The organism is Halomicrobium mukohataei DSM 12286 (genome assembly GCF_000023965.1).
In the GTDB taxonomy this organism is placed as follows: domain Archaea; phylum Halobacteriota; class Halobacteria; order Halobacteriales; family Haloarculaceae; genus Halomicrobium; species Halomicrobium mukohataei.
On the sequence record NC_013202.1, the window covers coordinates 3,054,538 to 3,110,148 of the forward strand.

At 65.3% G+C, this 55,611-nt stretch carries 56 protein-coding genes and 1 pseudogene (1 of these 57 only partly in view); 28 read left to right on the forward strand and 29 right to left on the reverse strand.

Annotated elements, in window-relative coordinates:
- The first annotated feature begins 37 nt into the window (after window positions 1-37).
- Complete coding sequence (locus tag HMUK_RS15325) at window positions 38-661, forward strand: phosphoribosyltransferase (RefSeq protein ID WP_015764111.1); 624 nt, start codon at window positions 38-40, stop codon at window positions 659-661.
- Window positions 662-672: 11 nt separating this feature from the next.
- Here HMUK_RS15325 and HMUK_RS15330 read toward each other — a convergent pair whose 3' ends face one another.
- The 4 genes from HMUK_RS15330 to HMUK_RS15345 all read right to left on the reverse strand — a co-directional run bounded on the left by HMUK_RS15330 (window position 673) and on the right by HMUK_RS15345 (window position 5,114).
- Window positions 673-1,776, reverse strand: coding sequence for a M20 family metallopeptidase (locus tag HMUK_RS15330; protein WP_015764112.1), 1,104 nt, complete (start codon window positions 1,774-1,776; stop codon window positions 673-675).
- Window positions 1,776-3,017, reverse strand: coding sequence for a diaminopimelate decarboxylase (gene lysA / locus HMUK_RS15335; protein WP_015764113.1), 1,242 nt, complete (start codon window positions 3,015-3,017; stop codon window positions 1,776-1,778). Before lysA ends, HMUK_RS15330 begins: the two co-directional genes overlap by 1 nt.
- A 143-nt stretch (window positions 3,018-3,160) precedes the next feature.
- Window positions 3,161-4,021 carry a ferritin-like domain-containing protein gene (locus HMUK_RS15340; RefSeq protein WP_223270961.1) on the reverse strand — a complete coding sequence of 287 codons (861 nt, stop codon included), beginning with the start codon at window positions 4,019-4,021 and terminating at the stop codon, window positions 3,161-3,163.
- Window positions 4,022-4,283: 262 nt separating this feature from the next.
- Complete coding sequence (locus tag HMUK_RS15345; protein WP_015764115.1) at window positions 4,284-5,114, reverse strand: 2,3,4,5-tetrahydropyridine-2,6-dicarboxylate N-succinyltransferase; 831 nt, start codon at window positions 5,112-5,114, stop codon at window positions 4,284-4,286.
- Between the two features lie 287 nt (window positions 5,115-5,401).
- Between HMUK_RS15345 and HMUK_RS15350 the strand changes: the two genes are divergently transcribed.
- Window positions 5,402-6,691, forward strand: coding sequence for a hypothetical protein (locus HMUK_RS15350; protein ID WP_015764116.1), 1,290 nt, complete (start codon window positions 5,402-5,404; stop codon window positions 6,689-6,691).
- A 61-nt stretch (window positions 6,692-6,752) separates the two neighbouring features.
- Here HMUK_RS15350 and dapB read toward each other — a convergent pair whose 3' ends face one another.
- Together dapB and dapA are read right to left on the reverse strand one after the other, a co-directional pair.
- Window positions 6,753-7,511 carry a 4-hydroxy-tetrahydrodipicolinate reductase gene (gene dapB, locus HMUK_RS15355; RefSeq protein WP_015764117.1) on the reverse strand — a complete coding sequence of 253 codons (759 nt, stop codon included), beginning with the start codon at window positions 7,509-7,511 and terminating at the stop codon, window positions 6,753-6,755.
- Entirely contained in the window at window positions 7,508-8,434 is a 927-nt protein-coding gene (gene dapA / locus HMUK_RS15360) for a 4-hydroxy-tetrahydrodipicolinate synthase (RefSeq protein ID WP_015764118.1), read from the reverse strand. Before dapA ends, dapB begins: the two co-directional genes overlap by 4 nt.
- Window positions 8,435-8,861: 427 nt before the next feature.
- Between dapA and HMUK_RS15365 the strand changes: the two genes are divergently transcribed.
- From HMUK_RS15365 to HMUK_RS15400, 8 genes are all read left to right on the forward strand, one after another.
- Window positions 8,862-9,776 carry a polysaccharide deacetylase family protein gene (locus HMUK_RS15365; RefSeq protein ID WP_015764119.1) on the forward strand — a complete coding sequence of 305 codons (915 nt, stop codon included), beginning with the start codon at window positions 8,862-8,864 and terminating at the stop codon, window positions 9,774-9,776.
- A 53-nt stretch (window positions 9,777-9,829) separates the two neighbouring features.
- Entirely contained in the window at window positions 9,830-10,834 is a 1,005-nt protein-coding gene (locus tag HMUK_RS15370; RefSeq protein ID WP_015764120.1) for a GNAT family N-acetyltransferase, read from the forward strand.
- A gap of 127 nt (window positions 10,835-10,961) precedes the next feature.
- Complete coding sequence (gene nagZ / locus HMUK_RS15375) at window positions 10,962-12,548, forward strand: beta-N-acetylhexosaminidase (protein ID WP_015764121.1); 1,587 nt, start codon at window positions 10,962-10,964, stop codon at window positions 12,546-12,548.
- Between the two features lie 331 nt (window positions 12,549-12,879).
- Window positions 12,880-14,082: a BMP family ABC transporter substrate-binding protein gene (locus tag HMUK_RS15380; protein ID WP_015764122.1), complete on the forward strand. Its 1,203-nt coding sequence runs from the start codon at window positions 12,880-12,882 to the stop codon at window positions 14,080-14,082.
- A gap of 49 nt (window positions 14,083-14,131) precedes the next feature.
- Window positions 14,132-15,685 carry an ABC transporter ATP-binding protein gene (locus HMUK_RS15385; protein WP_015764123.1) on the forward strand — a complete coding sequence of 518 codons (1,554 nt, stop codon included), beginning with the start codon at window positions 14,132-14,134 and terminating at the stop codon, window positions 15,683-15,685.
- Complete coding sequence (locus HMUK_RS15390; RefSeq protein ID WP_079979661.1) at window positions 15,682-16,812, forward strand: ABC transporter permease; 1,131 nt, start codon at window positions 15,682-15,684, stop codon at window positions 16,810-16,812. The genes HMUK_RS15385 and HMUK_RS15390 overlap by 4 nt, the downstream gene beginning before the upstream one ends.
- Entirely contained in the window at window positions 16,809-17,864 is a 1,056-nt protein-coding gene (locus tag HMUK_RS15395; RefSeq protein ID WP_015764125.1) for an ABC transporter permease, read from the forward strand. The genes HMUK_RS15390 and HMUK_RS15395 overlap by 4 nt, the downstream gene beginning before the upstream one ends.
- Before the next feature lie 60 nt (window positions 17,865-17,924).
- A complete protein-coding gene (locus HMUK_RS15400; protein WP_015764126.1) occupies window positions 17,925-18,422 on the forward strand; it encodes a LabA-like NYN domain-containing protein in 498 nt (165 codons plus the stop codon).
- 267 nt (window positions 18,423-18,689) lie between these two features.
- Here the strand turns inward: HMUK_RS15400 and HMUK_RS18160 are convergent, their stop codons facing one another.
- Window positions 18,690-19,133 carry a DUF5518 domain-containing protein gene (locus HMUK_RS18160; protein ID WP_164731968.1) on the reverse strand — a complete coding sequence of 148 codons (444 nt, stop codon included), beginning with the start codon at window positions 19,131-19,133 and terminating at the stop codon, window positions 18,690-18,692.
- Window positions 19,134-19,551: 418 nt separating this feature from the next.
- Between HMUK_RS18160 and HMUK_RS17295 the strand changes: the two genes are divergently transcribed.
- Window positions 19,552-19,926: a hypothetical protein gene (locus HMUK_RS17295; protein WP_126967061.1), complete on the forward strand. Its 375-nt coding sequence runs from the start codon at window positions 19,552-19,554 to the stop codon at window positions 19,924-19,926.
- 501 nt (window positions 19,927-20,427) lie between these two features.
- On the opposite strand, the gene HMUK_RS15405 is transcribed toward HMUK_RS17295, so the two are convergent.
- Entirely contained in the window at window positions 20,428-20,610 is a 183-nt protein-coding gene (locus tag HMUK_RS15405; RefSeq protein ID WP_015764128.1) for a hypothetical protein, read from the reverse strand.
- 629 nt (window positions 20,611-21,239) lie between these two features.
- Here HMUK_RS15405 and HMUK_RS15410 point away from each other — a divergent pair.
- The 3 genes from HMUK_RS15410 to HMUK_RS15420 are packed head-to-tail and all read left to right on the forward strand — an operon-like array spanning window position 21,240 to window position 22,910.
- Window positions 21,240-21,725: a PUA domain-containing protein gene (locus tag HMUK_RS15410; RefSeq protein WP_015764129.1), complete on the forward strand. Its 486-nt coding sequence runs from the start codon at window positions 21,240-21,242 to the stop codon at window positions 21,723-21,725.
- A 55-nt stretch (window positions 21,726-21,780) separates the two neighbouring features.
- Window positions 21,781-22,179, forward strand: a complete 399-nt coding sequence (locus HMUK_RS15415; protein ID WP_015764130.1) for a nascent polypeptide-associated complex protein — start codon at window positions 21,781-21,783, stop codon at window positions 22,177-22,179.
- A complete protein-coding gene (locus tag HMUK_RS15420; RefSeq protein WP_015764131.1) occupies window positions 22,176-22,910 on the forward strand; it encodes a tRNA (adenine-N1)-methyltransferase in 735 nt (244 codons plus the stop codon). The genes HMUK_RS15415 and HMUK_RS15420 overlap by 4 nt, the downstream gene beginning before the upstream one ends.
- A gap of 48 nt (window positions 22,911-22,958) precedes the next feature.
- Here HMUK_RS15420 and HMUK_RS15425 read toward each other — a convergent pair whose 3' ends face one another.
- The 4 genes from HMUK_RS15425 to HMUK_RS15440 all read right to left on the reverse strand — a co-directional run bounded on the left by HMUK_RS15425 (window position 22,959) and on the right by HMUK_RS15440 (window position 26,172).
- Window positions 22,959-23,630, reverse strand: coding sequence for a CPBP family intramembrane glutamic endopeptidase (locus HMUK_RS15425; RefSeq protein WP_015764132.1), 672 nt, complete (start codon window positions 23,628-23,630; stop codon window positions 22,959-22,961).
- A 164-nt stretch (window positions 23,631-23,794) separates the two neighbouring features.
- Window positions 23,795-24,409, reverse strand: a complete 615-nt coding sequence (locus tag HMUK_RS15430) for a hypothetical protein (protein WP_015764133.1) — start codon at window positions 24,407-24,409, stop codon at window positions 23,795-23,797.
- Between the two features lie 45 nt (window positions 24,410-24,454).
- Complete coding sequence (locus tag HMUK_RS15435; protein WP_015764134.1) at window positions 24,455-24,778, reverse strand: transcription factor S; 324 nt, start codon at window positions 24,776-24,778, stop codon at window positions 24,455-24,457.
- Between the two features lie 377 nt (window positions 24,779-25,155).
- Window positions 25,156-26,172, reverse strand: coding sequence for a DUF7139 domain-containing protein (locus HMUK_RS15440; RefSeq protein ID WP_015764135.1), 1,017 nt, complete (start codon window positions 26,170-26,172; stop codon window positions 25,156-25,158).
- A 194-nt stretch (window positions 26,173-26,366) separates the two neighbouring features.
- Here HMUK_RS15440 and HMUK_RS15445 point away from each other — a divergent pair, with 194 nt between their 5' ends.
- Window positions 26,367-26,651 (forward strand): DUF5789 family protein, encoded by a 285-nt coding sequence (locus tag HMUK_RS15445; protein WP_015764136.1) that lies wholly within the window; start codon window positions 26,367-26,369, stop codon window positions 26,649-26,651.
- A 120-nt stretch (window positions 26,652-26,771) separates the two neighbouring features.
- Here the strand turns inward: HMUK_RS15445 and HMUK_RS15450 are convergent, their stop codons facing one another.
- The 4 genes from HMUK_RS15450 to HMUK_RS15465 form a co-directional block, all read right to left on the reverse strand.
- The gene (locus HMUK_RS15450; protein WP_206501510.1) at window positions 26,772-27,032 is read right to left on the reverse strand and encodes a twin-arginine translocase TatA/TatE family subunit; all 261 of its coding nucleotides are present in this window, start codon (window positions 27,030-27,032) and stop codon (window positions 26,772-26,774) included.
- Window positions 27,033-27,064: 32 nt separating this feature from the next.
- Window positions 27,065-27,268 (reverse strand): hypothetical protein, encoded by a 204-nt coding sequence (locus HMUK_RS15455; RefSeq protein ID WP_015764138.1) that lies wholly within the window; start codon window positions 27,266-27,268, stop codon window positions 27,065-27,067.
- Window positions 27,269-27,309: 41 nt separating this feature from the next.
- Entirely contained in the window at window positions 27,310-28,593 is a 1,284-nt protein-coding gene (nreA, locus tag HMUK_RS15460) for a DNA repair protein NreA (protein WP_015764139.1), read from the reverse strand.
- A gap of 66 nt (window positions 28,594-28,659) precedes the next feature.
- Window positions 28,660-29,031 (reverse strand): hypothetical protein, encoded by a 372-nt coding sequence (locus HMUK_RS15465; protein WP_015764140.1) that lies wholly within the window; start codon window positions 29,029-29,031, stop codon window positions 28,660-28,662.
- Between the two features lie 169 nt (window positions 29,032-29,200).
- Between HMUK_RS15465 and HMUK_RS15470 the strand changes: the two genes are divergently transcribed.
- Complete coding sequence (locus HMUK_RS15470; protein WP_015764141.1) at window positions 29,201-29,839, forward strand: hypothetical protein; 639 nt, start codon at window positions 29,201-29,203, stop codon at window positions 29,837-29,839.
- Here HMUK_RS15470 and HMUK_RS15475 read toward each other — a convergent pair.
- Both HMUK_RS15475 and HMUK_RS17300 read right to left on the reverse strand, forming a co-directional pair.
- Window positions 29,836-30,099: pseudogene (locus HMUK_RS15475) on the reverse strand (CPBP family intramembrane glutamic endopeptidase); the annotation flags it as partial. The gene HMUK_RS15470 and the pseudogene HMUK_RS15475 sit on opposite strands and share 4 nt — an antisense overlap.
- A gap of 344 nt (window positions 30,100-30,443) precedes the next feature.
- Window positions 30,444-31,271 carry a hypothetical protein gene (locus tag HMUK_RS17300; RefSeq protein ID WP_126967060.1) on the reverse strand — a complete coding sequence of 276 codons (828 nt, stop codon included), beginning with the start codon at window positions 31,269-31,271 and terminating at the stop codon, window positions 30,444-30,446.
- A gap of 107 nt (window positions 31,272-31,378) precedes the next feature.
- Here HMUK_RS17300 and HMUK_RS17305 point away from each other — a divergent pair, with 107 nt between their 5' ends.
- The gene (locus HMUK_RS17305; protein WP_126967059.1) at window positions 31,379-31,561 is read left to right on the forward strand and encodes a hypothetical protein; all 183 of its coding nucleotides are present in this window, start codon (window positions 31,379-31,381) and stop codon (window positions 31,559-31,561) included.
- 127 nt (window positions 31,562-31,688) lie between these two features.
- On the opposite strand, the gene HMUK_RS15480 is transcribed toward HMUK_RS17305, so the two are convergent.
- Window positions 31,689-32,501, reverse strand: a complete 813-nt coding sequence (locus tag HMUK_RS15480; RefSeq protein ID WP_015764143.1) for a CPBP family intramembrane glutamic endopeptidase — start codon at window positions 32,499-32,501, stop codon at window positions 31,689-31,691.
- A gap of 4 nt (window positions 32,502-32,505) precedes the next feature.
- Window positions 32,506-34,587: an ATP-dependent protease LonB gene (gene lonB / locus HMUK_RS15485; protein ID WP_015764144.1), complete on the reverse strand. Its 2,082-nt coding sequence runs from the start codon at window positions 34,585-34,587 to the stop codon at window positions 32,506-32,508.
- A 158-nt stretch (window positions 34,588-34,745) separates the two neighbouring features.
- On the opposite strand from lonB, the gene HMUK_RS15490 reads away from it, so the two are divergent.
- From HMUK_RS15490 to HMUK_RS15500, 3 genes are all read left to right on the forward strand, one after another.
- Entirely contained in the window at window positions 34,746-35,294 is a 549-nt protein-coding gene (locus HMUK_RS15490) for a nicotinamide-nucleotide adenylyltransferase (protein ID WP_015764145.1), read from the forward strand.
- On the forward strand, window positions 35,294-36,058 hold the full coding sequence (locus tag HMUK_RS15495; RefSeq protein WP_015764146.1) for an SAM hydrolase/SAM-dependent halogenase family protein: 765 nt from the start codon (window positions 35,294-35,296) through the stop codon (window positions 36,056-36,058). The genes HMUK_RS15490 and HMUK_RS15495 overlap by 1 nt, the downstream gene beginning before the upstream one ends.
- A 288-nt stretch (window positions 36,059-36,346) precedes the next feature.
- Complete coding sequence (locus HMUK_RS15500; RefSeq protein ID WP_015764147.1) at window positions 36,347-38,770, forward strand: DUF5059 domain-containing protein; 2,424 nt, start codon at window positions 36,347-36,349, stop codon at window positions 38,768-38,770.
- 126 nt (window positions 38,771-38,896) lie between these two features.
- Here HMUK_RS15500 and thsA read toward each other — a convergent pair whose 3' ends face one another.
- A complete protein-coding gene (gene thsA, locus HMUK_RS15505; protein ID WP_049940855.1) occupies window positions 38,897-40,459 on the reverse strand; it encodes a thermosome subunit alpha in 1,563 nt (520 codons plus the stop codon).
- Between the two features lie 162 nt (window positions 40,460-40,621).
- Here thsA and HMUK_RS15510 point away from each other — a divergent pair, with 162 nt between their 5' ends.
- Window positions 40,622-41,431, forward strand: a complete 810-nt coding sequence (locus tag HMUK_RS15510) for an amidohydrolase family protein (protein ID WP_015764149.1) — start codon at window positions 40,622-40,624, stop codon at window positions 41,429-41,431.
- Window positions 41,432-41,457: 26 nt separating this feature from the next.
- Here the strand turns inward: HMUK_RS15510 and HMUK_RS15515 are convergent, their stop codons facing one another.
- Together HMUK_RS15515 and HMUK_RS15520 are read right to left on the reverse strand one after the other, a co-directional pair.
- The gene (locus tag HMUK_RS15515; protein WP_015764150.1) at window positions 41,458-42,378 is read right to left on the reverse strand and encodes a glycosyltransferase family 2 protein; all 921 of its coding nucleotides are present in this window, start codon (window positions 42,376-42,378) and stop codon (window positions 41,458-41,460) included.
- Window positions 42,379-42,461: 83 nt separating this feature from the next.
- Window positions 42,462-43,166, reverse strand: a complete 705-nt coding sequence (locus HMUK_RS15520; RefSeq protein ID WP_015764151.1) for a class I SAM-dependent methyltransferase — start codon at window positions 43,164-43,166, stop codon at window positions 42,462-42,464.
- A gap of 217 nt (window positions 43,167-43,383) precedes the next feature.
- Here HMUK_RS15520 and HMUK_RS15525 point away from each other — a divergent pair, with 217 nt between their 5' ends.
- From HMUK_RS15525 to HMUK_RS15535, 3 genes are all read left to right on the forward strand, one after another.
- Window positions 43,384-43,653: a helix-turn-helix domain-containing protein gene (locus tag HMUK_RS15525; RefSeq protein ID WP_015764152.1), complete on the forward strand. Its 270-nt coding sequence runs from the start codon at window positions 43,384-43,386 to the stop codon at window positions 43,651-43,653.
- Between the two features lie 109 nt (window positions 43,654-43,762).
- Complete coding sequence (locus tag HMUK_RS15530) at window positions 43,763-44,539, forward strand: MBL fold metallo-hydrolase (protein WP_015764153.1); 777 nt, start codon at window positions 43,763-43,765, stop codon at window positions 44,537-44,539.
- Window positions 44,540-44,575: 36 nt separating this feature from the next.
- Entirely contained in the window at window positions 44,576-45,268 is a 693-nt protein-coding gene (locus tag HMUK_RS15535) for a YkgJ family cysteine cluster protein (protein ID WP_015764154.1), read from the forward strand.
- Here the strand turns inward: HMUK_RS15535 and HMUK_RS15540 are convergent.
- Complete coding sequence (locus HMUK_RS15540) at window positions 45,265-45,675, reverse strand: TRAM domain-containing protein (protein WP_015764155.1); 411 nt, start codon at window positions 45,673-45,675, stop codon at window positions 45,265-45,267. The genes HMUK_RS15535 and HMUK_RS15540 overlap by 4 nt on opposite strands.
- A 149-nt stretch (window positions 45,676-45,824) precedes the next feature.
- Between HMUK_RS15540 and HMUK_RS15545 the strand changes: the two genes are divergently transcribed.
- Complete coding sequence (locus HMUK_RS15545; protein ID WP_015764156.1) at window positions 45,825-46,232, forward strand: hypothetical protein; 408 nt, start codon at window positions 45,825-45,827, stop codon at window positions 46,230-46,232.
- 63 nt (window positions 46,233-46,295) lie between these two features.
- Here the strand turns inward: HMUK_RS15545 and HMUK_RS15550 are convergent, their stop codons facing one another.
- The 3 genes from HMUK_RS15550 to HMUK_RS15560 are packed head-to-tail and all read right to left on the reverse strand — an operon-like array spanning window position 46,296 to window position 49,196.
- Window positions 46,296-47,210 carry a M48 family metallopeptidase gene (locus HMUK_RS15550; protein ID WP_015764157.1) on the reverse strand — a complete coding sequence of 305 codons (915 nt, stop codon included), beginning with the start codon at window positions 47,208-47,210 and terminating at the stop codon, window positions 46,296-46,298.
- A gap of 49 nt (window positions 47,211-47,259) precedes the next feature.
- Complete coding sequence (locus tag HMUK_RS15555; protein ID WP_015764158.1) at window positions 47,260-48,495, reverse strand: ABC transporter permease; 1,236 nt, start codon at window positions 48,493-48,495, stop codon at window positions 47,260-47,262.
- On the reverse strand, window positions 48,495-49,196 hold the full coding sequence (locus HMUK_RS15560) for an ABC transporter ATP-binding protein (protein WP_015764159.1): 702 nt from the start codon (window positions 49,194-49,196) through the stop codon (window positions 48,495-48,497). Before HMUK_RS15560 ends, HMUK_RS15555 begins: the two co-directional genes overlap by 1 nt.
- Window positions 49,197-49,295: 99 nt before the next feature.
- Between HMUK_RS15560 and HMUK_RS15565 the strand changes: the two genes are divergently transcribed.
- Window positions 49,296-50,357, forward strand: a complete 1,062-nt coding sequence (locus tag HMUK_RS15565; protein WP_015764160.1) for a LolA family protein — start codon at window positions 49,296-49,298, stop codon at window positions 50,355-50,357.
- Between the two features lie 936 nt (window positions 50,358-51,293).
- On the opposite strand, the gene HMUK_RS17310 is transcribed toward HMUK_RS15565, so the two are convergent.
- Window positions 51,294-52,331, reverse strand: a complete 1,038-nt coding sequence (locus HMUK_RS17310; protein ID WP_126967057.1) for a hypothetical protein — start codon at window positions 52,329-52,331, stop codon at window positions 51,294-51,296.
- 272 nt (window positions 52,332-52,603) lie between these two features.
- Between HMUK_RS17310 and HMUK_RS15580 the strand changes: the two genes are divergently transcribed.
- On the forward strand, window positions 52,604-53,443 hold the full coding sequence (locus tag HMUK_RS15580) for a pantoate kinase (protein WP_015764164.1): 840 nt from the start codon (window positions 52,604-52,606) through the stop codon (window positions 53,441-53,443).
- A gap of 118 nt (window positions 53,444-53,561) precedes the next feature.
- Here the strand turns inward: HMUK_RS15580 and HMUK_RS15585 are convergent, their stop codons facing one another.
- Complete coding sequence (locus tag HMUK_RS15585) at window positions 53,562-54,968, reverse strand: sugar porter family MFS transporter (RefSeq protein WP_015764165.1); 1,407 nt, start codon at window positions 54,966-54,968, stop codon at window positions 53,562-53,564.
- Window positions 54,969-55,158: 190 nt separating this feature from the next.
- Here HMUK_RS15585 and HMUK_RS15590 point away from each other — a divergent pair, with 190 nt between their 5' ends.
- On the forward strand, window positions 55,159-55,611 hold the 5' portion of the coding sequence (locus HMUK_RS15590) for a 4-phosphopantoate--beta-alanine ligase (RefSeq protein ID WP_015764166.1). Its footprint extends 291 nt past the window's final position; only the first 453 of its 744 coding nucleotides appear in the window; it begins with the start codon at window positions 55,159-55,161; its stop codon lies beyond the right edge, outside the window.

Below are 55,611 nucleotides of genomic sequence, written 5' to 3' on the forward strand. Positions count from 1 at the left end.
CCCCACCCTGAAGCGGCCGGCTGCCGTAGTCGTCCACATGTTCCGCGACCGCACCGACGCCGGCCGACAGCTGGCCGAGGCGATGGCCGACCGCGGCGTCAGCCCGGAGCTCGTCCTCGCGATTCCGCGCGGCGGCCTGCCACCGGGCCGGGCCGTCGCCGACCACTTCGACGCGCCGCTCGGCGTGGTCGTCGCCAAGAAGCTCGGCGCGCCGAACAACCCCGAGCTGGCCCTCGCCGCCGTCGCCGAGGACGGGAGCGTCTGGCGCAACGACGAGCTGCTCGCGCGACTCGACGTGACCGACGAGTACGTCGACGCCGAACGCGTCCGCGTCGGCGACGAGGCACGCGAGACGGCCGAGCGGTACCGCGACGGGGCATTTCCGTCGCTACGGGACCGGCGCGTCGCCATCGTGGACGACGGGATCGCGACGGGCGCGACGATGCGGGCCTGCCTCGCTCGGGTGCGTGCCGCGGAGCCAGCGTCGATCGCGGTCGGCGTCCCGGTGGGGCCCGCGGACACGATCGACGACCTCGGGGCGAGTGCCGACACCGTCGTCTGCGTCGAGACACCGGCGGCCTTCCGGGCGTTCGGGGCCTACTACCGGAATTTCGGACAGGTCAGCGACGAGGAAGCGATGGGGTATCTGGCGTCCGAGTAGCCCCGCGACGCTCAACGGCTCGTCGAGAGCAGCCGTTCGACAGTCGCCTCGACGGCCGCCGCGGCCTCGTGGATCTCGCTGCGGCGGACGTACTCGCGCTCGCTGTGGGCGACCGCGCCCTCCTCGTCGGCCAGCACGCCCGGACCGAAGACGACCGTCGGTGCGTCGGGCGCGAAGTGGGCGGCCTCCGTCGCGGCACCGAACGGGCGGATCGCACCGCCGCTCTCCGCGGCGAGCGTCTGGACGAGCGTCGCTTCCCGGTCGGTCTCGAACGCCTCGGGGAACGGCGTGTCGGGCCGGACGAGCGACACGTCGAGGGACATGCCGTCCGGGAGCCACTGCCCGAGGTGTGCTTCGAGCCGTTCGGGGAACTCGTCGCTGGTCTCCGGGGGGACGCTGCGGCGGTCGAAGGTGATCGTACACTCGGCGGGCACCTGGTTGGGGGCCTCGCCGCCCTCGATCATCGAGGGGGTGAGCGTGGGGCGGCCCAGCGTCTCGTGTTCGCCCGGACCGTGGTGCTCGCTGTAGCTCTCCATGGCCTGCATGATCGGCGCGGCGGCCCGGATGGCGTTCGCGCCGTCGGCGGGATCGGAGGCGTGGGCGCTCTCGCCGTGGATGGTGACCCGCCCCTCGAACTGGCCGCGGGCCGCGGTACACACGTCCAGGTCGGTCGGCTCGCCGACGACGTACCCGTCGGCCGACAGCGTCTCTTCGAGGTGGCCCGCACCGGTCTGGTGGGTCTCTTCGTCTGGCGTGATCGCCAGCGTCAGCCGCCCAGCACCCACATCCGCCCGGAGGAAGGCGGCGAGCAGCGCGGCCAGTGGCCCCTTCGCGTCGCAGCTCCCACGGCCCCGGACCACGTCGTCCTCGCCCTCGCGAAACGGAACGTGAGGCGGGACGGTGTCGATATGCGTGTTCAGGACGAGGTGAGGGCCCTCCTCGGCCGCCTCGCGGCTGGCCAGCACGTTTCCGGCCTCGTCGACGGTGGCCTCGTGGCCGCCGTCGGCGAGCGCGTCGACCAGCAGATCGCGCATCTCGTCGACAGCGTCGTGGGAGGGCGTCTCGACGGCCTCCCGGTGGAAAGCGTCGATATCGAACGTCGCGGCGTCGGCCATTACTCTCCGGCCTCGTCTTCGACGCGAACCACGTCGGCCATCGTCTCGCGGCGGCGGACCACCCGCTCGTCGCCGTCCTCGATGGCGACTTCGGCCGGTCGGGGCTGGGAGTGGAACTGGTTGGCCAGTTCGTAGCCGTAGGCCCCGGCGTTGCCGATCGCCAGCAGATCGGTCCGCTCGGGGCGGGCGATCGGACGATCCGTCGCGAACACGTCGGCGCTCGTACAGCACGGGCCGCCGATCGAGACGGGGTGTGGATCTCGGTCGGGGGCAGAGACGTTTCGAATCGGGTGATAGGAGTCGAACATCGCCGGGCGGATCAGCGTCGCCAGCGAGGCGTCGACGCCGACGACGGTCGTCGCTGGCGTCTCCTTGACCGTGTTGACTGTCGTGAGGATCAGCTCGGCGTCGGCCACGACGTAGCGGCCCGGCTCCAGTTTGATCCGGGCCGAGAGGTCACCGACCGCCTCGCGGACCCGCTCGCCGACGGCCTGCATGTCCAGCGGCTCGGTCTCCTCGCGGTAGGGCACGCCGAAGCCGCCACCGAAGTCGACGAACTCCAGATCGGAGTCCCCGACTTCGCGGGCCAGCTCCGCGACCTTCGCGATGGCCCGGCAGTGGTCGTCGAGGTCCTCGCGCAGGACGCCGCTGCCCGCGTGGGCGTGCAGCCCCACGAGGTCGAACCGGTCGCGGAGATCGTCTGCGAGCGCGGGCACTTCGTCGTAGGGGATGCCGAACTTCGCGTCCTTACCGGTCGCGACCTTCTCGTGGTGGCCCGTCCCGATGCCGGGGTTGATGCGAATCGCGACGCGACCGTCGTAGCCGCGGTCTTCGAGGCGGTCGAACGTGTCCTCGGCTCCGCCGGTGATCGTCAGGCCGGGGTGCTCGTCGGCGAGATCGACCGCGTAGTCGAGGTCGCCCCCAGGAGGGTTGACCGCGGTGTACTGCAGCGTGTTGGGGTCCGCGCCGGCGTCGATCGCTCGCTGGAGTTCGCCGGCAGCGGCACACTCGATGTCCGCGCCCGCTTCGAGGAGTCCCGAGAGGACGGCACGGCCAGTGTGTGCCTTCGCGGCGTACATCACGTGCGCGTCGGGGAAGGCCGCGGCGAAGCGCCGGTAGTTCGCCGCGACGCGGTCCACGTCCAGCACGTACAGCGGCGTCCCGTGTTCCTCGGCCAGCCGGGCGAGACGGTCGTGGTCCCAGTCCGCCAGTCGACGGACCGGAGGCGAGTCGCTACTCATTGGGGAGTACACGGCGCGGGCGAGTAAGAAGGGTTCCGTTTCGGGCCGCCGGTAGTCGGTCCGTGTGGCCGCTCGTCTCCGGTCCGGGAATCCAGACACAGGGACCGACCGCGGCTCGACGATGCGAGGGAGACGAGGCGGGGTTACCCGCTCTCACCCTCAGCCGGCGACTCAGTCCCGTTGTCGGACGCCTCCGTTTCAGTGCCCTCGTCCGGTGTGTCGGTTTCCGTGCCCGGCTCTTCTTCCGGTGTGTCGGTTTCCGTGCCCGGCTCTTCTTCCGGCGTCTCCTCCATCTCGCCCGCCATGAACGGCTGGATCGCCGACAGCACGTCCGGGATGGGGAGCGCCGGATCGTAGGCGTCCGGGAACGGCGACTCGCCGACGAGTGCGTTGAGCACCGCGGCGTGGCGCGCCTCGACGCTGTGGATCGACAGCGCGGCCGAGAGGATGTCTGGGCTCTCGATGCGCGGTGCGACACCGGCGTAGGCGGCGACGCCGGTGTTTTCGAGCACCTGTGCGGTCGCGATGAAGGCGTCGGCCGAGTCGATCCCGAACTCGAAGGCGGGCGGGTCGGCCGGCGTCCCGCCGAGCGTCTCGATCACGCGGGCCAGCTGCTCGGTGTGTGACTGCTCCTGAGCGCTGATATCCGCGAAGAACGTGGCCAACAGATCCGGCGGCACTTCGAGCGCGCTCGCGCTCGCCAGCGCCTCGCCGTCGAACTGTTCGAGCCCCGTGTTGTAGAACTCGTCTTCGAGGTATTCGAGCGTCAGCGCGTAGTTGAGCACGTCCACGTCCGTGTCGGGCTGGTCGAACTGGGACGGAACCTCCATGGGCTGGTTGCCAGCCGCGTCGTCCTCCTGGGCCGTCGCGGCCGTCCCGACCAGTCCCGCACCGATCACCGCACCCGTGCCCGCGAGTACGTCGCGCCGCGAGCGCATCGTCTGGCGGATGTCTTCCATCGTCGGCAATGCTGTGCTGTCGTCAGTTCGGTGTCTGTCTGTCATGTGTGTATCCTGCCAGTGCCGTGGCGTCTCTCGCTTGCGGAGACGGACGGTTTGTTATGCGCAGAGATTTCCAGCCGGCGCTCGATACGGCCGCGTTACCCGGTCGCGAGGCGTTCGAGCGGGAACGACCGCGTTGACACTCCGGGTGACGACAGAGAGCGACGAACGGCGGCGTCTGTGGCCGGCGTCGGCGACGGCCGCCGCGAGTAAGGCGAGACAGTGTTCGGGTGCGGTCAGCTTACCGCCGTGCGGGCGGCCGGTCTCACTCCCGTAGCGCGTCCTCTCGTTCCGTCGCCTCCAGCGTCTCCGCTTCCACGTCGGTCGCGACGACGGCGGGCTTGTACGCGCCGCCGTCGAACAGGTCGTGGTCGCTCACGCTGGACTCGACGAAGCGAGTGAACGCGCGCCGTTCGGGCGGCAACTCGCCGTAGATGACTTCCTCTTCGACGAGGTCGTAGATCGGAATGCGGGGCGTCAGCAGCGTGTTCTCCCCGACGATGCTGTTCTCCCCGACGACGAAGCCGCTGGTGACCCGACAGCCCGCGCCCAGCGAGACGCCGTCCTCGACGACGACCGGCGTGCTCTCGACCGGTTCGAGGACGCCGCCGATCAGCGTGTTCGCGCCGAGCTTGACGTCGTCGCCGATCTGGGCGGCCGATCCCACCGTGTCACAGGAGTCGACGAGCGTGCCGTCGCCGACGTGTGCGCCGATGTTGACGAACGCGGGCGACATGAGGATGGCGTCGCTGCCGACGTACGCACCGCGCCGGATGACCGTTCCGTCGGGCGTGTTGCGGCTCCCCCGTTCGTGCAGGTCGTCGGTCTCGCGCAGCGGAAGCACGTCGTGGTAGGTAACGTCGCCGTACTCGCGAGCGACGGTCTCGCGCAGGCCGAAGTTCAGGAGGATCCCCTGCTTGACCCAGGCGTTGGCCTCCCACTCCCCGCCGCGTTTCTCGGCGGCCCTGATCTCGCCGGCTTCGAGCGCGGCGAGAAAGTCGTCGAGGACGGCCAGGTGGTCGTCGGTCGCGTCGGCGGCCGTCAGTCCGTCCTGTTTGCGTTCCCAGAGGTCGCGTACGTCTGCTTCGAGACTCATTGGGGCGAGATTGCCCCTCCTCGGATATACGTCTCTGGGTTTCCGACCGAACGGACGCCGGAGCGAACCGCCACGGCTCGACGGTCCGGTAAGTGACGGTTTCCGACGGAGAGCCGTGGGAACGGGCACATACGGTCGAACTAACAATGCGTGCGTCGACCCACCGTCGGCCCACGACCGATGAGAGCCGACAGCGATCCAGCGAGCGAGACGAGTGCCAGGAAGTGTCACGAGGACAGAACGACCGTCGCGACGACGCGCGAGCGGGGCCGATAGGTGACAGAGAGATGAATCGCGTGACAGTCGACGAGGTCACGGCGACCGACACGACGCTGCGAGCGACGGTGACGACCAGTGGCCGCGTCGGGCGCTTCGTCACCGACGACCCCTTCCTCGCCGACTACGGCGTCGACATCGCCGCCGTGCCGGAGTCGCTGCTCGTGGTTCCGGTGCTCGCACACGTCTGTCCCGTCGCCTGGGCGACGGGGGCGACGGTCGCAGTCGATCGCGTCGACGCTGCGTTCCTCGACTCGCTCCGACACGTCGGCCAGCGCCTCTGTGAGATGTATCCGGCGTTCATGCAGGGGGGCTCCGTCGTCTGTCAGCGGGCTGTCGAGGGCGACCGTGATCCCGGCGACCGCGACGGGAGTGCGCTGCTGTTTACCGGCGGCGTTGACTCGACGGCGACGTACGTCCGCCACGAGTCCGAACAGCCCGACCTGATCAGCGTCAGAGGATGGGTGATGCGAGAACGGGACCGCTGGCAGCGCAACCGCGAGTTCTTCGCCGACTTCGCGGCCGAGCGGGGCCTCGACGCGCACTTCGTCGAGTCGAACATGCTGTCGTTTCTCGCGACGCCGCTGTTGCAGGCCCACTTCCAGCGGTACCTCGACGGCGCGTGGTACAGCTCCGTCGGCCACGGACTGGGGTTGCTCGGCCTGTGTGCGCCACTGACGGCGGTCGCGGACATCGGCCGGCTGTACATCGCAGCGACCCACACCGAGGAGTGGACTCGTCCGTGGGGCTCGCACCCGACGATCGACGACCGCGTCCGGTGGAGCGGGACCCAGGCTGTCCACGACGGCTACGAGTCGACGCGCCAGGAGAAGATCGAGACCATCGCCGACTACGTGCGCGGCCGGTCCCGAGAGATCACGCTCCGGACGTGCGTCCACGCCGAGGGTCCGCAGAACTGCAACGACTGCGAGAAGTGCTACCGGACGATCGTCGGTCTCCTGCTGGCCGGCCTCGATCCGAACGACCACGGATACGACTACGACGCCGCGACGGTCCCGGCGATCAGAGACACCTTCGAGTCCGGCGGGAAACACCTCTCGGCACAGAAGCGCTACCACTGGGAGACGTTACAGGACGCCGCCCGCGAGGTCGAGGCGATCGAGGCACCCGGTGGCCGGGAACTGCTCGGGTGGCTCCGAGAAGCCGACTTCGGGCCAGCAGTCGAGCAGTCGGCTCGACCGCTCGGACAGCGCCTCCTGCAGGCGACGGCTCGTCAGATCCCGACGAGCGTCTACGCGACGCTGTACCCGGTCTATCGACGGCTGTCCGCCGATCGGTGAGCCCGAGTCGAGACGACGGCGTCGGCGACCCGCTCGGCCTCGCGGCGCGGGACCGACGGCGTCAGGCGTCGTCGACGACCGCACCGAAGTCGTACCAGCCGGGGTCGCGGCCGACGAGCCACTGGGCCGCGTCGAGCGCGCCCGCGGCGAAGACGCCGCGGTCCTCGGCGCGATGGGACAGCGAGAGCACCTCGTCGTTGCCCGCCAGCACCAGTTCGTGCTCGCCGCGGATGTCGCCGGCACGGCGGGCGAAGACGCCGATCTCGTCGTCGGCCCGGGGCGCGTGGCCCTCGCGCCCGTACACCGGCTCCACGTCGCGCTGCTCCTGGACGGTCTCGAGGATCGTGTTGGCCGTGCCGGAGGGGGCGTCGACCTTGCCGTTGTGGTGGCTCTCCATGAGTTCGAGGTCGTAGTCCTCCAGCGCGCCGACGGCCGCCCGAACCGTCCGCAAGAGCGCCTGGATGCCCCGCGAGAAGTTCGTCGCCTTCAGGACCGGGATCTCCTCGGCGGCCTCGCGTAGTCGCTCGGACTGGGCCTCGTCGAAGCCGGTCGTCGCGACCGCGAGCGCGACGCCGTTGTCGAGACAGCCCGCGAGCACGTCCATCGTCGCTTCGGGCGTCGAGAAGTCGACGACGGCGTCCACGTCGTACTCTTCGAGGACTGTGCCGGCCTCGCTGGCGGGACGCAGTGGCAGGTCGTCCGTCTCGTCGGCCGTGCTGGCGAAGCCGGCGACGACCTCCACGTCGTCACGTGCTCGTCCGGCCTCGACGACCGCGGCCCCGGACCGGCCGGTCGCGCCACAGACGGCGATCCGCGTCATCGCTCGGCCTCCGCGTACTCGGCTTCGAGGTCCTCGTCGGCGAGGTCGGCGAGGACGGCTTCGAGCCGGTCGACGTGTTCGCTGGCGAGCCGAGAGAGGGGCTGGCGCATGTGGGCCGGCCCGTACCCGCGGATTCGCATCGCCTCCTTGACCGGAATCGGATTCGTCTCGACGAACAGCGCGCGAAAGAGCGGGCCGAGTTCGTGGTGGATCGCGCGGGCACGCTCGTAGTCACCGGCGATGGCCGCTCCGACCATGGCACAGGTGCGTTCGGGTTCGACGTTGGCGGCGACGCTGATACACCCGTCCGCACCGATCGAGAGCATCGGCAGGGTCATCCCGTCGTCGCCCGACAGCACCGAGAACTCCTCGTCGCGGGTCCGCTCGACGATCTCGGAGATCTGATTCATGTCGCCGCTCGCGGCCTTGAACCCCGCGACGTTCTCGTGGCTGGCCAGTTCGACGGCGGTGTCGGGCTCGATGTTCTGGCCGGTCCGGGAAGGGACGTTGTAGACGATCTGGGGGCAGTCGACGGCGTCGGCGATGGTCCGGTAGTGCTCGACGAGACCGCGCTGCTCGGGCTTGTTGTAGTACGGCGAGATGAGCAAGAGCGCGTCGGCACCGGCGTCGGCCGCCCGCTGGGACAGCGACAGCGCCTCGCGGGTGTTGTTGCTCCCCGTCCCGGCGATGACCGGTACGTCGTCGACGGCGTCGACGACCGCCTCGACGACCTCGATGTGCTCGTCGTGGGTCATCGTCGCCGACTCGCCGGTCGAGCCGGCCGGGACGAGGCCGTCGACGCCTGCCGCTTCGAGGCGCTGTGCGTCGCGTCGGAGTGTTTCGAAGTCGATGCTGCGGTCGTCGTCGTCGTGGAACGGCGTGGGAATCGCGGGGAACACGCCGGTGAGGTCGATGTGTGTCATTGCTGTCGTGTGTGAGTAGTGGTCGAGGCGTCGATACCCGGCAAAAGAGCGACCGGCCCGAGACGGGAGCGCCACGCCCGCAGCGAGCCGTCAGAAGGGGCGCTTGCGCTTTTTCGGCGGCGTGGACGCACTGCTTGCCACCCTGTCGAGACGGAGTCGTGCGTCCCGTCGCATACTGCACACGGGTCGGGCGACGGACTTATGCGTTGTGCTTGCCGGTTCTCGGGCGGCGAGTGCGACGACGGCGTCCGCCGCCGGAGATCGGTGCCACCTGGTAAATACCCTATAACAATGCCAGTATCGAGAGTCCGTGGAACCGCAACACAGATGGTAGCGATGTTACAAACAGGAGTCTACCGGACGCTGGCGAGGGGGCTACCGGTATCGACCGTGGCGGAACCGACCAGAGACGGCCCGAGAGGTAGCGATGTCTGACTGGGTACCCGGGGACGCCGAGTTCGCACTCTGTCTCACCCACGACGTGGATCGACCGTACAAGACCTACCAGTCGCTGTACTACACTGTCGCCGAGCGCGATCCCACACACCTGCTGGACCTGCTGCCGTGGCGCAACCCCTACTGGACCTTCGAGGACATCGTCTCTCTGGAGGAGTCGCTGGGCGTCAGGTCGGCGTTTTACTTCCTGTCCGAACAGTCGCTGTTCCGGGATCGATCGATCAGCGAGTGGACCGACGTAGAGAGCTGGCGGCTCTACGCCGGCCGGTACGACCTCGGCGACCCCGACATCGCCCAGCTGATGTCGTCGCTGGACGACCACGGCTGGGAGGTGGGGTTACACGGTTCCTACGAGTCCTACCGGGAGCCGTCGATGCTGGAGCGAGAGAAGCAGTGGCTCGAAGAGACCCTCGGACGGGCCGTCCGCGGCGGCCGCCAGCACTACCTCAACCTGGAGCGGCCGTCGACGTGGCGCTACCAGCGTTCGATGGGGCTCCAGTACGACGCGTCGCCCGGCTCGTCCGCCGAGTTCGGGTTCCAGGACGGCTACCACCCGTTTCGGCCGTTCGACGACCACTTCGTCGTGTTTCCCACGGTGCTCATGGAGTGTGCGCTACCGAACCCCGGCGAGGCGTACGAACGCGCCTGGGCGGCCTGCCACAGACTCCTCGAAGAGGCGCGCGACCACGAGGGCGTGATGACGGTGCTGTGGCATCCCCGCTACTTCAGCTCCGACTACGACGGGTATACCGAACTGTACCGGGAGCTGATCGAGTGCGCGCTCGATCTGGGTGCGTGGATCGGACCGCCGGGGCAACTCTACGAGCACTGGCAGGCCGACAGAGCGCAGGTCCCGACGCCGGAGAGCGAACGAGCGACCCAGTGACTGGCGTAGGCGGTCGATAACAAAGCCCGAACGGACGGGTTCTCCGGTGAGAGATGGAGATCGAACGACTCGATATCGACGAGTGGGGCGAGGCAGTTCCGGACTCGGGGATCGAACTCTTCCACCAGCCCGAGGCCCTCGAAGTGCTCGCGGAACACGTCGACGGCGACCTCGAACTGTACGGCGGGTTCAAGGGCCAGCAGGCGATCGGACTGCTCCCGGTGGTCACCGACTCGAAGCTCGTCGGGACGACAGTGACCTCGCCGCCGCCGTCGATGAACGTCCCGCGGCTCGGTCCCGTGGTGATGCCGACCAGTCCCAAGCAACGCAAGATCGAATCGGTCAACTCGAAGTTCACCGAGGCGGTGCTCGAGACGATCGACACCGGCGGCTCGCTGTCGCTGTTCCGGATGGTCTGTAACAGCCAGTACCTCGATCCCCGGCCCTACGTCTGGGCGGACTACGACCTCACGACGCAGTTCACCTACCGCCTCGACCTCGCGGACGCGACGGCCGACGAGACGATGGCCGGCTTCTCCAGTAGTCTCCGCAGAGAGATCCGCTCGGCCAGAGAGCTGGACGTGAGCGTGAGCGTCGAAGGGCTGGACGGGGCCAGAGCGATCTACAAAGCCACCCGCGAACGCTACGCCGAGCAGGAACGGCCGTTTCCCATCGAGTGGTCGTACGTCCGCGATCTCGTGTCCGCGCTTGGCGACCGCGCTCGACCGTACGTCGTCCGCGGACCCGACGGCGCGTTCCTCGGGGGCATAACCGCGCTGTACTCGCCCGACGCCGCGTACTTCTGGCAGGGTGGCACCCGAAGCAGCTACGAGGGCGTCAGTCTCAACAGCCTCGTCCACTGGCAGATCATCGCCGACATCCTCGCGGACGACGCGCTCGCGTCGGTGACCGGCTACGACCTGATGGGCGCGAACACCGAGCGACTCTGCCGGTACAAGTCCAAGTTCGGCGCTGATCTGGTTCCCTACTACGTCGTCGAGTCCGACGGGATCGGGATGGACCTCGCCAAGGCGACCTACAGCACGCTGAAACGGTGACGCCGTTCGGTGAGTATAGAGAAACGATCTTCGAAAGCCCCGTTTTCGGCACGCACGCGTTCTCTCATGCGAAAATCGAAGTGCCGGGCCGACAGAACTACGTGGGTGCAATTGAGACAGTATCACCATGTCTCTGCCAGACGTGGCCGAACTCGATCTCGCCACCAAAGTCGGACAGCTGTTCGTCGTCGGCTTCGAGGGACCGGAGCCGACGGAGGACCTCCGCGAACTCCTCACCGACTATCGCTGTGGCAACGTCATCTACTTCAGCCGGAACATCGACTCGCCCGAGCAGGTCGCCGAGCTCAGTCGCGAGCTACAGACCATCGCCACCGAAGCGGGACCCGAGATCCCGCTGTTCGTGACGGCCGACCAGGAGGGCGGCGTCGTCTCACGGACCGACTGGGGGACCGAACCCCCGAGTCAGATGAGCATCGGTGCGGGCCGGGACGCCGACCTCGCCCGTTCGGTGGGTGGCGCTGTCGGGGCGGAACTCGCGTCGATCGGCGTCAACTTCGATCTGACGCCGGTGCTGGACGTGAACAACAACCCGGACAACCCCGTCATCGGCGTCCGGTCGTTCGGCGAGGAGCCCGAACTCGTCGGCGATCTCGGCGCGGCGATGGCCGACGGCATGCAGTCCGAGGGCGTGCTGGCCTGTGGGAAGCACTTCCCGGGCCACGGCGACACCAGCGCCGACTCGCACCACTCGCTACCCGTCGTCGACCACGACCGCGAGCGTCTCGACGCCGTCGAACTCGCCCCCTTCCGCCGGGCGATCGACGCCGGGATCGACGCGATCATGACGACACACGTCTCGTTCCCGACGATCACCGGCGACGACGAACTCCCGGCGACCGTCTCCCGAGACGTACAGACCGGACTCCTCCGCGAGCAGTTAGGGTTCGATGGCCTGGTCGTCACCGACGGAATGGAGATGAACGCCATCGCCGACGAGATGGGGACGCCGGAAGGGTGTGTCCAGGCCGTCGAAGCGGGCTGTGATCTCCTCCTGGTCTGTCACACCCCCGCGGTCCAGAAAGACTCGGTCGAGGCGGTCATCGACGCCGTCGAGTCCGGCCGCATCGACGAGTCGCGGATCGACGACGCTGTCGAGCGCGTCCTCGAGTACAAGGAGCGACGCGGCGTCGGCCAGCAGACGCCCTCGCTCGACCGCTGGGAGGCGACCAGCGATCGCTCCCGCGAGGTCGGTCGTGAGGTCGCCGCGGCCGGCATCACGGTCGCTCGGGATCGAAACGAGACGATTCCCTTCGACACCGGACGACCGCTTCACCTCGTCGGCTTCCCCGGCGGACGCGCTTCGCCGGCAGAGGACGACCGCTACGAGCCGACGCTGGTCGCCGACGCACTCGAAGCCGGCGGCTTCGACGTGGAACTGCACGAGGTGGAGACCGCCGACGCCCTGCCGTCGTTCGAGGGCGACGAACAGGTCGTGCTGGCGACCTACAACGCCGCTGGCGACGACGAACAGGTGCGAGCGGTCGAGCGACTGGACGAGGCCGTCGACGCCTTCGCCGCGCTGGTGGTGCGCAACCCCTACGACCTCGCTCGCTTCCCCGACGTGTCGACGGCGGTGTCGACCTACGACTACACGCCCGCGACGCTGTCGGTGACCGGCGAGATCCTGGCCGGCCGGCGTCGGGCCAGCGGTCGGCTGCCGGTGACGATCGCGGGCTTCGAGGCCGAGAACTGATACGGACGGTTGTAGGAATGTACCGGTGAGCGTCGCCACGGGGGAGACGCTCACCGGTAAGCAACTACAACTTTCCGTATGAGACGGACTGTCGCCGGCCTTCTTTGATCGGTTTCTCCCCCCGGAACCAGCAGAGACAGAGCGACGGGACTCCGTGTCGAGCGACGGGCGGTCGTGGCTGCGCGGATTCGGCCGATAGAGTCGGTTTGTATTTTTATTCTGATATCAAAATTTTACACGCCTCAGTGCCACTCGTGCGGACTTCACCGTCTCGCCTGCCTGTTTTGGGGACGAACTTATATACCTAGAAAATAGTTATATCCATATACCAATGGTTTCAGAACCAGATCCAGACGGCGAATCGACGGCAGTCGACCAGCGGGGAGACTCCGACACACCGATCAACCGACGCGACGTGCTCCGGTCGGGAGCGGCGGTCGCTATCACCGGCGGCCTCGCCGGTTGTCTGACCGGCGACGGCGGCGACGGTGCCGGTGACGGGGGCGACGGCGGCGACGGCGACACGGAGACAGACACGACCGACGGCGGCGAGGGCGGGACGACGAACATCGCGATCGTCTCCAGTTCCGCCGGCTTCGGCGACCGCGCGTTCAACGACCTCGCACTGGAGGGGCTGGAGAACGCCGCCGAGGAGTACGACATCGAACTCCAGCAGGTCGAAGAGACCAACCAGTCCAACTACGGGACCGTCCAGTCCCGGCTCGCAGAGAGCCAGAACCCCGACTACGACCTGATCGTCCTGGTCGGCTACCAGCACACCCAGGCACTGGAGACCAACGCCGAGGAGTACTCCGACCAGCGCTGGATGCTGATCAACGACCACATCGAACGGCCAAACGTCGGCGGCTACATCTGGGCCAACCACGAGATGTCGTTCCAGGCGGGCGTCCTCGCCGGGACGATGACGACCCGAGAACTCACGCACGAAGGGAACTCCAACGACCCCGACGGGACCACCGTCGGCTTCGTGGGCGGCGTCGACGGGGCGCTGATCAACGCGTTCGAACGCGCCTACGTCGCTGGCGTCGAGTGGGTCAACGAGGACGTAGACGTGCGGGTCGGCTACATCGGCAACTACGAGGACACCCAGACGGCGGCCAACATCGCCTCCTCGCAGTACGACGCCGGGGCGGACATCGTCTACCAGGCCGCGGCGGCCGCCGGACAGGGCGTCTTCCAGGCCGCACAAGAAGCGAACCGCTTTGCAATCGGCGTCGACGCCGACCAGTCGGTGACGCTGCCGGACTACCAGGACGTGATCATCGGCTCGGCGATCAAGCGCATCAACGAAGGGACCTACCGCGTCGCGGAGGGCATCGTCCAGGACAACTGGGACGAAGTCAGCGGTCGAAACGTCCTCGGCCTCGACCAGGACGCCGTCGCGGTCGTGCTGGGCCAGGCGATCGGCTCGAAGTTGCCCGACGCCGTGAGCCAGAACCTCGAAGAGTCGAAGCAGGCCATCGTCGACGGCGACGTGACCGTCCCCTGTACGGCCGCCGGCTGTCAGGACTGAAGCCACAGCCACCATCGCACGTTATGAGACACGACACCACCACACAGCCATGAGCGGGAGCGGGGCACCAGCCGTCGAACTCGACGCCATTACCAAACGCTTCGGGGATGTCGTCGCCAACGACGGCGTCGACCTCACGCTCGAACGCGGGACGGTCCACGCGCTCGTCGGCGAGAACGGAGCGGGCAAGACGACGCTGATGAGCGTCCTCTACGGGCTCTACGAGCCCGACGAGGGGACGATCCGCGTCGACGGACAGCCCCGGACGTTCGACTCGCCGCGGGACGCGATCGACGCCGGAGTCGGCATGATCCACCAGCACTTCCAGCTCGTGGATACGATGACCGTCCTCCAGAACGTCGTCCTGGGCCACGAGCCGACGGACAACGGGCTCGTCGATCAGGACAGCGCCCGAGCGGCGATCGACGAGGTCTGTTCGACCTACGGCTTCGACATCGATAAGCACCTGGACACGCGAATCGAGGACCTCGGCGTCGGCGTCCAGCAACGCGTCGAGATCGTCAAGAGCCTCTACCGGGGGGCAGACACGCTGATCCTCGACGAGCCCACCGCAGTGTTGACTCCCCAGGAGGTCGACGAGCTGTTCGACGTGATGGCAGAGCTGACCGATCGTGGCCGGTCGCTGATCTTCATCACCCACAAGCTCGACGAGGCGATGGCCGTCGCCGACGATATCACCGTCCTCCGGGACGGCGAGTCGGTCGGGACTGTCGACGGAGCCTCGACGAGCGAGCAGGAACTCGCGCGCATGATGGTCGGCCGGGACGTGCTCTTCGAGGGCCAGGAACGCACGACCGAGCCCGGTTCGGTCACCCTCGACGTAGCGGATCTGCGCGTCCAAGACGACCGCGGGCTCGAACAGGTCAGCGGGATCGACCTCTCGGTGCGGTCCGGCGAGGTGCTGGGGATCGCGGGGGTCGACGGCAACGGCCAGGCCGAACTCGTCGAGGCGATCACCGGGCTGCGGTCGGTCGAGTCCGGGGCAGTCACCTTCGAAGGGCGAGACATCACCGAGACGAGCCGGCGCGACCGCATCGAGTCGGGCATCGCCTACATCCCGGAAGACCGCCAGACCGAGGGGCTCGTCCAGGAGTACGACCTCGTCCGGAACGCCCTGCTCGGGAACCAGACCATCGAGCCGTTCGTCGAGAACGGCTTCGTCGACTGGGATCTCGTCCGCGAACACGCGGCCGAGATCGTCGCCGAGTACGACGTGCAACCGCCCCACGTCGAGGCCGACGCCGGCTCGCTCTCGGGAGGCAACCAGCAGAAGTTCGTCGTCGGACGCGAACTCAGACACGACCCGGACCTGGTGGTCGCCTCACATCCGACTCGGGGGGTCGACATCGGTTCGATCGAGTTCATTCACGGTCGACTCCACGAGATGCGCGACGAGGGGATGGCGATTCTGCTGGTCTCCTCGAAGCTCGACGAGGTCCAGAAGCTCTCGGATCGCCTCGCGGTGATCCACGAGGGCGAGTTCGTCGACGTGGTCGATCCGGACGCCGTAACCGAGGGGGAACTCGGCCTGCTGATGGCCGGGCGAGAGCGGGCGGCCGCCGACGGAGGTGTCGAGCGGTGAGCACGGCCAGCGACCGGGCGCGTGCCGTTCTCGATCGAGCGGCCGATCGGATGCTGCGAGCCAGCGTCCTCGAACGGTTCGCGCTGGCGGTCGTCTCGACGCTGCTGGCGTTGCTGATCGGCTCGGTGATCGTCTGGGCGACCGGCTACGACGCCGTGGAGTTCGTCACGTCGCTGCTGTACGGCGCGGTCGGGAACCTCTCGAACGTCGCGTTCACGCTGCGTCAGTCGACGATGCTGATCCTGACCGGCGTCGCCGTCGCCGTCGCCTTCCGGGCCGGCGTGTTCAACATCGGCGTTCAGGGACAGTTCGTCGTCGGCGGGTTCGCGACCGCGCTGACGATCCTCTTTCTCGCGCCGCTGTTGCCCGGCGGCCCCGTCGGGGGCGTCGTGTTGATGGTCCTCGGGACGATCGCGGCGATCGTCGCGGGCGGTGCTTACGGGGCGCTTCCGGGCCTGATGAAGGCCTACGCCGACGCCAACGAAGTGATCACCACGATCATGCTGAACTTCATCGCGTCGGGCGTCGTCTACTTCCTCATCGACGCGTACCTCCGACCGTCGGGGACCTCCGCACCGAACACGGAGTCGTTCCCCGACTACGTCGACCTGCCCGGTTTCGCGTTCGGGAGCGGCTCGTTCTCGGTGATCGGGCTGGGGGTCGCGCTGGCGACGGCGTTCGGGGTCTACGTGGTCATGGCCCGCACGAGCTTCGGCTACGACCTCGTGACCAGCGGCTACCAGGAGTCCGCGGCAGCCTACTCCGGGGTCGACCCGAAGCGGACGGTCGTGACGACGATGGCCTTCTCGGGAATGGTCGCTGGCGTCGCCGGAGCGATGTTCGCGATCATGGTCCTGGGGTACTACAGCGATCCGAGTACGTTCCCGACCTTCGGGTTCGACGCCATCGCCGTGAGCCTGCTGGCGGCGAACAACCCGCTTGGCGTGATCCCGGCGGGCCTGCTCTTTGGCGGTCTCGACGCGGGCGGCCAGTACATCGGGTTCACGCTCGACGTGCCCTCGGAGCTCGTCGACGGCGTCATCGGTCTCATCGTGCTGTTCGTCGCCGCCCCGGAGCTGTTCCGAATGAGTGCCCGCCGCTTCGGACTCGGGGGTGACGATCGATGAGCGTCGCCGACTACGCGGCCGAGCATCGCCTCGCCGTCGGCGGCGGGCTCGCCGCGCTCGCTGCCGTGGCAGCGATCACGCTGCTGGATCTGCCCGGCGCGGACCTGCTGACCGTCGGTGCCGCGGAGCGATCACTGCAGGCCGCGATGCCGATCGCGCTGGCCGCGATCGGCGGCCTGTACGCCGAGAAGAGCGGCGTGTTCAACATCGGTCTGGAGGGGTTCATGATCTTCGGGGCCCTGACCGCGGCCGCCGCGGCGTGGCTCATCTCCGGTGAGGGAGCGATCACGCAGGGCGACCTCTGGCTCGCGATCCTCGTCGCAGTGGCCTTCTGCGCGCTGTTGACGGTTGCCTTTGCCGTCCTGACGATCCGGTACAAGGCCGACCAGATCGTCGCCGGACTGGCGGTGTGGTTCATCGGCCTGGGCTTTGGGCCCTTCGGGGCGACGGTCGTGTGGGGCGGGGTCTCCAGCCCGACACTGCCGAACGTGAACAACGTCGTCGTTCCCGGGCTCGCCGAGCTACCGGTGCTCGGACGGCTGCTGTTCGATACGTCGCCGCTCGTCCTGTTGACGCTCGTCCTGACGGTCCTCGCGTGGGTCGTCCTCTACCGGACCCGCTACGGCTACTGGATCCAGGCGGCCGGCGAGAACCCCGAGGCGCTGGACACTGCAGGCGTCGACGTGAACCGCGTTCGCTACGCGACCGTCATCTTCTCGGGAGCGATGGCGGGCCTGGCCGGTGCGACGCTGTCGATCGGCATCGGGAGCGGCTTCACCGGCACCGGCGTCACGATGGTCGACGGACGCGGCTGGATCGCCATCGTCGCCTACCTCTTTGGCAACTACAACCCGATCGGGGCCTTCCTCGCGTCGCTGCTCTTTGGCGCGATGGACATGCTCCAGATCCAGCTCCAGACGGTCGGGATCTCGCTACCGGGCTCGATCACCGGACTGTTCCCCTACGTCGCCGTGCTCGTCGTGCTCACGCTGGTGGGCTACACGCGCGTGCCCGCCGCGGTCGGCGAGGCCTACGAGACGGAATCGGAGTAGGACCAGTCCGGCCACCGCGAAGCCCCAAGAGCTATTCCCGGCGCTTCCCCACACAAAGACATGGTCGTCTCACATCCGGGACAGCGTGTCGGCGTTCTCGCCGACGCCCAGAACCTCTATCACACCGCCCGGAGTCTTCATACGCGAAACATCGACTACGAAGCACTGCTCGACGAGGCCGTCAATGACCGGGCGCTCACCCGCGCCATCGCATACGTCATCCGAGCGAACTCGCCCGACGAAGAGAGCTTCTTCGAGGCGCTCGAAGACATCGGCTTCGAGACCCGCATCAAGGATATCAAGACCTTCGGCGACGGCTCGAAGAAGGCCGACTGGGACGTGGGAATGAGCCTCGACGCCGTCTCGCTGGCCCCCCACGTCGACACGGTCGTGCTCATCACCGGCGACGGCGACTTCGCCCGTCTCTGTCGATATCTCCGCCACGAGGGCGTCAAAGTCGAGACGATGGGCTTCGAGGAGTCGACGGCGGAGGAACTCGTCGAGGCCGCAGACCACTTCCGAAACCTTAGCGACGACGCCGAGCAGTATCTGTTGTAGAAGCCTGATAGACCCGAGAGGGAGGAATTCGATAGCCCCAACGGTAACGTTCACGCCCGCGATCTCGAGTATCTCTGTTTCCCAAGAACCAGTTATCGAGACTAGGGCTCATTCCATGTCAAAACACACTTCGATACACAGTCATAAAATATGATTAATACGATATCGTCGATACAGGAGACGGCGACTTTGGTCAAATGAACAATAGGGTGGAACCGATGAATATGATTGACCTTTCGGTGCGAGCAAATCGACAATACGCTCGGGTTAAGTCGTTTGTGGTTCACCACGACGGAATGGAGGGAGACGGCCAACAAAGCCACCAACCCGTGCACCGATAACACTGATCAGAGAAAGAACAATGAGAGAGAAAACAAACCAGAGAGCTCCGAAAGCAATAGTTAGGACTGCAGTGACAGGCGATATCGCCCATCCAGAGGCGATGAGACTGGGGACGAGTAAAAAGGAGTCCAAAGCGCTAATCACGCCGATTCGTAAGCCAGCCTGTGTCGGAGAGGGTGATCGCATTTCATTACTGTAGTACAAACCTCCGAGAAATCCAGCGAACAGCGCTGGAGCCGCGTTGTATTCATATGGCAGCGTATTCCAAGAACTAAACAGTGTGACCGGAATTGTGACGAATCCGAGTGCTGTTGCGGCTCGTAGATCCTTGGACAACAACCAACTATAGAGAATATTTATCACTGACATTTTATCTGGTTTGGTTGTCGATCTTCATCATAATATACATTTCGGATCGCAATAGGACGTTTGATTATTCATCCGATTTATATTTAATATAAATAATATATTTTTATTTAATAAATTAACTACTTTCCCTACAGTTTACAATGTTGAACAGTCTGCTCTGTTGAATAGCAGTGTTGGCCGGAGCGGTCGAGATCTGAGTCGGCTTCTTGACCGTTGACGCTGTTGGTCCCAAGAACTCAATCAACTCACCGTGGCTCAGGGGCCGCTATTCAACACAGCAGAACAGTCCATTACACACTGTATTTCATCACACCCTGCAGATTCAGAAGAGATTTAATAGTTGGTAAGATTATTATAAAATATAGATAATTAATCCATACCGGTATATTTATTAAGATAGCATAACAGAGATTAAATGATGTCTGAAAAACACACCTTGAATGGACAAACTAGAAGAAGGACACTCCAAATGCTTGCCGGCAGCGGAGTCGGGCTTGGATTCGCTAGTAATGCAGCAGCGCAAGGGAGAAAGAGGGATGGTAAAATAGAAGAGGATGACTTGACACGCGCTGAAGGTACCTCTGGCTTTGTGACGAGTAATGAACAGACACCCGATTGGTTCACTATTAAAGACAATGGCGAATGGAATATTCAAGATCCAGAAGCCGTCCAAAACGGAGAATTTACCACTCAGGGCCATAAAAGTTGCTTAAATGACACTCTTGAATTAGGGTTTGAAAGGAAGATTAAAGGTGTTGAGTTCAAATTCCTCATCCACCACTCAGACATGTAAGTGGGGTCTCGACATCTCAGCCGTAGGCCAAAGTTACGACTCTAGAGTTGTTGACAACTGTGACGTTGAAGTCGCTCTTGATTTCAACGCCGGAGTTGCAACTCTTGAGGGTACAGTAAGTGGACATTCGAATGGTAATGATGTTATTGCACTGGTCGACTGGTGGGAAATTGACCTTACGGCTACGTGGTACGATCCGGACAAAGGTTGGGAATCAAAGACGGTGATGGCCTCAATTGAAAACCCACTTACGTAAGACTGTATGAAATATGGGCTCCATTGGAGTCCTTTTCGTAATCATTCAAAACGTCTTTGACTACCGAAAACAGTCGGTCTCGTCGTAAATATCATAACAAGTCTCGTGGGATTGTTATACATAAACTAATATTCCAATGGTATTTCGAAATATTGTGGCTTAAATAAGTCGGGGGACTCGATCCCTTTGATTAATTACGACAATCGCTATCGGATCTCGAACCGAATGATTGACCAGAACCAATCTCAGACCGGGCGCTTGTCTTCCGAGGTGCCGACGAACAGCGCACCGGCGGCCATTCCGAGCGCGGCGATCGAGGCCGCCCACAGCGGGAAACCGCTGCCTAACTGACCGGTGCCCAGAATGATCGCGCTGCTCGCGACGAGCAAGACCGTGCCCAGTACGACTTTTCGCGTATCCGTTGCCATACCCGGTACTAGCGGGTCATCCGGTATAAGTTTCTCCAAAACCGCCCGACACGGCCGTGATAACTGGGACCAAACCACACAGTATCGGGGCGTTACGCGCTATAGTAACAATTGAAACGATTTACACACCGATCGCACTGCTGTCGTGCGATCGGGTGAACATTGAATTTCAATGGCTACTATAGTTTGCCGGATCGTGTTCAGATAAGCCACTGCATCTTCTGAGTTGTAGACACCGAAAGCCCTCGTCGCGCTCCGGCATTCTGTGACGGATATCTTCACTTCGTTCAGATAGTGCCGCCACAGAATGCCGGACCACGACTCGCCCTTTCATCCGCCAGGAGAGCACGCTCTCCTGAGCCTGTGCTCACCCTGTTCGCACAGACGCCAGGATTCGGCCGTTGAACCGTCTAGACCCTGGTGGATGAAAGGGCGAGCGCAGTTGCGGGAACCCCGACGATGCAAGCACCGACTGGAGCGCAGCGAGTCGCGGGACCGCAACTGCGCGAGGGCTTTCGGTGTCTGCACCACTACGCTGACAGTCGCTTATCTGAACACTACCGTTTGCCGGTCGGTACTGCGACAGAGAGAACAGTCGACTTTTGGTCGGCGACGACCTTCGCCGGACAATGAGCGAGCGAGCCACCGATCTCCTGACGCGTGTCGCGACCTACCAGTTCGGCCCCGGAGCCGACGAGGCGCTGTTCCCCGACGTCGACGGGCTGGACGTGACGACGACGCGTTCCGGGCGACCGCGACAGGTGCGCGATGGCGACGACCGACTGCTGGAGTACGGCAGTGACGGGCGATTCACGCTCGGCGTCGCCGGTGGGCGACGCCTCCTCGACGGCCTCGACGACGCGCGCCATCAGGTCGTCGTCGGCGACGACAGCGAGCCGTTCGTCCGGGAGGGACGCAACGCCTTCGCGAAGTTCGTCCGGTCGGCAGACGAGGGCATCCGGCCGGGCGACGAGGTGCTGGTGGTCCACTACGATGGCGACCTCCTGGGCGTCGGTCGGGCCGAGTTACCCGGCGAAGCCATGCTCGACTTCGAGACGGGGATGGCGGTCAAAGTCCGTCACGGTGCCGGCACTGCGGACGCGTCCGAATCGTAGCGAGCGTCGACGGCAGGTCGGTGTCCTTTTGACGGCGGCCCACGCACGGACGGGTATGTTCGGAGGAGGCGGCGGCGGACTCAATCCGCGCAAGATGAAGCAGATGATGGAACAGATGGGCATCGACATGGAGGACATCGATGCCGAAGAAGTGATCATTCGGACCCCCGACAAGGAGCTGTACTTCACCGACGCCGAGGTCCAGCTCATGGAGGCCCAGGGCCAGTCGACCTATCAGGTCGTCGGCGAGCCCGAGGAGCGAGCCCTCGAAGCCGGCGACGACGGTGAGAGCGAGGCCGACGCGTCGGCCGGCGACGCCGCCGGTGACAGCGGGATTCCCGACGACGACGTGGAGCTGGTGGCGATGCGTGCCGGCGTCGACGAGGAGACCGCCCGCGAGGCGCTCGAAGCGGAGGACGGCGACCTCGCTGGCGCAGTCGAGCGCCTGGAGTGACGTACCTCCTCATCCACGAGGGCGAAGACCGCGAGTACCTCCTCGCGGCCGGCGAGACCCTGGAGACCGATCTGGGCGTGCTGGAAGTCCCCGACGATCCCGAGCCGGGCCAGATCGTCGAGACGCATCTCGACGAGCCGTTCACCGTGCGCGAACTGCGCGGCCCGGACCTGTTCAACCACCTCGAACGCACCGGCGCGCCGATGATGCCACGGGACATCGGGATCGTCGTCGGCAAGACCGGCCTCCAGTCGGGCGACCGCGTGCTCGATGCCGGCACCGGAACGGGCGTCCTCGCGGCCTACCTCGCGCGGATGGGCGTGACAGTGACGACCTACGAACGAGATCCGGAGTTCGCCGACGTGGCCCGCGAGAACATGGCGATGGCCGGCGTCGAAGACCGAGTTGACGTGCGCAGCGGCGACGTGACCGAAGCCGTCGACGCCCTCGCCGAGACCGACTTCGACGTGGTCACACTCGACACCGGGGACGCCGCGGCGGTCGTCGAGCGAGCGCCGGAGTTGCTCGTCCCCGGCGGCTTTCTGGCCGTCTACTCGCCGTTCGTCGAGCAGGCCCGCGAAGCGATCCAGACCGCGCGGGACGCCGGACTACGGGACGCCGAAACGCTGGAGACGATTCAGCGCGCGCTCGACGTGAGCGACCGCGGCACCCGGCCGTCGACGCGGGGCGTCGGGCACACCGGCTACCTGACGTTCGCACGCAACCCCTGACACCGCCGGCTGTCGGTCCGTGCGGACGCGACTACGCGTCGTCGAGGGTCAGACGACGGCGATACCCGTCGCCAGCAGATTGATCCCGAGGTGTGCGATCGTGCTACTGGCCGTTCCATAGCGGTGTCTGAGGAGGCCGAGGACGACCGCGATCACGACCAGCGACACGAAGCGGAACGTCGGTGCGCCGAGGTCGACGACGACGTGTTTCGCCACGAACGCCCCAGCAGTCACGGCAATCCCAAGCGCCGGTCCGTACGCGTCGACGAGTGCCGTCTGGACGACGCCACGCCAGGCCAACTCCTCTGCGATCGGGACGATCACACCGTTGACCAACAGGAGTGTCGGGACGACCCAGACGGCCGTCTCGGCACCGCCTGCAGGCGTCGGCACTGAGGGAACGCCGACGGTGAAGACGTAGACGACCGCGAACGTCAGCAGCAGGGCGAAGTAGGCCACGACGCCGACGATGCCACCGGCGACGGCACCCGGAGACAGCTCGTAGCGCCAGCGATCGGGCCCGATACCGCTCCAGCGCCCGATCGTTGCTGCCAGGACAGCGAGAGTCGGAAACGTGATCGCGAGCAGGAGCATATCCGCGCCCTCACCGCTTCCGACCGCATCGGCGAGCAGTGGTGTTCCGCGACGGCGCACGAGAAACTCCACTGTGACCCACGTCGCGACGACGACGGCCGCGAGCGCGCGCGGATCCGACAGCATACGCCCGAGTCTCCGGGCAGGAGCATCTGGTTCAGACATCTCGGTAGTCGTTCGATCGCACTTGGGCTCGCGTGTGGCCGGTCCGATTCACGATCCTCGTCTCGGAGTGTCGAAACAAAGGTGTTTCCTCGACAGCGAGTGGTGCTGCCGAGAAGACACCGGACCTACTCGATCGCCCGGATCAGATCGAGGAGTTCGTCGCGGTACTGTTGGCGCGTTCGCGTCAGCACCTCTGGTGGATCGTCGGTCTCGAGGATTTCGGCCACGGGGCGGGCTGGATACGCGCCGGCACCGATGCGAAAGCCATCGCCGTGCCAGACGCCGACCCAGCCGGCGATCGGCAGCGTCGCGTCCAGCCCCGACATCGGCAGTTCGGCCCGAAACTGCGTGAGCTTCGCTCGCTCGCCAGACGCGACGCGGACACGCTCCGTACGGCCCCGTCCGATCGACTCGAAGCCGCGGTCTCGCAGCTCGGACTTGAAGGTCCTGTTGGCCTCCGAACGGACCGTCGGGAGGATCATCGCGGGGCCGATGCCGGGCGACAGCGACGGCGTAAACGTCAGCTTCGTCGCGAAGAAAAACCGCCAGCGCTGGTCGAGGCCGCCGTGCTCGGCGGCCGCCCGACGAGTTCGCTCGTCACCGTACAGCAGCGTCGCGCCTTCGACACGGGTCCCGGGGAGCTGAAACACCGTCTCGACGGTCGCGTCCGTTCGGGTCCAGCCGCCGTCTTCGAGTCGCCGCTCGGGGACCGAGGGGTACCGCTCGTCGGAAGGTGACACACCTCGTACTGGTGGCGGAACTCACCTAACAGTTCCGTCGAACGGTCAGTGGTCGTCTTCGCGCCACTTGTGGTCGCACTCGGTACAGGTGAAAAAGCGCGTCTCGGACTCGTCGGCGGCCCGGATCTGCTTCATCTCCCAGAAGGCCCGGTCGTTGCCACACTCGGGACAGTGTGCGTCCGTCGTCGGCCCCATGTCTTCGGCCTCGACCTCGGAAGTGTCGACGATCTCGCTCTCTTCCTGGCCCTGCGTGGTCACCATCGAACTTTCGTCCGCCGCGTCGCGGGCCCGCTCGGCACCGCAGCTGCCACAGACCCAGACGCCGTCTTCGGCTTTCATCATCGAACCGCAGTCGTCACAGAACTCCATGGTTGACTGGGATTGCAATCGAAGTGGTTTAAGCTCGGGGGTTCATCGCTCGGCGGTGTTCAGATAAGCAGCAGCACTGACTGACATATAGACACCGAAAGCCCTCGTGCAGTTGCGGTCCCGCGGCTCGCTGCGCGCGCTCCGCGTGCTTGCTTCGCCGGGGTTCCCGCAACTGCACTCGCCCTTTCATCCGCCAGGGTTCAGACGGTGAACCAGCCGATTCCTGGTGGATGAAAGGGCGAGGTGCGGTCGACGGTTCTGCGGCGGCACTATCGAACGCAGTGAAGATATCCGCCACAGAACCGCCGAGCGTGCCGAGGGCTTTCGGTGCCTCGACGATGCTACTCTCGATCTCTTATCTGAACACTACCCATCGCTCAGCGTTCCAGCCAGCTCGAACAGGCGTCGAGGTCGTCCATGGTTCGCTCGTGGAGCTGGCAGTACGGCCTCGACTCGCCGTCTTCCATCACGTACTCGAAGTGTCGACAGTTCCCACAGTACGCTTCGAGGGAGTCTTCGTTCTCGTCACCGTCGCTCGTCGAATCGAGGACGTCGTTGCTGAAGGCTGCGCCACCGGTCACCGTTCCGTCGCCTTCGATCACTTCGCCGCCGTCGGCGCTGGGTTCAGTCTGTAGTCCTCTGGAGTAGCCCGTGGCGGTGTCCGCGATGGGATCGAAGGACTCCGTCTGGGTGGCATCGGCCGACCGTCGATCGGCGGCCGGCGACCCGCCGTCGTCGGCCGCGTCGCTGTCGTCGCGTGTTGCGCCCGTGACGGTCGCGCCGTCGTGACCGGTCGACGCGGTCTCGCGGTTCGTCTGGGTCTCGACCTCGCCGTCGAGGTCCGTCCCGAAGAGGCCGACACCGCCAAAGCGGCCGAGCGAGCGGGCCTCTTCGACGAGCTGGATCGTCCCCTGGCGGGTGATCTCCATGCGGGCCGTCCCGCCGGGATCGTTGCGGGTCTTGAACGTCGCCAGTGCGACGAACAGACACCAGAAGATCGTGACGACGCCGAAGAAGTAGACGGCCGTCGTCGCCAGCGTCAGCAGCGGCGCGGCGGTGACCCAGTCGTAGGGATAGACGTGCTGGAACATGGCGACACCGATCGCCGTGATTCCCGTCCCGACGATTGCAGCCCCACGGACCGACCGCGACGCCGGGAGGACGGCGAAGACGCCGAGCAACACGGCCGGTAAGCCGAGTCCCGCGAGGACCCCCGCAAGCTCTCGGGCAGGATACCGCCCCAGCGACTGGACACCCACGTTCGTCGTCGCCAGCGCGATGGCACCCACGACCATCGACCCACCGACGAGAAAGAGCGCGCTGCCGAGGAGCTGTTGTCGCCGGCTGGCCACCCGGCCGACGTTGCCCTCGTACACGTCTGTGAGACTCGTCATGGCACGTCATAGGGCCGCTCCCCTCAAAACTACCCGTCAGACGGGTGGCATACGAGGCGGGAGCGACCGCCTCGGAACACGCGAGCGGGAGAGCGAAACGACACGCGAGCAGCGGGACGGTCCTCGGTAGCGATCGCGTCGAACGACGCCAGCGTTCCGAAAACCCTAATCACGGCCGCTCGGAACGTGGGCGTATGAGCGACGACGAGGAAACCGACGACGGGCCGGCAGTCGAACTCGGCGAGGGCGATTCGGTCGCCGGTGCGCCGCTGGCACGCGTGAGCTCCCGACTCACCTGGGGTATCGAGCACAGCACGATCGTCGAACGCGAGGGCGACAGCGACATCCGTACGCCCGACGGTCCACAGCCACTCGCCGACCTGATGGCCGACGTGGACGTGCCGTACTTCGAGCACCGGCGCGAGTTCGAGTCGGCCGTCCGTGGAGTGCTCGGCGACGGCCCGGTTGCGACCGAATAACACAGCGGACTGTTCTGTCGCAGTCGGCGTTCGCGGAGTCCGCGCTGTCGGCCACGCCGTCGGTTCGGTCGGGGCGTCTCCGAGCACACGACGCCAGTGTGGTCCGTGTCGCCCTCGCGGTTACCCGTGAGAACCGTCGTCGGTCCGATCTCGACGGTCGTCGGCGGCGTCGCTGTCGGCGCTGGACTGCTGTTTTCTGAGCTCGTCGACTTCGCGTTCGAGTTCGGCGATGCGCTCGTCCGTGCCGTCGTCCGAGGACCGGCGGAAATAGCGGATCGCCAGTCCCGCAGCCACAACGACTGGCGCGGTCAACAGGACGAATATCAGAAGGACGATAATCAGTTCTTGCGTACCTGGGAGACCGAGCTGGAGGGCAATCACGTCCGGCACATCTGTCACGCCAGAACAAGAACTTACTGGTCGTCGAGTCGATCCACCCGGCGCTGTAGCTCCTCGACCTGCTGTTCCAGTCGGTCGAGGCGTTGCTGGTCTGGCGAGCGGTTCTGCCGGACGAGCAAGACGCCGCCGACGAGCGCGAGCGACACCACGAGAAAGAGCAATAAGAGCGCGCCGACGAAGAGCAGTTCGACGCCGACCGGGAGCTGTAGCGGTTCCATACCGGCGTCTGGACGGCGAGGCGTATAAGCGCTGTCGGCGATCAAAAGTCGGCCAGCGTCGACTGGAGTCCCGCGACCATGTCGGATTTGCGCCGGAGCGTCCCCAGCGACACCGGGAGCTGTTCGGTGACGGCGGTCACGGCGTCGCGGAAGCTCTCGGCGACGGCGGGCTGATCGTGATACCGGTGGTTCGCGTCGCCAGCACCCTCATCGAAGGCGTTTCGGACACCTTCGCGGACCTGCCAGACGCCGACGGGGGCCCAGTAGTCGTCGGTGACCTCTCGGAGGACGAGACACTTCGCCTGGCGGTCTCGCTCCTGGAGGTGTTCGAGCACGCCCAGCCGCGAGGCGTAGTACGCGCCGGCAGTCTCCTCGACGTAGCCGGTGCGGCCCTCGTAGCCCTCGTTAGCGCTGGCGAGGTAGTGAGTCTGGCCGGTCGGGTTCCAGACGCTCTCGGGGGCCTTCATCTCGACGAGTTCGAACTCCCACTGGCCAAGGGTCATGAGGACCCAGTAGCGGTTGCCCATGTACTCGTTGTACCAGACCTCGGTCTGGTCGATGGTGTTGCGGTTCTGGATCGTGCCCCGGAGATACTGCCCGACCGTGTCGTCGACGGCGGTGATCGACCACCGCGTCGGGACGAGTGTGCGCTGACGGCGCTGGCCCAGCGCACCCGCCGAGAGGATCGTGTTGACCTCGTACACGTCGAAGCCACGGCGGTAGAGGTAGTTCATCGCGCCCTCTGCCTGCCAGTCGTCGTCCTCGAGGGTCTTCTCGACGGCGCGGGGGACGTGTGGGTTCTCCGCGAGGTCGGCGGTCGTCGCGTTGGCACGCGGCCCCGTGGGCGTGCCCACGTCGTCGAAGCGAACGTCCAGGTCCGGCGTGCCGTCGAGTCCGACCTCCACGTCGACGGGATGGTCGGCGATCGCGACCTCGCGCTGCGTGCCGACGAAGCCGTCCCACACGTCCGACACGTCGACGTTCGCCGAGCGCGTGCTGTTGAGCATCCCGGTCCGTCGCTGGAGCACGTCGTCGATCCCCAGCCCGTCCCGGTACCACTGGCCGCTGGTGGCGAACTGCTCGGCGTCGGCGTCGGACGCCATCGGCGAGAGCACGCCCGTCGACACGTCGGGATAGCCCGACCGGCCGACGAAGATCTCCGGCGCGGTCGAACCAAAGAGCGCGTCGCCCTGGACGGTCTCCTCGAACTGCCGTTCGACGTCCTCGAGGTGGTTCGTGATCTCGTAGGACTTCTCTTCGGCGAGGCGACGCCGCTCGGCGGCCTCGTCGCGATCGAACCCCTCGATGAACTCGTCGAGACGCATCGAGAGAGCGTTGGACGCTCGGCGATAAAACAGTGACTCTCGTGGCGGGCACGCCGACCGACGACTTCACGCGTACTGATCGTAGAAGTAGAGCCCGACCGCGACGAGCAGCGCGAACGAGCCGACGGTGTCGATCGAGCGCATCTGCGGGACGAGCTCGAACCCAGCGAGACCCTGATAGGCGATCGACAGCCCGGCGATGCCGAGTGTCGCCACCAGCGCGACCGCGACGGGCTCCGTCTCGCGGGCGCGACTGATCCGCCGAGTGCCGACGCCACAGGCCAGTAACACGAGCACGCCGATGAGGAGGTCCGAGAGCGGCCCGGCGTAGGGATTCGTCGTCGAGAGTTCCGTGACGAACAGCGCCACGTACACCAGCAGCGCACCGACGACGATCTGTCGCTGGCGCTGTGAGCGGATCGCGAAGATGTCTGTCATCGTCGGGCAATGGACAGGGGGAAAGATAACAGTGACGAGCACGAGGCGGTGCCAGCCGGCGACGTTCCGGACACCGGCGTCTCGCTGGTCGACGGCCCGACGGGACCGCCGTCGCGCTCGATCGGGACAGAACGTAACGTATACCAGAGTGGCACCGACAGTGGCGTCTGTGCCCTCCAACACAGACAGCGACGGTCCGCGAGACGTAGCCGCCGTCGTGCGTCGATACCGACGGCTCGAACGACCGATCAGCGCCGGCATCGCCGTCCTCGTCGGACTCGTCGCGGCCGTCGCGATCATCACGCTCCCGCTGGTGGTCGGCCTCGCGGTCGCCCTCGCCGTGTTCGTCGCCGTCCGCGTCCCCATCTTCGAGACCGGCGGGACGACGACGCTGTCGACCCAGCAGCGTCCCGACGAGGTGCGTGCGGCCTTCGAGAGTGCCAGCCCGCCGCCGCTGGTCTTCCAGTGGGGACTGGCCGACGAGGTCGAACAGACAGACGGAGGCTGGTCCTACGAGATCTCGTATCTCCTGGGACTGCGGTCGGTCCGACTGCACGTCGAGACCCACTCCGGCGACGACGCCGACCTCGAACTGGTGGTCACCGTCGGCGACCAGTCGTGGGGGACCTACCGCGTCGACATCGAGGCCCGCGACGACGAGACGATCGTCGTGATCGACACGACCTCGGATCGCAGATTCGGCCTCCGACGGCTGCCACAGTGGTTCGTGGGCCAGCGATACCGGGTGGCGGCGCTGTCCGCACAGGGCTACACCGTCGTCGAGCAGGACGCGCGACTGACGCTCTAGCGCCGCTCGACGACCCGGTCGATCGTCAGCCGGTCGTAGCCCAGCCCCTCGTGGACCGCGAGCTCCAAGGCGTTGACGAGATAGTGGGCGACGACGACCACGAGCAGGCTGTCGGTGAGGACGAACCCGGCCGCCAGCGCCAGACCGAGCCCGCCGGTGACGAGCATCCCGACTCGCCCCTGCGCGCCGTGAGCGGCACCGAAGACGACCGACGAGGCTGCGTGCAGCCACGGCGAGAGAGAGAAGCCAGCGGTCAGCGCGCTAGGCGAGACCGTGACCGTCGAGAGTGTTGGCGACCATACGGGCGGCGAGGTCAGCCAGCTTTACGTGAAAGACCCCGTCAGATCGAAGGTCACGCCGTCCCACAAGATCTGTGGGGAAGAGTGCGTGCGTTTCGACGACAGTGAGTCGACGACCGTCAAGTTCGACCACACACCCACGATCGGGCAACCATCATGTGACCGGACGGCGAGAAGCACGTCGAGGCCGACAGCTTCGAACCGATCGTCGGCGAGGACACTGTCCGGCTCGAAGTCGCAGACAGAGTTATTTATAATCGATTATAGACGCTGTCTTTTTCTTCAAACACCGGAAATATATTCACTCACAACACAGCCTCTGCCTCTTCTTGGTCTTCCGGATACGACCATGAATCCGCACCTGTATCAATATTCACCCCGAGCGGAGGATATGTAAGAACAACACTTTCTAAGAAATTAAGACCAGCATTCCCAAATACGCTCCAGGTGTGTTCGTATGTTCCTGCGATTCTGCCCGGTACCCTATCCGGGAAGTTTTGTTTGTTCAGAGTGAATTGGAGGCTTCCAACAATTTTCTCCGGATGCTGGAAGCTCAAATCATTATCACTTACTTTTATTCCAACTGCTGAGGCACCATCACTGCCGATAGGGTTGTCGTCAGGTTCTTCGGTTTTAATGTCTTCAACTTCTCCAGATGTGCTGTACCCCTGGCAACTATGTTCGATAGAATCACTACCATCTAATCCAAATTGGCTGTCCTCCCATCCAATAACTACTCCATCTTTGGGTGGTGCTCCGTCAATGTCTACTTTTTCTTGGAAAAACAAGCTCCAGCTTAGCATAACATCAATCTTTTTGCCGAGATCATTTGCCATAAATTGGCAATTTGATTCGCTTGAGTCATAATGGCTGAAAAAGTCTTGAGTTTGGACCGAATCTGATTTTTCACCCGGCGAGAATTCGCCAGTTAGATCATTTGCTTTGAGTTTAAAGCCCGCATGCTCAGCGAGAGCATACGCTTCCTCAAAGTTTTGGTTAGCAACCGCCGTCTGGATTTGACTCCGAATATGCTTTTTATGTCTCCCACGACTCCCTTGTCCCGAGACAGTTGCGCTAATGAATGGTACTGATAGGGCGGTACCTGCGGTCTTTAGAATCGATCTTCGATCCATATTGCAGATTGACATTCGTATAGACATGTATTAAATGTATGTAATTAGGATATAAACTCCTATAGTATATCACAAAATACTTATATGTGTTGATAATTATTTTAGGTATGGATGAAATCAAAGGATACCTATCAATTATAACAATTCTCCTCGGAATTCAGACACTCAACGCGGTTTCTGATAACACGAGCAGTCTTTTTACTGAAGTTGGAGCAGCCCTCTCCATCTTAGTGATACTTCTTGTCCCAATTTTCCTCCTCGGAAAAGCAGTCCACTCGAAATTGCGATAATATGATCTTCTGAGGAAGTTAAGCATGTGGTAACAAAGTGGCTCGTCGCGCGGCGATACCGCAACGAGCCGTTGGCCGCATAGGGGTACAGGGTCGTCGACCGAGAGACCGAGCTCTCGTTCGGAAGTTAGTCGATGAGCGTCTCGATCGTCAGCCGGTCGTAGCCCAGCCCCTCGTGGACCGCGAGCTCCAGGGCGTTGACGAGGTAGTGGGCGACGACGACCACGAGCAGGCTGTCGGTGAGGACGAACCCGGCCGCCAGCGCCAGACCGAGCCCGCCGGTGACGAGCATGCCGACGCGCCCCTGCGCGCCGTGGGCGGCACCGAAGACGACCGACGAGACGACCGCGAGCAGCCACGGCGAGACGGAGAATCCGGCCGCCATCGCGCCGATGGCAGCGCCACGGAAGACGACCTCCTCGACGACGGCGACGGTCGGCAGCGCGACGCCGAGCAACAGCACCCACCCACCCAGTGAGTCGGGGGCGAGCAGTTCGCGGACGGCCTCGTCGTAGCCCGCACCGGTGGCGTCGGCGACTGCACCCGCGGCTTCGTTGGCCAGCCAGAGGGCGACGCCGAAGCCGATCCCGACGGCGACGCCGGGGAGCCCACGGGCGAGCGCGGTCTCGGGGATCCCGAGCGCCCACGGCGGGATCGAGAAGTACACCGCGGCCCCGACGACGACCGCGCCGAACAGCCCCTGGGTCACGACGACGTTGGCGAGCAAGGCACCGGGCGACAGCCGCGCCCGCGGGTCCGCTACCGGCCGCTCGAAGCGCGGCACGACCGGGTCGGTCGGTCGCGGATCGCGTGGCGAGGGCTCCCTGAACCGGACTGGGTCGTCGTCGCCGCTCAGGGCAGACTGGGACGCTCTCGCGAGTGCGAGAAGCAAGAACAGAGAGAGGGCGAGCAGGCCGGCGAAGGCGGCCCACCGCGCCACGGTTCTACTGCGGGCTGGGTGAGCCGCTCTGCTGGCCCACTTCGCGTTCGAGCGCTTTGCCGGTGATGGACTTGAGCCGGTCGACCAGCGAGTCCTTCTCGGGCTCGCCGGCCAGGGCCACTTCCAGCACCTCGGAGATGTGCGAGACCGGGACGATCTCGATCATCTCCTCGTACTCCTCTTCGATCATCACGTCCTGGGTGTTTGCCTCGGGGATGATGACCGTATCGAGCCCGGACTTGGCCGCGGCCTCGATCTTGTGGGTCACGCCGCCGACGGGCAACACGTCGCCCCGCACCGACAGCGAGCCGGTCATCGCGAGGTTCTGCTCGATCGGAACGTTCTCCAGCGCGGAGATGACCGCCGTCGCGACCGTGATCGAGGCGGAGTCGCCGTCGACACCGCCCTCGCCGGCCTGAACGAACTGGATGTGAACGTCCTTCTCGGAGATGTCCTCGTCCGAGAACTTCTTGATGATCGCCGAGACGTTCTGGACTGCCTCCTCGGCCATCTCCTTGAGCTGGCCGGTGGCGATCACCTGACCGGGACCCTGCGAGGGCGTGACCTCCGCCATGACCGGGAGGACGATCCCGCTGTCCTCGCCCATCACGGCCAGACCGTTGACGCGGCCGACCACGTCGCCCTCGTTGACGGTCAGTTCGTAGTCCTTGCGGCGTTCGATGTAGTCGTCTGCGAGCTGTTGCTCGATGGAGCGACTCCGGCCTTTGGCCTGGAGCACGTCCTCGCGAGTGGTCACGTCCTGATCCTCCGCGCGGGCGATGTCGCCCGCGACGCGGACCAGTCCGCCCAGTTCGCGCAGTTTCAGGGTCAAGTGCCCTTTGCGGCCCGCGCGGCGGCGGGCTTCGAGGATGATCTCCTCGACGGCCTCGCGGTCGAAGTGGGGGAGTCGCCCGTCGTTCTCGACTTCCTGTGCGATGAAGCGGGTGAGCTTCCGGCGCATCTCCGGGGTGTCCTCGATGGTGTCGTCCATGTACACCTCGTAGCCGTACCCCTTGATCCGGGAGCGCAGCGCGGGGTGCATGTTCTCCATGGCGTCGAGGTTCCCCGCCGCGATCATGATGAAATCACAGGGGACGGGCTCGGTCTGGACCATCGCGCCCGAGGAGCGCTCGGACTGGCCAGTGATGGAGAACTCGCCCTCCTGGATCGCGGTCATGAGTTTCTGCTGGCTGCGGATGTCCAGCGTGTTGATCTCGTCGACGAACAGGACGCCCTTGTTGGCCTTGTGGATCGCGCCGGCCTCGACGCGGTCGTGGCTGGGCGTCTCCATCCCACCGGACTGGAACGGGTCGTGGCGAACGTCGCCCAGCAGCGCACCGGCGTGGGCACCGGTCGCGTCCTCGAAGGGCGCGGTGGTCTGGTTCGCGCGGTTGACCAGCAGGTTCGGGATCATCGAGTCGTTGCCACGCGAGCCATAGCGGAAGGCCAGGTAGATGACACCGGCCGCGAGGATCCCCAGCAGGACCGACCCCTGGATGATCAGCGCGTAACCGATGATGATGGCGATGATGATCCACATCAGGAAGGTCCGCATCTGGTTTCGCTTGCGGGCCTCCTCCTTGTGGGCGTCGACGATCTGTTCGCCCTTCCCGGCGGGGACGGTTCGAACCTTCGGCTCGTTTCCGTCGTCCGGGTTGTGGTAGACCAGAACGTCCTGTAGTTCCTCTTTCGGGAGCAGTTGGCTCATCGCTTTGGCCAGCATCGACTTGCCCGTCCCGGGCGAGCCGATCATCATCACGTGACGGCGCTGTTTGGCTGCCTTTTTGATGACGTCACGGGCGTGGTCCTGCCCGATGACCTGATCGACGAGTCGGTCGGGGACTTCGATGTCGCTGGTCGACTCGATGCCGAGCCCACCGAGGAGCCCGTCTTCGTCGTCGAGGGACGCGCCGCTCTCGACTTCGACCTCACTGCCGAGGTCGTCGAGGCCGCCACCTTCGGCCCCGCCACTCTCCACAGTGTCACCAGCGTCGTCGGCCGCGCTGTGGTCGTCGTCTTCGGGCGGCGTCCCGGTCACCTCCCGCTCGTCGTCGGGAGTGTCGTCGATCTCGGTATTGTCGCTCATACAAACGTTGCTAACACCAGATTGGAGGGACTGTCCACTGATATACTTTCTCCCCGCGACCGTGCTTGCCACACGAGTGGAACCGCAAGAGGGGAGCCGATTGTAGAGGAGAGAGACCACTCGTCGGGTTTATCATTTCCGACACCCAGAGATGGGGTATGCGGGGTTTCTATATCGGTCGATTCCAGCCGTACCACAACGGCCACCACACGGTCGTCGAGGAGATCGCGACCGAGGTCGACGAACTCGTCCTGGGGATCGGAAGCGCGGGCGACTCGCATACGGACCACGATCCGTTCACTGCCGGCGAACGGATCATGATGATCACGCGCGCGGTCCGCGAGTTCGAGCGTGCGAACGATCTGGTCACGTACGTGGTCCCCATCGAGGACCTGAACCGCAACTCGGTGTGGGTGAGCCACGTCCAGAGCATGTCGCCGACATTCGACGTGGCCTACTCCAACAACCCGCTGGTGATCCAGCTGTTCGAGGAGGCGGGCATCGAGGTCCGACAGTCGAAGATGTTCGACCGAGAACGGCTGGAAGGCAGCGACATCCGGGAGGCGATGATCGAGGGGGACGCGTGGCGCGAACGCGTGCCCGACGCCGTCGTCGAGACGATCGAAGAGGTACACGGCGTCCAGCGGATCCGGACCGTCGCCAAAGACGACGTGGTCGAACGCTGGGAAGTCGGTGACGAGGAGTGATGATCACCCTCAGTAGCGACTTCGGTTCGCCGTACCCCGCGGCGATGAAGGGCGTCATCCTCCGGGACAGCGACGCGCGCATCGTCGACGTGAGCCACGAGTTCCCGCGACAGGACGTGCCCGGCGCGGCGTTCTGGCTCCGAGAGGTGCTGCCGTACTTCCCGCCGGCAGTCCACTGTGTCGTGGTCGATCCCGGCGTCGGGACCGACCGGGCCGCGATCGTCGTTCGAGTCGGCGACCACGCGATCGTCGCGCCGGACAACGGCGTCGCGCTCCCGGCCGCCAGGGCGATCGCGGACGACGGCGACGTGATCGAGGTCTTCGAGATCGAGACCGACGAGCCGGCGAGCGCGACTTTCCACGGCCGAGACGTGTTCGCGCCGATGGCGGCCGCCGTCCACGAGATCGGCGTCGACTCCCTCCACGAGGTCGCGGATCTCGTCCGGGCCGACGGCTACGAAGAGCTCGCCTTCCCGGAGCCGACCGTGAGTCAGACCGGAGCCAGCGGCGCGGTGCTCGTCGTCGACGGTTTCGGGAACGCGATCACGAACGTGCCGGGCGAGGCGATCGAGGACCGGTTCGGCCAGCAGGTCCGGATCAACGGTGAGCCCGCACCGGTCAGACGGACGTACGCGACGGTGGACCCGGGCCAGCGACTCGTCACCGTCGGCAGCCACGGCAACGTCGAGCTCGCGGTGAATCGCGGGCGTGGAGACGAGGCCTTCCGCGTCGGCGCTGGCGATCGGGTGGAGCTGTCGTACTAGTTTTAGGCACTCCGAAAAACCGACAGGCTTATTACTTTTAGGCTGTCCTAAACAAATGCGTGGGTCGCCGACGGTCGTGATCGTTCCCTGGTTCCGGGAACACACTCCGTGGAGACCGTCGAGCCCCACCGTCTCAGGTCCCAGTTGCATCGTCGGCCACCGTGGCCATACCCTGGCGGCTGTGGGCATCGCTGCCGCCACCGTCTGTCCCTCTATCCACCACCCCCAGTTTTTAGGCTCGCCGAAAATTCGACGGCCTTATGTACTTTAGGCGTGCCAAAATCACGTATGCAACACAGAAGAGACGTGCTTGCGAGTCTGGGCATCGCACTGTCGACTGCACTTGCCGGCTGTTCGGAAGACACCGACGGCGAGACCGACGGCGAGAGCAGCGACGAAGCGACCGAGACGGACCGGACACAGTCGAGTGGCCCCGAACTCGCGGCTTCGGCCCAGCTCAACGTCTACCGCGCCCGGCTCTTCGACGCCGTCGCGCTCGGTCGTGCCGGCCAGACCGCCGCGGGAGCGTCCGTCGCCCAGTCGATCTTCCAGCGGTTCGAGAACGCGACCGGGGAGTACGGCGCTCACGAGACGCTGGAACGGACCAGCGAGTCGGCCTACGAGGGATTCGAGAGCGCGCTCGGGGAACTCCGGTCGACGCTCGAAGACGGCGACACCGACGCCGCCGCCGAGGCGGCGACGACGGCCAGCGACCAGCTCCAGATCGCCCAGCAGGCCCTGATCGGCAACGACGCCACGCGCGCACTCGACGCGCTCCTCCTCGGGAGCCGCGCCGCCAACACCCGCGTACTGGGCGAGGCTGGTCACTTCGAGGCGGCGGCGACCGTGGCCACCGAAACGACCGAGCGGTTCGAAGACACGCTCGTCCACGGCGCACTCGAAAGCGCCGACGGGGACGCCTACGAGGACTTCGAGTCCGGACTGGCGTCGATCCAGCGCGCCGCCAGCGAGGGGGACGCCGAGGGCGTGACCGACGCCGTCGCCGCGGCCCAGTCGGCGGCGGTGGCGGGTGCCTACGCGCTGGGAACCGAGTCGGTCGCCGGGACCGGTCACCTCGCAGCGATGCAGTCAGTGGGGTACGACGCCGCGGCACTCGCCGGTCTCGGCGGCCCGAGTGAGGCCCTCGCGCACGCGACGACGCTGACCACCTACCGGGCGCGGATCCGGGACGCGGCGTGGCTGGCCGACGCCGACGAGGGATCGACGGCGGGCACGGTCGTCGGGAACGTCTTCGCGGACTTCGAGGGTGCGCGTGCCCACGAAGCGCTGGAAGAAGCCGACCACGAGGCCTACGAGGGGTTCGAGAGCGGCCTGGAGTCGCTCCAGTCGGCCGTCGAGAGCGGCGAAGGCGTCGACGACGCCCTCGCCACGGTGGACGAACACCTCCGGACCGGCGTCGCGACGCTGGCCGGCGACCACGCCCCGGTCCTGCAGGCCGGCTTCTTCCGGGCGCGTCTCGCCGACGCACGCGAACGCTACGAGCGAGGTGCGCCCTCGGTCGCCGCGTCGATCACCCAGGAGCTGTTCGAGCGGTTCGAGGCCGACGAGCTCGGGTTCCACGAGACGCTCGAAGAGGCCAGCGAGGACCTCTACCACCGCTTCGAGGAGGAGCACCTGGCCGGCCTGATCGAGGCCTACGAGAACGACGACAGCGAGGCGGTCACCACCCACCACGAGGGCGCGCTCGACGCGCTCCTGGAGTTCGAGGCCACCACCGGGGACAGCGTCGCGAGCGCGGCCGAGACCGCGTACTTCGTCGCTCGCGGATTCGACAGCGCTACCGTCGCCACGCTGGGCGACAGCGAGCGCGCGGCGACGATTCCACGGGCCGCCTTCGAGCACTTCGAGAGCGGTGCAGCGGGCTACCACGAGGCACTGGAACACGCCGACCACGAGACCTACGAGACGTTCGAGTCCGATCTGGGCGCGATCCGGTCGACCGCGGAGTCGGGCGGCGACGTGCGCAGTGCCGTCCAGACGTTCGTGAGCACCGCGATCGACGGCATCTACGCCATCGTCGGCGCTGCCGGCGGCTCGAACGGCGCGGCCGCTGCCGCGATCGTACAGGACGTGTACGCCACCTTCGAGGAGGCCCGCGTCCACGAGGCGCTGGAAGAAGCCGACCACGAGGCCTACGAAGGATTCGAGGCGGCGCTGGAAGCGTACGCGGGCGGACTGGACGGCGAGGGCGACGTGCCCGTCGGTCGCCTCGCAGACGCGACGCTGCGCGCTCAGTTCGCCGTCGCGGGTGCGCTCGACGACGCTCCCGTCGGCCAGGACGGCGAGGGGAGCGCCGAGACGGAAGAGACCGAATCGTCGCTGGAAGGGGGCCCGAACGTCGTCGACGGCGTCCCGGACGACGCCGACCACGTCGTCTCGATGCAGGCAGTGGCCTTCGAGCCGGCCGAGTTGACCGTCTCGGTCGGCGATACGGTCGCCTTCGAGCACGTCGCCGGTGAAGCCCACAACGTGGTGGCCCGAGAGGAAGAGCTACCGGCGGACGCGAGCTACTGGGCCTCCGGCGACTTCGACTCCGAGACGGCCGCAGTCGAGGGGTGGGACAACGGACAGGGTGCCGTCCAGTCGGGCCAGTCCTACGTCCACACCTTCGAAACGGCCGGCGAACACCCCTACTACTGTGTCCCACACGAGATGGCGGGCATGGAAGGCACGATCGTCGTCGAAGAGTAACGCCGCACCCTGTTTTTAGCCACACGGCGACGGTGCGGTCTGTGTGGCGGGCGGCTCGATTCGTGGGATAGCCGTCGCTGCTCCGGCAGTCGAAGAAAAATCGAAGGTGGTCGTCGACGGGCGTCGTTACGCGTCCGAGGAGATGACGTCGTCGATCCGAGCGATCATCGTCGCTGCCTCGGTGGCGCTCTCGACGGCTTCGCGCTTGACCGCGGCGGGGTCGAGGACGCCGTAGTCGATCGGGTCGTCGATGACGCCGGTCTGGCCCTCGCTGATGATGCCCGCGATGCCCTCACTCTCGTGTTCGGCGCGCAGGTCGACCAGCGCGTCGATCGGGTCCATGCCCGTGTTCTCCGCGAGCGTGCGCGGGATCACGTCGACGGCGTCGGCGAAGGACTCGACGGCGAGTTGCTTGCGGCCCTCGATGGAGGCGGCCTCGCTCCGGATGTGGTCCGCGATGGCGATCTCGGTCGCACCGGCACCGGGGACGACGCCGCCCTTGTCGAGTGCGGCGACGACCACGTCGAGCGCGTCGTTGAGCGCGCGTTCGAGTTCGTCCGTGACGTGGTCGGTCCCGCCGCGGGCGAAGATCGTCACCGTCTCGGAGCTGGCACCGCCCTGCACGAAGGCCAGTTCCTCGTCGCCGTACTTCTGGACGCTCACGTCCTCGGCCTCGCCGAGGTCGTCTGCCTCCAGCGTGTCGACGGAGCCCACGCGGCTCGCGCCGGTGGTGTGGGTCACGTCCTGGAGTTCGTCGCTGTCGACGCCGTCGAAGGCGACGATGCCCTCCTTGGAGAGCTGTGCGCCGACGCGGTCGTCGACGTCACCGGAGACGAACACGACGTCTGCGCCGACCGCGGCGATGGCCTCGGCGTAGCTCGACAGCTCTTCCTCTTCGGCCTCGATGGCGGCGTTGAGCTGGTCGACGCTGGAGACGTTGTACTCTGCGTCGATGTTGCTCTCTCGGACTTCGAGGTCGGCGTCGATCACGGCGATGGTCGCGTCGGCGACCGAGCTCGGCATGTTGCCGTGGACCGGCTCCTCCTCGATGATGATCCCCTCGACGAGCTCCGTCGCAGAGGAGGACGCGCCGGCCTGGCTCCGAATCGCGATCTGGTCGCGCGTCGAACCGGAGCCGTCGGTCGCCTGCCGGACGGCGGCGACGACGGTCTCGGCGAGTGCGCCGGCCTCCACGTCGCCGGTGCCTTTCCCCGTCATGGAGGACTCGGCGACGCTGATCAGCGTCTCGTCGTCGATGTCGACGTCCAGCACTTCGGCGTCGATGGCTTCCTGGGCGAGCTGTGCCGCCTCGTGGTAGCCTTCGACGATCGTCGTCGGGTGGACGTCGTCTTCGAGCAGGTCCTCGGCCTGTGTCAGGAGCTGACCGGCCAGGACGGAAGCCGTCGTGGTACCGTCACCGACCTCCTCTTCCTGGGTCTCGGCGACTTCGACGATCATCTGGGCCGCGGGATGCTCGATGTCCATCTCGTCGAGAATCGTCGCACCGTCGTTGGTGATGACGACATCGCCCGAGTCCGAGACGAGCATCTTGTCCATGCCACGGGGGCCGAGTGTCGTCCGTACGGACTCGGTGACTGCCTTCCCGGCGGCGATGTTCGAACTCTGTGCGTCGTCTCCTTGCGTACGCTGGGCGTCCTCGTCGAGAATGAAGAGAGGCTGGCCACCCATGCGTCGCTGGCCGGACTGTGACATTGTTGTATACCTCACTTATGTGTCGTTAGCGGTTCTATATAAAACCATCGGTAGGGAGAGAGCCTTCGAGGACACTCGCCGCCGTCCGATCGGCCGGACCGTCAACGCTTTACTACCCGAACCCGCCACGTTAGTGCAATGCTGGAGCTGGAGCACGGGTTTCGGGTCGTCGACGTACACGCGCGACTGGAGCCCGAGGCGTCGCGCCGTCCGCGGGAGGGGATGGGCGACCCCGAACGGCTGGAACGCGAGATGCACCAGGCCGGTGTCGTCCGTGCCGTCACGTACTCCGACTACCGCGAGCGCGGATATCTGAAGGCGAACAACGCCGTGGCCCGGATGACCGTCGGCCGTCCGATGGTCGCGTTCGCACGCGTCGACGGAGCCCGCGATCCGGGCGCGGGAGCCGGCTCCCGGCTCAGGAACATCACGGCCTCGCGCGAGGAGTACCACACCTCGCCCGAAGACATCGAGCAGTACGCCTACGACGACCGATTCGTCGGGTTCAAGCTCCACCCCGCCAGAGACGGCCTCCCCGACGAGGCCGTCCTCGAAGCACTCGCCGCCGTCGACAAGCCGATCCTGGTTCACGGCGGCGAGGAGTTCCCGCCGAGCGCCGTCGAAGAGCACTTCCTGCAGTACGATCTGCCGGTGATCGTCGGCCACTTCGGCGCACACCCGCTGCGGCGCGATCTGATGCACGAGTCGATCGACCTCCTCGAAGCGTACGACCAGTGCTACCTCGAAACGAGCGCGGTCCGGTACCGGGACCCCCTGGAGCGAGCGATCATGGAACACCCGGATCGAGTCTGCTTCGGCAGCGGTGCGCCCAACGTCCACCCGAACGTCGCCGTCATGGAGATTCTGACCCTCGACGTGCCCGAAGACGCGATGAAGAAAGTCTTCTCGAACAACCCCGTTCGCGTCATCGAAGAACTCGCGCCGTAGCGCCGGAAGCCGCCGGCCGATGTCGGTTAGGCCGTCGGGCCGTCGTCGCGGTCGTCGTACACCTCGACGGCGCGGTCTCTGCGTGCGGATCGACCGTTCGGATTGCGCCGCGGCGGGGCGTCGTGACGACGGGCCGTGACGCCGTCTTTCCCTCCGAGAGCGGTCCCACGAAGGACGCGCCGGCCGGTCCCGAGCCACTGTGAGGGATCGGCCTCCCCTCTGATCACGTCCAGCAGCGAGTCGACGGCGTCGCGACCGGCGTGGGCGACGACACGCCGCGCGACGGTCGGGCGGACGCCGTAGTTTTTCACCAACCGATAGGTCAGCGACCGGTACTTGGCGTGCCAGTCTTTCTGTCGGATCCCGCCGTCGGCCTCGAACTCGCTGCGGACGCACATCGCGCTCTCCCAGGTCACCTCGTGGTCGCTCTCTGCCAGTCGGTGGGCCAGATCGCGACTTCCGCCGATGTCGAGGTACTCGTCGAAGCCGTCCAGTTCGTCCAGCACGTGGCTGGCGAACGCGACGTTGCCGGGGTTGAAGTAGGTCACGTCACGCCCCGCGATCGTCCGCTCTTCGGGGGCCTCCGTCGTCATCCCGGCCGGGAGCTTGCGGTGTGTGGGTCCGGTGACGACGGCGGCGTCGGCCAGCGCGTCGGTCACCGCGTCGAGCCACCCGTCCTCGACCGAGAACGAACGGTCGAGCAGCGCAACGGCGTCTCCGGTCGCACGGTCGATACCCGCGTTACGCGCCGTGTTGATCGTCCGGTCGGCGATCTCGACGAGCACCTCGACGTCGTCGCGCGCTCGGACCATCCCCGTGGTTCCGTCGGCCGACGGCCCGTTGACCACGATGGTCTCGGCGTCGGGGACGTGAGCCGTCAGGGTGTCGAGACACCGTGACAGCTCTTCCCGACCGTTGAGTGTCGGGACGACCACGGAGAGATTCATGGGCCAACCACGACGCTCGAAGGTCTTAAAGATCACCGAAATACGGCCGGTATTTCGGAATATCCGTCCGAAAAGGGACGGAATTAAACTCGCGTGTCCCAGTAGGAGACCGACGCGACCTTGTCGCCGACGGGACTCGCGCCGACGACCTCGTCGATCGAGCGGAAGCCGGACGCGAGGTCGTTCGGGATCTTCCGGTAGAAGCCGTAGGGGAGGACGAAGTCGTGTGCTTCGCCGGCCAGTTCGAGGCCCGCACCGTCGAGGAGGCGGTCGACTTCCCACCGAGAGTAGAGGCGCGATCCCATCGGGAGCGCCCAGTTGTACAGCGATCGCAGCGAGAAGCGATTGAACGTGTCGAAAAAGACCTGGTGCTTGGAGACCCGACGCATCTCCGCGAGGAAGGAGGCCGGCGTGTCCGCCAGGTGGAAAAAGCGCATTGCGACGACGGTGTCGAAGTGGTCGTCGGGGAAGGGCAGTCGAGCGGCGTCGCCACGCATGAACTCCAGGTGGTCGTCGACGCCGGCCGATTTCGCCTTCTCGCGGCCCTGTGAGAGCATCGGACCGGAGATGTCCAGGCCGACGATGTCGGCACCGCGATCGGCCAGCATCGCGGTGAAGCGCCCGGTTCCACAGGCTACTTCGAGCACGGACTTGTCGTCGACCGGACCGATGGCGTCGAGGACCGCTTCCTTCTCGCGACGGTCGATGAGTTGTCCGCCACGAGAGAACCGCTTCGAGTCGTACTCCTCGGCGACATCGTCGGTCTGGTACCACTCCTGCCCTTTCACGGTATCGGGTGATGGCTACCCGGGGATAAAACGGTGCTGTTTCACTGTAGTACACCGTCGGACGGACGGATCGACCACAGACAGCGGGCAGTTCTGGCGGCGGCCAGCGTTGCACGCGTCAGAAAATATAAGGAGTCATTATACACACTGTAGACTTCCTATTGTATGGTCATACATATAGCCAAGTTTTACGAGTACCCTCGGGGGAGTAGCGTGTATGAGCACGATTCAGGAGGAGACGAAGCCCGCGGCGTTCACCCAGACGGAGTTTCGCGAGCAGCTCCGCGAACTCCCGCCGAGCGCGAAGCTCGTCGCGAAGGTCCTGGAGACCGACGCGCCGCTGTCCCAGGGGCAACTGGCCGAGGCGTCGCTGTTGCCCGACCGGACGGTCCGCTACGCGTTGAACCGACTCGAAGAGTGTGAGCTGGTCGACTCCCGGTACAGCTTCAACGACGCTCGCAAGCAGGTCTACTTCCTCACCAACTGATTTCGTACGGTTTCTTGTAGTTGCTTACCGGTGATCGTCGCCACGGAGTAGACGATCACCGGTAAATCGCTACAATAATCCGTATCCGTCGCTCCTCCCTGGGGTGGGTATGGAGCGGATCAGCGTCCCCGTCGCGACGCGCGCGCCGAGCGGACAGACGAACGCGTACGTCCTCGGCCGCGACCGCGCGGCCGTGATCGACCCGTGTGCTCGCCACGAACGCGTAGACGACGCGCTGGCGTCGCGCTCGCTTGCTCACGTTCTCGTCACGCACCACCACCCGGACCACGTCGGCGGCGTCGCCGACTACGCGGCCGAACACGACGCCACGGTGTGGGCGCGTCGGGGCCGTGAGGCGGCCTTCGAGGCCGCGACCGGCGTCACACCGAACCGAACGTTCTCTGAGGGGACGGAAATTCCCGTCGACGACGGCCAGCTGCGAGTCGTCGAGACGCCGGGCCACGCGCCCGAACACGTCGCCTTCGCGACCGACGACGGGCTCGTCTGTGGCGACCTGGCCGCGGCCACCGGCAGCGTCGCAGTCGGGGCACCGGAGGGAGAGATGCGAGCATACTGTTGCTCGCTGCGGCGCGTGATCGCGCGTGCTCCCGGCCGACTCTTCCCCGGTCACGGCCCCGTCGTCGACGACGCGGGCGAGACCTGCCGTCGCCTCCTCGCACACCGGCTCGATCGCGAACGCCGGGTCGAAGCGGCCGTCGTCGAGGGCCACGAGACGCTGCCGGCGATCACCGACGCGGCCTACGACAAGGGCGTCGAGAACGTGCGAGATCTCGCCGAGGCGACCGTCGCCGCCCACCTCGAAAAGCTCGCCGTCGAGGGGCGAGTCGCGTGGGACGGCGAGCGCGCACGGCCAGCGTCGGCGTGACGCGGTCCTTTTGTCCGACCGGCCCGAACGGCGCGTGTGACGCTTGCATCGGACCTCGAACGGGCGCGAGAACTCGACGTGGGCGAGCTGGCCGACGCGATCGAGGCGATCGGCTTCGAGTGTACCCGCTGCGGAGAGTGCTGTACGGCGACGGAGCCCGCGGTCGACCCCGCCGACGAGGAAGACACGGCCGAGAGCGCGGAGAACGAACCCCACACGGCGACGATCTTTCCCGACGAGATCCGCCAGCTACGAGACGACGGCAGGGACTTTCGCGACATCGCTCGTCCGATGCCCTACGGGCTCTCGGAGACCGCAGACGGCGTCGAGGGCGAGACCTTCGAGTGGGCGCTCCAGACCGACGGCTGTGGCGACTGCACGTTCTACGCCGAAGAAGACGGCGTCGGATCCTGTACGGTCCACGAGGACCGGCCGCTGATCTGCCAGACGTACCCGTTCTCGGTGGCGCTCGACAACACCGTCCAGCCGATGGGCGAGGCCGTCGACGAGGCGGGACTCGTCCGCGCCCACGAGTGTGAGGGGCTCGGCCGCGACATCGAACGCGAAGACGCCGAGAAACTGGCCGCGACGCTCAAAGAGCGGGCGATCCGCGAACTGGAAGAAGCGATCGCAGTGAGAGACAGCTACGAGCCGGTCGAGCGCGCGGACGGCGAGGTGGTCGTCTACGACTCAGAAGGAGCGAAACGGCCCGACGGCACGCCTCGCTAGACGGTCTCGTCGATGATCTCGCCGACGGCGAAGTTCGACTTGACTTCGCTGACTTCGACCTTGACGCGCTCGCCGATCTCAGCGCCGGGGACGATGATCACGTAGCCCCGTTCGACGCGGGCGATGCCGTCGCCTTGCTTGCCGATGTCTTCGATCTCCACGTAGCGGATCTCGCCCGGTTCGACCGGGGGCTGGGGCTCCGAAGACGGCGTCTGTGACGGCTGTGGCGACGGCTCCTCGCTCTCCTCGCTCGCTTCGTCGGCCCGGATCAGCGCGACGCGATACGTCTCGCCGGGATCGACGGATCCGGTGTCGACCTCCCGCTGTGGGACCTCCACGGTGTAGCGGTCGCCCTCGTCAGTGATCTCCGCACTAAACAGACACAGTAGTTTCTCCGAGATTTCCAAGGCTGTAGACCTCCGCTTTTCGTATGTACATCCATTAATAAAGTATTTGCCGTCGGTCTCGGGAGAGACGCCCCTCGCTCGCACCGAACGTCGGGGCGTCGGGAGGAACTATTACATACGATGGCTCGGTAACTACAGCTGTAATACCTATGTCTCGCATCACGAAGGGGGTCTCGCTGCTCGGGACGCTCGTCGCGGTCGCGACCGTGTTTACGCCCGCGGTGTACGCGGTCAGTCACACACAGGCGCTGGCGAACGTCTTGCTGGGCCAGTTCGCCGCGATGACGATCGGCTACACGGCGTACCGCATCGCGTCCGGAAAGCGGCCGACGCTCCGACCGGCACTGGTCGGCCTGCTCTGCGGGCTCGGAATCGCGATCTCGCCCGTGGTGCTCGTCCCGGTCACCGGTTTCACGACGGTGACGATGTTCGGCGGCGGCTTCGTCGCCGCGATCGGTCTCTACGGCGTCGTCGCGAGTCAGCTCGGCGAAGACGAGGAGCGGATTCCGGACCTGTCGGCAGAACGCAGTCCCGACGAGAGCCCGAAAGCAGCCTGATACTGTCGCCGGCCGTCCCCGCCCCCGGAACGACTTCTCTGGACACAGTGACTACCGGCGGTGTCAGGCGTCCCGAAGCGCGTCGAGATCGACGCCGTACCGTGCGAACCGACGGCTCAACGGCGGGTGTGTCGCGGTGACCCGTGCGACCAGCCCGCGCCCCTCGCCGGTCGCGGGAGCGGCGAGCGGTCCGTCCGCTCCCGAAGCCTCGTTGCGGGCAGTCGTGACGCCCAACAGCCCCCGGCAGAACGCGTTCGCGCCGGCAATCGCGACCGCCCGGTCGTCGGCCTGTCGCTCTTCGAGACGCCGTCCCAGCGCGACCAGTGCGAGCGGAACCAGTACCACGCCGAGACTCCCAGCGAGGTAGTACAGCTGTGGGAGTGCGGTACGCCGTAAGACACCAGTCCCGACGTAGACGGCGAGTCCGACGAGCGACAGCGCGGGACCGAGGTGCTGCCCGACCACGACCCAGAACACCGCGGCTCCGACGACGTGTGCGACCGGGTCTCGGCTGTCGAGCCAGTCGATGTGGCCGCCGTCGAGGTGCGCGAGTTCGTGCCCCACCACACCCCGGAGCGCCTCACAGTCGAGGTCGTCGACGATCCGTTCCGAGAGGAGCAAGACCGGCCCGTCCCCGCCCTGGAGGACGGTGACGCCGGGCTCGGGCGACGACTCGACGACGACGCGAGGCGTCGAAACGTCGACTCGATCGGCCACGTCGGTCACCAGCTCGCGGAGGCGTCGGTCGGCGGGTCGTCCCGTCTGCGCTGCGGTGTCGAGGATCCTGCGACGGGTGAGCCTGCCGACGGCGCGTTCCAGCCCGACGCTGCCAGCGACCAGCGCCGCGACGGCGACCGGCTGGAGACCGGTGAGCCAGCAGGCCGTCACGGCGGCGAGGAGACACGCGACCAGCGCGCCGTCGACGAGACGGCCGGCGGTCTCGGTCCCGAGGGCGTCGGGCAGGATCCTCTCGACCATCGAACGCCGGAGCGTAGGGCTCCCGCGAGCAAATACGTGCGGGTCGAGATCACTCGTATCGGAGGGCGTCGATCGGATCGACGCGGGCGGCCCGCCACGCGGGGTAGAGCCCCGCGACGACGCCGACCAGCACGCCGACCAGCACGGCCAGCGCCGACCAGACGGGTGCGAACGCGAAGCCCACCTCGGCGTAGCGGGTCGCGCCCCAGGCGACCGCGAGCCCCAGTGGGAGTCCGAGCAACGCGCCCCCGGCACCCAGCAGCGTCGCCTCCAGCAAGAACAGCTCCATCACGTCGCGGTTGCGCGCGCCGACGGCCTTCATGATCCCGATCTCGCGGGTGCGCTCGGTGACGCTGACCAGCATGATGTTGGCGATGCCGATCGCGCCCACCACCAGCGCGATGACCGCGATCCCCGTGACGAAGCGCGTGATCTGGTCGATCACGTCGCTGATCTGCTCGGCGAAGTCACCGCTGGTCCGGGCGACCAGTTCGACGCCGTCGGGCGCGAGCTGGCGGGCGTCGGACCGCTCCTGTAAGTACGTCTCGACCGCGTCGGTGACGGCCAGCGTCGAGGCCGGATCGGAGATCACGGTCGCCTGCGGGTACGCGCGCAGCCGGGCGTTCGCGTTCGGACTCTCGACGACGCTCTCGTAGAAGGGATCGGCGGGGACGTAGAGCCCCGGCTGCGGGCCGAAGTCGCCCACCGGCAACTCACCGGCGGTCCCGTTGACGATGCCGACGACCGTCAGCGTCCACGTCTCGTCGGCGCGGTCGACCGTGATCTCGTCGCCGACGGTGACGTTCTCCTCGAAAGTGGCCTCGGCCGCGGCGCGGTTGAGCACCGTCTCGTTCGCACCGCGCTCGAAGCTCCGCCCGGCGACCAGCGTCTCGTCGGTGACGGCCTCGGGCGTCGTGGCCGTCGCCTGCTGGAGCGCCACCGTGTCCCCGCGGTGAGTCACCGCGTTGATCGGGATCGTCCCGCGGGGAACGACCGCCTCGACGCCGTCGATCTCCGCGAGGCGGTCGAGGTCGTACTCGGTGAACACGGGCTGGAGCGCCTGCTGGAACCCCTCCTCGTCGGCTGGCTGGCCGAGCACGTAGACGTTGTTCGCGCCCGAGTCGGCGATTCCCCCGACGATCTCGGCCTGGACGCTCGCGCCGAAGGTCGCGAAGGTGACGACCGAGGCGATACCGATGACGACGCCGATCACCGTCAGCGTCGAGCGCAGCTTGTGCGAGCGGATCGAGCGGGCCGCGATCGTGAACGACTCGCGCGGGTCCATCAGTCGCTCAGCTCCTCGATCCGTTCGATCGCGCCGTCTCTGACGTGGACGATGCGCTCGGCGTGGGCCGCGATACGGCGCTCGTGTGTCACCAGCAGGATCGTGTTGCCGGCCGCGTGGAGGTCGTCGAGCAGGCTCATGATCCGCTCGCCCGTCTCGGTGTCGACGTTGCCGGTCGGTTCGTCGGCCAGGATCAGCTCCGGGTCCGGTGCCAGCGCGCGGGCGATGGCGACCCGCTGGCGCTGGCCGCCGCTGAGCTCGGTCGGCCGGTGGTCCAGTCGCTCGCCCAGTCCCACGTCGGCGAGCAGGTCGCGGGCGCGCTCGCGGCGTTCGGTGCGCCCCCAGCCGTCGAACACGAGCGGCATGGCGACGTTCTCGACCGCGGTCAGCCGGGGCATCAGATTGAACGTCTGGAAGACGAACCCGACGCGACTGCCCCGGATGGCAGCCCGCTCGCCCTCCGTGGCGGCCGAGAGGTCCCGCCCGCCGACGGTGACCGTTCCCTCCGTGGCGGTGTCCAGTCCGCCGACGAGATTCAAGAGGGTGCTCTTGCCCGAGCCGCTCGGCCCCATCACGGCGGTGTAAGAGCCCCGAGGCAGCGAGAGGGAGACGCCGGCAAGCGCCTCCACGACGCCGCCCAGATCGTACGTCTTGCGCACCCCGGACAGCGTGACCACGTCGTCCGCGTCAGCCTGAGCCATTCGCTCTCGCTAGGGCCGGGACACCTATCAGCGTTGTCCGAACCCCTCGAATATCGGACAGCAAGAACACACTTTACAGTCGAGCCCTAACCCCGAGCAATGAGCCCCAGACTGAACGGTCGCCGCGGTCTCGTCCTCCTCCTGGTCGCCGCCGTCGCCGTCGCTGGCTCGGCGGCAGTCACGGGCGCGTTCGCCACGTTCCAGCAGCCGACGGGCGACGAGGTGCTCGACGGGGTCGAACAGCGGTACGAGAGCGCCGACTCGATCACGAGCACGGCCACCGTGACCGTCGAAAACGAGAGCGCGTCGACGACGGCCACCGTGGAACTGGCCGCAGACGACGAGAATCGGACCCGGATGGTCGTCGAGCGAAACGGCGAGACGGTGCGGGCGGGCTCGAACGGCACCGTCGCGTGGTACGTCGGTCCGAACCGATCGGCCGCCTGGTCGGTCGACTCGCTCGAAGGCGAGGCCGGCGAGCAGTGGACCGGAGCCGAGGGCGAGTACGGCGAGACGAGCGAGCGCCTCGCACCCGACGGGACGCCCGCACTGAACGCCTCGAACGCCTCGGCGACGGTCGTCGGGACGCCGACGGTCGACGACACCAGCACCTACGAGGTCGAACTCACGCACCCAGAGGCCGACGGATCGACGACGCTGTGGGTCGCCCAAGACGACTACCGCGTCGTCCGGGCGGTCGCCACCGACGGCACGAACCGCACGGTCGTGGCCGTCGAGTCGACGGTGTTCGACGTGTCGATCCACGACAGCACCTTCGACCCGCCGACGGATCGCGTCGCGCTGACGACGGTCGATCGCTACGACAGCTTCGACGCCGCGCAATCGGCGACGGACCTGTCGCTGCCGACCCTCGACGCGAGCTTCACCGAGGCGACGGTGACGGTCCGACAGGGCGAGACCATCGTCGGCCAGCGCTACGTCGACGACGGGGCGAACGTGACCCTCCTCTCGACGACCGCCGACGATCGCCTCGATCGACTGACCGAGAACGCCACCGAGCGAACGGCCGACGGCCGGACGGTCCACGTGACCACGGACGAGGACCGCGCCATCGCGGTCTGGCAGAACGACGGCGTGACGACCGCGGTCGTCGTCGAGGGATCGAGCGACAGAGCGGTCGAAGTTGCGGGCGAGCTGTAATCTGGGAAGCGACCCCGAGCAGGAGCAGCGTCACACATCGTCCAACAGGCTCGTCGCACTCATCTTTCGAATTCTTGCTGCCTTCGTCCGTGAGATCAGAGGACATGTCGCTTCAATCGGTGTGTAACGATTCACCTGCTCCGACCACGAGCACACCGTTGTGCCGCGTGATCAGTTGTCCGCAATATCGAGACTGCTAATTCCGATCCATGTTGCTACACAGTTATGCCGATATTTGATGTGGATGTGAGTTATCCGACCATAGAATAGACGATGCGACCAACGAGATACAGTGGGAGAATCAGAAGAACCAAAATGGCGATTGCGCTCCCTATGTCCTGAAACAGGCCACTTGTACTGTCTGAGACGATCTCAAGCGTAATTATGGAAAGTAAAACCGTAATGATTGCAAGGTATGAATTTTCTGACTCCATGTGTATAGAAACCCAGTACAGATACAGATCATATTTCTTTCGGAACAAATAAGATCAACGGAAAGATCTGCTGGGTGTGGGTCAGACACTGTTAGAGCGCGAGGAAGACAGCCAATGCGGGTTATACTGCCAGCTGTACGTCTGTGAAGAATTTCGCGATCCCGTGATCGCGAATCTCTTGCAATAGTTACAGCCGGCAGTAGTAGCAGGAGGTTGTCAGATAAATTGAGGCGGTTCAGGATACGACATTGAGATTTAGCTAACTATACTACGAGATAATAGTCTCTGGTACAGAGAGTTATAAAACAGCTCACAGTGGGATTAATCTCAGGACTATATAGTATGAATTGGCCACTCGGTCCGTGTGCATATTTACCGTCACTATTCTGATAAACCTGATTGTACCCACAGAAATGAGCAAGATACAGGACGTGGATCTTGGAGAAAAGTGAACGGTAGGTACAGGGGAAAGTGATACCGAGATAGTCCATTCCCAAATGTACTATTTGTGACGGCTTGCAAAGGGAGACTCATCAAAGCTGATGAAATCTAATTTTTCAGAACTACCTTCAATATCTGAACCGAATTCTTTCTGTAGATGTCGGATTGCATCTAAACATTCCTCATGTGCACTTCTAACTGTTTCTTTGTCCGGCAAATAGCCTTCGTGTACCACTTTATTTCTAATTTCATAGAAATCATCATACCACTGGTCAAATCGGCAATAGTCCTCGAACTCGACTCCGGCCTTTGGATAATGGTCGGTGACGATATTGTAGATAGCATAATACTGTCCAGAATCATCCTGAATGGATTCTCGAGCCTCTAATTCAGTATTTTCTGAAGATATTTTAGCAGCGACGAATGCGTTTTTTGCCCATGACTCAAACAGATTGAAGCTGAGAATGATAGCCGTTCTAAATTCACCCAGATCAACTTTATTTAATACATCTAGATGAAGTTGTAGATAGGTATTAGCAGACTCATTATTCTTAAGTGCTTCAGCCATTTGACGGGCTTTATTTTCAGTAAGTCCAGTTTTGGCACCTAACTCAAGAGGGCCTCCAGTTACAGAGCGGTTGCGAAAGCCACGCTCATCTGTTCGTATCCGAAACCTAATGATATCTTCAACTACAAGGGGGCGTATCCAATGATAACCAGTATTCTGTCGATAGTGTTGAAGAAATTTATTGAGAGCCATTATAACTGATTTAATCGCACGTCCCTCACGGTCTTGCATACTGGAACCCATCATAGCGACTGCTCCGGGTATCTCGTCCGGCCCACCTGCCGGAATGGATTTGTACACGTCATGATGAATGGTTCCCTGAACTTTCGAACGGGTCGCTTTCCCAAGCCGATCTCGCTTAACCGTTACTGTTCCTTCAATTCCGGAATCACCAGATGTTCGCTCAAAGCTTAATCCGAATGGGTGTCCAAAAACTTGCGGAAAAAACATCGGGCCGTCATCGTCGGATTCAATTCCATCAGGTACCTCGATATGGTATGGAATTTCAAATCTGACCAAGACGTGTTGCATACGAGCCATAACGATACTCAAGAACCCTTAATATTTCTCGCAGCTCTTCTATCTTCGAGTATATCGAACAGTCTACGTATTTACTGGTCGGATGGTCTTTTAGTTTTTCTTATCTAAAGAGGCCTATTCTACAAGGCCCAGACCCTGTATTAAATGATTAACTGGTATCACAACTGCTCTGTGACGCCCCTTTGATGTAACTGACACGCAGCCAACTCTATTCTGTGTAGAATTCGGCAACGCTTACGGCCCCCGACCTGTTTTCCCGATGCATGACAGACGAGGCGACGGCGTTCGTGCCCGGTCACGTGACGGGCTTTTTCACGACCGATCCGGCCGACGATCCGACGAAAGCGGGATCGCGCGGGGGCGGGCTCGCGTTGGCCGACGGCGTGACCGTCACCGTCGAGCGCAGCGACGAGCGATCGGTGACGCTCGACGGCGTCGACATCGAGATCGAAGCCGTCGAGCGCGTGCTGGACGCGCTGCGAGCGACCGTCGCGGTGCGAGCGGAGACGCCGCTGCCGCTGGGCTCGGGCTTTGGCGTCTCGGGGGCGACCGCGCTTGGGGCGGCGCTGGGGACCAACGCCCTGCTGGAGCGGGGGCTCTCGGAGAACGAACTGGTGACGATCGCACACGGCGCGGAGGTCCAGGCCGGGACCGGGCTGGGCGACGTGGTCGCGCAGGCCCGCGGCGGCGTCCCGCTGCGGCTCGAACCGGGCGGGCCACAGGACAACTACATCGACGCCATCCCGGCACGCGGCCGCGTCGAGTACCACGTCATCGGCGAACTCTCGACCGAAGCCATCCTCGACGGCGACACCGCGGCACTGACCCGTGCCGGCGAGAAAGGGCTCTCCCGGGTCGTCAAGGAACCGACGACGGAGTCGTTCCTCCGGGCCTCGCGCCAGTTCGCCCGCGAGGCGGGGCTGCTGACCGACGACGTGCGGTCGGTGCTGGAAGACGTGGCGGCGGCCGACGGCGACGGCGCGATGGCGATGCTCGGAGAGACGGTCTTTACCGTCGGCTCGGGGCTGACCGACGCGGGCTACGACGCGACGATCACCGAGATCCATCCCGGCGGTGCGACGGTGCTCGACTCGTCTGACTGATACGGACGGTCGTCGGAATGTACCGGTGAGCGTCTACCCCATGGCGACGCTCACCGGTAAGCAACTACAACGTTCCGTATGATACGGGACCGCTCGACGAGGGGCCGTACGACCGCGCCTATTCGCCCGAGTCGCCGACGGCGGCCGCGGGCGTCGACGAGACGTTGCTCCGGAGGTCCGCCTCGATCGCTTCCAGGGACCGCCCCTTCGTCTCGGGCACGAGGCGGTAGGTGAACACGAGCGCGACCAGGCTACAGAGTCCGAACAGCCAGAACGTCGAGGGCTGCCCGACGCTGGCGGTCAGGACGGGGAAGGCCAGCGAGACCGCGAGGTTCGCGCCCCAGTTGGCGACGGTGACGAGCCCCATCGCGCTGCCACGAGTCGCCAGCGGGTAGATCTCGGAGATGAGTAGCCAGAAGACCGGGCCGAGCCCGATCGCGAAGAAGGCGACGAACAGCATCAGGCTGCCCGTCGCGATCCAGCCCAGCGCGCCGCCGAAGCCGGGCAGGTAGAAGACGACACCGAGGATGCCCAGCGTGACGACCATTCCGCCGACACCGACCAACAGGAGGACGCGTCGGCCGACCCGGTCGATCAGTGCGATGGCGACGACCGTCATGACGACGTTGATGACGCCGATCCCGACCGTCGCGAGGATCGACGTGACGCTGCCGAAGCCGGTCGATTCCAGAATGGTCGGGGCGTAGTAGATGACCGCGTTGATCCCGGTGATCTGCTGGAAGACGGCCAGCCCGAGGCCGACGATCAGCGCGGGGCGCATCCACGGCTGGAGCAGGTCGCGCAGGCCGGTGCCGGACTGCTTTTCGACGGTCGAGCGGATCTCCGCCAGCTCCTCCTCGACGCCTTCCTCACGGGTGCGTGCGAGGACGGCACGAGCCTCGTCCACGCGGCCGTTTTCGAGGAGCCAGCGAGGGCTCTCGGGCATCTTGACCATCCCGATCGCGAGGACGACCGCCGGCACCATTCCGGCACCGAGCATCCACCGCCACGCCCCCGCGTCGGCGAAGGCGTAGTTGACGAAGTACGAGACGAGGATACCGACGGTGACCATCAGCTGGTTCAGCGAGGTCAACGCACCGCGGATCTTCGGCGGCGAGATCTCGGAGATGTACAGCGGGCCGACGATCGAGGCGAACCCGATCGCGACGCCGTCGATGAGCCGTCCGGCGACGAGGACCGGCACCGACGGGGCGACGGCCATGGTGAGCGAGCCGACGAAGAACACTCCGGCACCGAGCAAGATGAGCCGGCGGCGGCCGATCCGGTCCGCGAGTCGTCCGCCGACGGCCGCGCCGAAGGCGGCTCCCGCCATCGCACCGCTGACGACGATCCCCTCGACGAGCGGGGACATCGTGAACGTGTCTTGGATGTAGAGGAACGCTCCGGAGATGATTCCAGTGTCGAACCCGAACAGGAGGCCGTTGAGCGCGGCGAGGGCGGCCGAGAGGTAGATGAACCGCCCCCCGTCGCCGTCCAGAACGCGCCGGAGTTGTGCTGTCGACATGTGTGAATCCCACACGAGCGTTTACAACATCTATAAAGAAGGCTTGCGATTTATCATCAAGATACGATCATGAAATAGTAGAGATGACAGTGTAGTACTTCAGTAAAGCGGTTACCGGCTAAAAAGAGATGGTAAGAGATATGTAACGATGGAGCGATGGACTTTCGACGCTCGGCGGCGACGTGTCTCCATGAGCGAGATCGACGTTCCGGAGTCTCACCCTCGATACGAGTCGCTGCTGACCCGCCACCGGATCGAGGACGGGGTCGAGACGGGCATCACCTCGAAACAGGGACTCATCGCACAGGGCCGCGGCGAGGCGTTCGACTATCTGCTCGGCGAGCGGACGACCGACACCGCCGCCGCCGCCGAGCGGGCCGCCGCGGCCCACCTCCTGCAGGCCGACCACGCCGTGCTCTCGATCAACGGCAACGTCGCCGCGCTGGTTCCCGGAGAGATGGTCACGCTGGCCGAAGCGACCGGTGCCGACCTGGAAGTGAACCTCTTCAACCGGACGGCGGCGCGGATGGAGCGGATCGCCGACCACCTGCGCGAACACGGGGCCGAGGACGTGCTCGGACTCACCGCCGACGGCCGGATCCCCGGCCTCGACCACGAGCGCGCGAAGGTCGACGCCGACGGC

Excerpts from the sequence above, each read along its gene's own strand:
- nagZ (WP_015764121.1), top strand. The coding sequence starts at position 10,962 with ATGTCTCTGCCAGACGTGGCCGAACTCGATCTCGCCACCAAAGTCGGA.
- HMUK_RS15515 (WP_015764150.1), bottom strand. The coding sequence starts at position 42,378 with ATGAATCTCTCCGTGGTCGTCCCGACACTCAACGGTCGGGAAGAGCTG.
- HMUK_RS15415 (WP_015764130.1), top strand. The coding sequence starts at position 21,781 with ATGTTCGGAGGAGGCGGCGGCGGACTCAATCCGCGCAAGATGAAGCAG.
- HMUK_RS15380 (WP_015764122.1), top strand. The coding sequence starts at position 12,880 with ATGGTTTCAGAACCAGATCCAGACGGCGAATCGACGGCAGTCGACCAG.
- HMUK_RS15435 (WP_015764134.1), bottom strand. The coding sequence starts at position 24,778 with ATGGAGTTCTGTGACGACTGCGGTTCGATGATGAAAGCCGAAGACGGC.
- HMUK_RS15500 (WP_015764147.1), top strand. The coding sequence starts at position 36,347 with ATGCAACACAGAAGAGACGTGCTTGCGAGTCTGGGCATCGCACTGTCG.
- HMUK_RS15425 (WP_015764132.1), bottom strand. The coding sequence starts at position 23,630 with ATGCTGTCGGATCCGCGCGCGCTCGCGGCCGTCGTCGTCGCGACGTGG.
- HMUK_RS17295 (WP_126967061.1), top strand. The coding sequence starts at position 19,552 with ATGTCTGAAAAACACACCTTGAATGGACAAACTAGAAGAAGGACACTC.
- HMUK_RS15455 (WP_015764138.1), bottom strand. The coding sequence starts at position 27,268 with ATGGAACCGCTACAGCTCCCGGTCGGCGTCGAACTGCTCTTCGTCGGC.
- HMUK_RS15555 (WP_015764158.1), bottom strand. The coding sequence starts at position 48,495 with ATGGACCCGCGCGAGTCGTTCACGATCGCGGCCCGCTCGATCCGCTCG.
- HMUK_RS17300 (WP_126967060.1), bottom strand. The coding sequence starts at position 31,271 with ATGGATCGAAGATCGATTCTAAAGACCGCAGGTACCGCCCTATCAGTA.
- HMUK_RS15580 (WP_015764164.1), top strand. The coding sequence starts at position 52,604 with ATGACAGACGAGGCGACGGCGTTCGTGCCCGGTCACGTGACGGGCTTT.
- HMUK_RS15495 (WP_015764146.1), top strand. The coding sequence starts at position 35,294 with ATGATCACCCTCAGTAGCGACTTCGGTTCGCCGTACCCCGCGGCGATG.
- dapB (WP_015764117.1), bottom strand. The coding sequence starts at position 7,511 with ATGACGCGGATCGCCGTCTGTGGCGCGACCGGCCGGTCCGGGGCCGCG.
- HMUK_RS15545 (WP_015764156.1), top strand. The coding sequence starts at position 45,825 with ATGTCTCGCATCACGAAGGGGGTCTCGCTGCTCGGGACGCTCGTCGCG.
- HMUK_RS15585 (WP_015764165.1), bottom strand. The coding sequence starts at position 54,968 with ATGTCGACAGCACAACTCCGGCGCGTTCTGGACGGCGACGGGGGGCGG.
- nreA (WP_015764139.1), bottom strand. The coding sequence starts at position 28,593 with ATGCGTCTCGACGAGTTCATCGAGGGGTTCGATCGCGACGAGGCCGCC.
- HMUK_RS17310 (WP_126967057.1), bottom strand. The coding sequence starts at position 52,331 with ATGCAACACGTCTTGGTCAGATTTGAAATTCCATACCATATCGAGGTA.
- HMUK_RS15365 (WP_015764119.1), top strand. The coding sequence starts at position 8,862 with ATGTCTGACTGGGTACCCGGGGACGCCGAGTTCGCACTCTGTCTCACC.
- lysA (WP_015764113.1), bottom strand. The coding sequence starts at position 3,017 with ATGAGTAGCGACTCGCCTCCGGTCCGTCGACTGGCGGACTGGGACCAC.
- HMUK_RS15530 (WP_015764153.1), top strand. The coding sequence starts at position 43,763 with ATGGAGCGGATCAGCGTCCCCGTCGCGACGCGCGCGCCGAGCGGACAG.
- HMUK_RS15385 (WP_015764123.1), top strand. The coding sequence starts at position 14,132 with ATGAGCGGGAGCGGGGCACCAGCCGTCGAACTCGACGCCATTACCAAA.
- HMUK_RS15440 (WP_015764135.1), bottom strand. The coding sequence starts at position 26,172 with ATGACGAGTCTCACAGACGTGTACGAGGGCAACGTCGGCCGGGTGGCC.
- HMUK_RS15350 (WP_015764116.1), top strand. The coding sequence starts at position 5,402 with ATGAATCGCGTGACAGTCGACGAGGTCACGGCGACCGACACGACGCTG.
- lonB (WP_015764144.1), bottom strand. The coding sequence starts at position 34,587 with ATGAGCGACAATACCGAGATCGACGACACTCCCGACGACGAGCGGGAG.
- HMUK_RS15395 (WP_015764125.1), top strand. The coding sequence starts at position 16,809 with ATGAGCGTCGCCGACTACGCGGCCGAGCATCGCCTCGCCGTCGGCGGC.
- HMUK_RS15345 (WP_015764115.1), bottom strand. The coding sequence starts at position 5,114 with ATGAGTCTCGAAGCAGACGTACGCGACCTCTGGGAACGCAAACAGGAC.
- HMUK_RS15405 (WP_015764128.1), bottom strand. The coding sequence starts at position 20,610 with ATGGCAACGGATACGCGAAAAGTCGTACTGGGCACGGTCTTGCTCGTC.
- HMUK_RS15325 (WP_015764111.1), top strand. The coding sequence starts at position 38 with ATGTTCCGCGACCGCACCGACGCCGGCCGACAGCTGGCCGAGGCGATG.
- HMUK_RS15340 (WP_223270961.1), bottom strand. The coding sequence starts at position 4,021 with ATGACAGACAGACACCGAACTGACGACAGCACAGCATTGCCGACGATG.
- HMUK_RS15525 (WP_015764152.1), top strand. The coding sequence starts at position 43,384 with ATGAGCACGATTCAGGAGGAGACGAAGCCCGCGGCGTTCACCCAGACG.
- HMUK_RS17305 (WP_126967059.1), top strand. The coding sequence starts at position 31,379 with ATGGATGAAATCAAAGGATACCTATCAATTATAACAATTCTCCTCGGA.
- HMUK_RS15510 (WP_015764149.1), top strand. The coding sequence starts at position 40,622 with ATGCTGGAGCTGGAGCACGGGTTTCGGGTCGTCGACGTACACGCGCGA.
- thsA (WP_049940855.1), bottom strand. The coding sequence starts at position 40,459 with ATGGGTGGCCAGCCTCTCTTCATTCTCGACGAGGACGCCCAGCGTACG.
- HMUK_RS18160 (WP_164731968.1), bottom strand. The coding sequence starts at position 19,133 with ATGTCAGTGATAAATATTCTCTATAGTTGGTTGTTGTCCAAGGATCTA.
- HMUK_RS15330 (WP_015764112.1), bottom strand. The coding sequence starts at position 1,776 with ATGGCCGACGCCGCGACGTTCGATATCGACGCTTTCCACCGGGAGGCC.
- HMUK_RS15465 (WP_015764140.1), bottom strand. The coding sequence starts at position 29,031 with ATGACAGACATCTTCGCGATCCGCTCACAGCGCCAGCGACAGATCGTC.
- HMUK_RS15370 (WP_015764120.1), top strand. The coding sequence starts at position 9,830 with ATGGAGATCGAACGACTCGATATCGACGAGTGGGGCGAGGCAGTTCCG.
- HMUK_RS15400 (WP_015764126.1), top strand. The coding sequence starts at position 17,925 with ATGGTCGTCTCACATCCGGGACAGCGTGTCGGCGTTCTCGCCGACGCC.
- HMUK_RS15550 (WP_015764157.1), bottom strand. The coding sequence starts at position 47,210 with ATGGTCGAGAGGATCCTGCCCGACGCCCTCGGGACCGAGACCGCCGGC.
- HMUK_RS15560 (WP_015764159.1), bottom strand. The coding sequence starts at position 49,196 with ATGGCTCAGGCTGACGCGGACGACGTGGTCACGCTGTCCGGGGTGCGC.
- HMUK_RS15490 (WP_015764145.1), top strand. The coding sequence starts at position 34,746 with ATGCGGGGTTTCTATATCGGTCGATTCCAGCCGTACCACAACGGCCAC.
- dapA (WP_015764118.1), bottom strand. The coding sequence starts at position 8,434 with ATGACACACATCGACCTCACCGGCGTGTTCCCCGCGATTCCCACGCCG.
- HMUK_RS15410 (WP_015764129.1), top strand. The coding sequence starts at position 21,240 with ATGAGCGAGCGAGCCACCGATCTCCTGACGCGTGTCGCGACCTACCAG.
- HMUK_RS15445 (WP_015764136.1), top strand. The coding sequence starts at position 26,367 with ATGAGCGACGACGAGGAAACCGACGACGGGCCGGCAGTCGAACTCGGC.
- HMUK_RS15565 (WP_015764160.1), top strand. The coding sequence starts at position 49,296 with ATGAGCCCCAGACTGAACGGTCGCCGCGGTCTCGTCCTCCTCCTGGTC.